47 protein-coding genes and 5 pseudogenes (1 of these 52 only partly in view) are annotated in these 55,914 nt (G+C 69.9%); 15 read left to right on the forward strand and 37 right to left on the reverse strand.

Going from position 1 to position 55,914, the window contains the following annotated elements; translation table 11 throughout:
* Nucleotides 1-116 precede the first annotated feature (116 nt).
* From ACXJKQ_RS12380 to ACXJKQ_RS12400, 5 genes and pseudogenes are all read right to left on the reverse strand, one after another.
* Nucleotides 117-539: pseudogene (locus ACXJKQ_RS12380) on the reverse strand (transposase); the annotation flags it as partial.
* 146 nt (nt 540-685) lie between these two features.
* On the reverse strand, nt 686-1,612 hold the full coding sequence (locus ACXJKQ_RS12385) for a helix-turn-helix domain-containing protein (RefSeq protein ID WP_457106040.1): 927 nt from the start codon (nt 1,610-1,612) through the stop codon (nt 686-688).
* Between the two features lie 261 nt (nt 1,613-1,873).
* Nucleotides 1,874-2,341: a DDE-type integrase/transposase/recombinase gene (locus tag ACXJKQ_RS12390; RefSeq protein WP_457106041.1), complete on the reverse strand. Its 468-nt coding sequence runs from the start codon at nt 2,339-2,341 to the stop codon at nt 1,874-1,876.
* Nucleotides 2,269-2,688, reverse strand: coding sequence for an IS3 family transposase (locus ACXJKQ_RS12395; RefSeq protein ID WP_457106118.1), 420 nt, complete (start codon nt 2,686-2,688; stop codon nt 2,269-2,271). Before ACXJKQ_RS12395 ends, ACXJKQ_RS12390 begins: the two co-directional genes overlap by 73 nt.
* Nucleotides 2,633-2,980 (reverse strand): annotated as a pseudogene (locus tag ACXJKQ_RS12400) (transposase); the annotation flags it as partial. The pseudogene ACXJKQ_RS12400 and the gene ACXJKQ_RS12395, both read right to left, overlap by 56 nt.
* A 413-nt stretch (nt 2,981-3,393) precedes the next feature.
* On the opposite strand from ACXJKQ_RS12400, the gene ACXJKQ_RS12405 reads away from it, so the two are divergent.
* Complete coding sequence (locus ACXJKQ_RS12405; RefSeq protein ID WP_457106042.1) at nt 3,394-4,596, forward strand: acyltransferase family protein; 1,203 nt, start codon at nt 3,394-3,396, stop codon at nt 4,594-4,596.
* Nucleotides 4,597-4,896: 300 nt separating this feature from the next.
* Here ACXJKQ_RS12405 and ACXJKQ_RS12410 read toward each other — a convergent pair.
* A pseudogene (locus tag ACXJKQ_RS12410) lies at nt 4,897-5,151 on the reverse strand (IS630 family transposase); the annotation flags it as partial.
* A gap of 338 nt (nt 5,152-5,489) precedes the next feature.
* On the opposite strand from ACXJKQ_RS12410, the gene ACXJKQ_RS12415 reads away from it, so the two are divergent.
* Entirely contained in the window at nt 5,490-6,545 is a 1,056-nt protein-coding gene (locus ACXJKQ_RS12415; protein WP_457106043.1) for a serine endopeptidase, read from the forward strand.
* A gap of 121 nt (nt 6,546-6,666) precedes the next feature.
* Here the strand turns inward: ACXJKQ_RS12415 and ACXJKQ_RS12420 are convergent, their stop codons facing one another.
* The 3 genes from ACXJKQ_RS12420 to ACXJKQ_RS12430 all read right to left on the reverse strand — a co-directional run bounded on the left by ACXJKQ_RS12420 (nt 6,667) and on the right by ACXJKQ_RS12430 (nt 9,578).
* Nucleotides 6,667-7,743, reverse strand: coding sequence for a tartrate dehydrogenase (locus ACXJKQ_RS12420; protein ID WP_457106044.1), 1,077 nt, complete (start codon nt 7,741-7,743; stop codon nt 6,667-6,669).
* A gap of 188 nt (nt 7,744-7,931) precedes the next feature.
* The gene (locus ACXJKQ_RS12425; protein ID WP_457106045.1) at nt 7,932-8,921 is read right to left on the reverse strand and encodes an anion permease; all 990 of its coding nucleotides are present in this window, start codon (nt 8,919-8,921) and stop codon (nt 7,932-7,934) included.
* 15 nt (nt 8,922-8,936) lie between these two features.
* Nucleotides 8,937-9,578, reverse strand: coding sequence for a DUF47 domain-containing protein (locus ACXJKQ_RS12430; protein ID WP_457106046.1), 642 nt, complete (start codon nt 9,576-9,578; stop codon nt 8,937-8,939).
* Nucleotides 9,579-10,096: 518 nt separating this feature from the next.
* Here ACXJKQ_RS12430 and ACXJKQ_RS12435 point away from each other — a divergent pair.
* Together ACXJKQ_RS12435 and ACXJKQ_RS12440 are read left to right on the forward strand one after the other, a co-directional pair.
* Nucleotides 10,097-10,618 carry a hypothetical protein gene (locus tag ACXJKQ_RS12435; protein ID WP_457106047.1) on the forward strand — a complete coding sequence of 174 codons (522 nt, stop codon included), beginning with the start codon at nt 10,097-10,099 and terminating at the stop codon, nt 10,616-10,618.
* 194 nt (nt 10,619-10,812) lie between these two features.
* Complete coding sequence (locus ACXJKQ_RS12440) at nt 10,813-11,010, forward strand: hypothetical protein (protein WP_457106048.1); 198 nt, start codon at nt 10,813-10,815, stop codon at nt 11,008-11,010.
* A gap of 151 nt (nt 11,011-11,161) precedes the next feature.
* Here ACXJKQ_RS12440 and ACXJKQ_RS12445 read toward each other — a convergent pair whose 3' ends face one another.
* Together ACXJKQ_RS12445 and murI are read right to left on the reverse strand one after the other, a co-directional pair.
* Nucleotides 11,162-11,875 carry a cache domain-containing protein gene (locus tag ACXJKQ_RS12445; protein WP_457106049.1) on the reverse strand — a complete coding sequence of 238 codons (714 nt, stop codon included), beginning with the start codon at nt 11,873-11,875 and terminating at the stop codon, nt 11,162-11,164.
* A gap of 123 nt (nt 11,876-11,998) precedes the next feature.
* Nucleotides 11,999-12,874 (reverse strand): glutamate racemase, encoded by an 876-nt coding sequence (murI, locus tag ACXJKQ_RS12450; protein ID WP_457106050.1) that lies wholly within the window; start codon nt 12,872-12,874, stop codon nt 11,999-12,001.
* 266 nt (nt 12,875-13,140) lie between these two features.
* Between murI and egtB the strand changes: the two genes are divergently transcribed.
* From egtB to ACXJKQ_RS12465, 3 genes are read left to right on the forward strand one after another with little or no spacing between them, the layout of a single operon-like run.
* A complete protein-coding gene (gene egtB / locus ACXJKQ_RS12455) occupies nt 13,141-14,409 on the forward strand; it encodes an ergothioneine biosynthesis protein EgtB (RefSeq protein WP_457106051.1) in 1,269 nt (422 codons plus the stop codon).
* Between the two features lie 18 nt (nt 14,410-14,427).
* On the forward strand, nt 14,428-15,402 hold the full coding sequence (gene egtD / locus ACXJKQ_RS12460) for an L-histidine N(alpha)-methyltransferase (protein ID WP_457106052.1): 975 nt from the start codon (nt 14,428-14,430) through the stop codon (nt 15,400-15,402).
* A gap of 25 nt (nt 15,403-15,427) precedes the next feature.
* Nucleotides 15,428-16,471 (forward strand): adenylate/guanylate cyclase domain-containing protein, encoded by a 1,044-nt coding sequence (locus ACXJKQ_RS12465; protein ID WP_457106053.1) that lies wholly within the window; start codon nt 15,428-15,430, stop codon nt 16,469-16,471.
* A 61-nt stretch (nt 16,472-16,532) separates the two neighbouring features.
* Here the strand turns inward: ACXJKQ_RS12465 and ACXJKQ_RS12470 are convergent, their stop codons facing one another.
* The 5 genes from ACXJKQ_RS12470 to ACXJKQ_RS12490 form a co-directional block, all read right to left on the reverse strand.
* Nucleotides 16,533-17,831 (reverse strand): flavin monoamine oxidase family protein, encoded by a 1,299-nt coding sequence (locus ACXJKQ_RS12470; protein WP_457106054.1) that lies wholly within the window; start codon nt 17,829-17,831, stop codon nt 16,533-16,535.
* 63 nt (nt 17,832-17,894) lie between these two features.
* Complete coding sequence (locus ACXJKQ_RS12475; protein ID WP_457106055.1) at nt 17,895-18,182, reverse strand: hypothetical protein; 288 nt, start codon at nt 18,180-18,182, stop codon at nt 17,895-17,897.
* Nucleotides 18,183-18,273: 91 nt separating this feature from the next.
* Nucleotides 18,274-20,763, reverse strand: a complete 2,490-nt coding sequence (clpA, locus tag ACXJKQ_RS12480; RefSeq protein ID WP_457106056.1) for an ATP-dependent Clp protease ATP-binding subunit ClpA — start codon at nt 20,761-20,763, stop codon at nt 18,274-18,276.
* Between the two features lie 37 nt (nt 20,764-20,800).
* Nucleotides 20,801-21,187, reverse strand: coding sequence for an ATP-dependent Clp protease adapter ClpS (gene clpS, locus ACXJKQ_RS12485; protein ID WP_457106119.1), 387 nt, complete (start codon nt 21,185-21,187; stop codon nt 20,801-20,803).
* A gap of 201 nt (nt 21,188-21,388) precedes the next feature.
* Nucleotides 21,389-21,733: a phasin family protein gene (locus ACXJKQ_RS12490; protein ID WP_457106057.1), complete on the reverse strand. Its 345-nt coding sequence runs from the start codon at nt 21,731-21,733 to the stop codon at nt 21,389-21,391.
* 298 nt (nt 21,734-22,031) lie between these two features.
* Here ACXJKQ_RS12490 and ACXJKQ_RS12495 point away from each other — a divergent pair, with 298 nt between their 5' ends.
* Nucleotides 22,032-23,507: a serine hydrolase gene (locus tag ACXJKQ_RS12495; protein ID WP_457106058.1), complete on the forward strand. Its 1,476-nt coding sequence runs from the start codon at nt 22,032-22,034 to the stop codon at nt 23,505-23,507.
* Nucleotides 23,508-23,623: 116 nt separating this feature from the next.
* Here ACXJKQ_RS12495 and ACXJKQ_RS12500 read toward each other — a convergent pair whose 3' ends face one another.
* The 3 genes from ACXJKQ_RS12500 to ACXJKQ_RS12510 are packed head-to-tail and all read right to left on the reverse strand — an operon-like array spanning nt 23,624 to nt 25,794.
* On the reverse strand, nt 23,624-24,412 hold the full coding sequence (locus ACXJKQ_RS12500) for a J domain-containing protein (protein WP_457106059.1): 789 nt from the start codon (nt 24,410-24,412) through the stop codon (nt 23,624-23,626).
* Between the two features lie 3 nt (nt 24,413-24,415).
* Nucleotides 24,416-24,667 carry a hypothetical protein gene (locus ACXJKQ_RS12505; protein ID WP_457106060.1) on the reverse strand — a complete coding sequence of 84 codons (252 nt, stop codon included), beginning with the start codon at nt 24,665-24,667 and terminating at the stop codon, nt 24,416-24,418.
* The gene (locus ACXJKQ_RS12510) at nt 24,664-25,794 is read right to left on the reverse strand and encodes a S1C family serine protease (protein WP_457106061.1); all 1,131 of its coding nucleotides are present in this window, start codon (nt 25,792-25,794) and stop codon (nt 24,664-24,666) included. Before ACXJKQ_RS12510 ends, ACXJKQ_RS12505 begins: the two co-directional genes overlap by 4 nt.
* A gap of 414 nt (nt 25,795-26,208) precedes the next feature.
* Between ACXJKQ_RS12510 and ACXJKQ_RS12515 the strand changes: the two genes are divergently transcribed.
* A complete protein-coding gene (locus ACXJKQ_RS12515) occupies nt 26,209-26,424 on the forward strand; it encodes a hypothetical protein (protein WP_457106062.1) in 216 nt (71 codons plus the stop codon).
* A gap of 71 nt (nt 26,425-26,495) precedes the next feature.
* Here ACXJKQ_RS12515 and ACXJKQ_RS12520 read toward each other — a convergent pair whose 3' ends face one another.
* Nucleotides 26,496-29,936: an SbcC/MukB-like Walker B domain-containing protein gene (locus tag ACXJKQ_RS12520; protein WP_457106120.1), complete on the reverse strand. Its 3,441-nt coding sequence runs from the start codon at nt 29,934-29,936 to the stop codon at nt 26,496-26,498.
* Nucleotides 29,937-30,114: 178 nt separating this feature from the next.
* Here ACXJKQ_RS12520 and ACXJKQ_RS12525 point away from each other — a divergent pair, with 178 nt between their 5' ends.
* Entirely contained in the window at nt 30,115-31,791 is a 1,677-nt protein-coding gene (locus ACXJKQ_RS12525) for a methyl-accepting chemotaxis protein (protein WP_457106063.1), read from the forward strand.
* A gap of 108 nt (nt 31,792-31,899) precedes the next feature.
* Here ACXJKQ_RS12525 and ACXJKQ_RS12530 read toward each other — a convergent pair whose 3' ends face one another.
* The 8 genes and pseudogenes from ACXJKQ_RS12530 to ACXJKQ_RS12565 all read right to left on the reverse strand — a co-directional run bounded on the left by ACXJKQ_RS12530 (nt 31,900) and on the right by ACXJKQ_RS12565 (nt 39,931).
* Nucleotides 31,900-32,526 (reverse strand): DUF4194 domain-containing protein, encoded by a 627-nt coding sequence (locus tag ACXJKQ_RS12530; RefSeq protein ID WP_457106064.1) that lies wholly within the window; start codon nt 32,524-32,526, stop codon nt 31,900-31,902.
* The gene (locus ACXJKQ_RS12535; RefSeq protein WP_457106065.1) at nt 32,519-33,889 is read right to left on the reverse strand and encodes a Wadjet anti-phage system protein JetA family protein; all 1,371 of its coding nucleotides are present in this window, start codon (nt 33,887-33,889) and stop codon (nt 32,519-32,521) included. Before ACXJKQ_RS12535 ends, ACXJKQ_RS12530 begins: the two co-directional genes overlap by 8 nt.
* 37 nt (nt 33,890-33,926) lie before the next feature.
* A complete protein-coding gene (locus tag ACXJKQ_RS12540; protein ID WP_043345483.1) occupies nt 33,927-34,343 on the reverse strand; it encodes an FKBP-type peptidyl-prolyl cis-trans isomerase in 417 nt (138 codons plus the stop codon).
* A gap of 107 nt (nt 34,344-34,450) precedes the next feature.
* Nucleotides 34,451-36,547: pseudogene (locus ACXJKQ_RS12545) on the reverse strand (methyl-accepting chemotaxis protein).
* Nucleotides 36,548-36,870: 323 nt separating this feature from the next.
* Nucleotides 36,871-38,094: a bifunctional phosphopantothenoylcysteine decarboxylase/phosphopantothenate--cysteine ligase CoaBC gene (gene coaBC, locus ACXJKQ_RS12550; protein WP_457106066.1), complete on the reverse strand. Its 1,224-nt coding sequence runs from the start codon at nt 38,092-38,094 to the stop codon at nt 36,871-36,873.
* Between the two features lie 43 nt (nt 38,095-38,137).
* Nucleotides 38,138-38,860, reverse strand: coding sequence for a di-trans,poly-cis-decaprenylcistransferase (locus tag ACXJKQ_RS12555; protein ID WP_457106067.1), 723 nt, complete (start codon nt 38,858-38,860; stop codon nt 38,138-38,140).
* Between the two features lie 77 nt (nt 38,861-38,937).
* Entirely contained in the window at nt 38,938-39,327 is a 390-nt protein-coding gene (locus ACXJKQ_RS12560; RefSeq protein ID WP_457106068.1) for a transcriptional regulator, read from the reverse strand.
* Nucleotides 39,314-39,931, reverse strand: a complete 618-nt coding sequence (locus ACXJKQ_RS12565) for a hypothetical protein (protein WP_457106069.1) — start codon at nt 39,929-39,931, stop codon at nt 39,314-39,316. Before ACXJKQ_RS12565 ends, ACXJKQ_RS12560 begins: the two co-directional genes overlap by 14 nt.
* Nucleotides 39,932-40,231: 300 nt before the next feature.
* Between ACXJKQ_RS12565 and uvrB the strand changes: the two genes are divergently transcribed.
* Entirely contained in the window at nt 40,232-42,979 is a 2,748-nt protein-coding gene (uvrB, locus tag ACXJKQ_RS12570) for an excinuclease ABC subunit UvrB (protein WP_457106070.1), read from the forward strand.
* 16 nt (nt 42,980-42,995) lie between these two features.
* On the opposite strand, the gene ACXJKQ_RS12575 is transcribed toward uvrB, so the two are convergent.
* The gene (locus ACXJKQ_RS12575; protein ID WP_457106071.1) at nt 42,996-43,214 is read right to left on the reverse strand and encodes a hypothetical protein; all 219 of its coding nucleotides are present in this window, start codon (nt 43,212-43,214) and stop codon (nt 42,996-42,998) included.
* A gap of 119 nt (nt 43,215-43,333) precedes the next feature.
* Here ACXJKQ_RS12575 and ACXJKQ_RS12580 point away from each other — a divergent pair, with 119 nt between their 5' ends.
* From ACXJKQ_RS12580 to ACXJKQ_RS12590, 3 genes and pseudogenes are all read left to right on the forward strand, one after another.
* Complete coding sequence (locus tag ACXJKQ_RS12580) at nt 43,334-43,885, forward strand: ankyrin repeat domain-containing protein (protein WP_457106072.1); 552 nt, start codon at nt 43,334-43,336, stop codon at nt 43,883-43,885.
* Nucleotides 43,886-43,947: 62 nt separating this feature from the next.
* Nucleotides 43,948-45,705: an outer membrane protein assembly factor BamB family protein gene (locus ACXJKQ_RS12585; RefSeq protein WP_457106073.1), complete on the forward strand. Its 1,758-nt coding sequence runs from the start codon at nt 43,948-43,950 to the stop codon at nt 45,703-45,705.
* Nucleotides 45,706-46,040: 335 nt separating this feature from the next.
* Nucleotides 46,041-46,495, forward strand: a pseudogene (locus ACXJKQ_RS12590) (acyl-CoA thioesterase).
* On the opposite strand, the gene ACXJKQ_RS12595 reads toward ACXJKQ_RS12590, so the two are convergent.
* From ACXJKQ_RS12595 to ACXJKQ_RS12605, 3 genes are all read right to left on the reverse strand, one after another.
* Nucleotides 46,437-47,762 carry an O-antigen ligase family protein gene (locus ACXJKQ_RS12595; protein ID WP_457106074.1) on the reverse strand — a complete coding sequence of 442 codons (1,326 nt, stop codon included), beginning with the start codon at nt 47,760-47,762 and terminating at the stop codon, nt 46,437-46,439. The pseudogene ACXJKQ_RS12590 and the gene ACXJKQ_RS12595 overlap by 59 nt on opposite strands.
* A 127-nt stretch (nt 47,763-47,889) precedes the next feature.
* Nucleotides 47,890-48,792, reverse strand: a complete 903-nt coding sequence (locus ACXJKQ_RS12600) for an alpha/beta hydrolase (RefSeq protein WP_457106075.1) — start codon at nt 48,790-48,792, stop codon at nt 47,890-47,892.
* A gap of 83 nt (nt 48,793-48,875) precedes the next feature.
* Nucleotides 48,876-49,805 (reverse strand): transglycosylase SLT domain-containing protein, encoded by a 930-nt coding sequence (locus ACXJKQ_RS12605; RefSeq protein WP_457106076.1) that lies wholly within the window; start codon nt 49,803-49,805, stop codon nt 48,876-48,878.
* Between the two features lie 224 nt (nt 49,806-50,029).
* Between ACXJKQ_RS12605 and ACXJKQ_RS12610 the strand changes: the two genes are divergently transcribed.
* On the forward strand, nt 50,030-50,629 hold the full coding sequence (locus tag ACXJKQ_RS12610; RefSeq protein WP_457106077.1) for a cysteine hydrolase family protein: 600 nt from the start codon (nt 50,030-50,032) through the stop codon (nt 50,627-50,629).
* Nucleotides 50,630-50,658: 29 nt separating this feature from the next.
* On the opposite strand, the gene ACXJKQ_RS12615 is transcribed toward ACXJKQ_RS12610, so the two are convergent.
* From ACXJKQ_RS12615 to ACXJKQ_RS12635, 5 genes are all read right to left on the reverse strand, one after another.
* Entirely contained in the window at nt 50,659-51,957 is a 1,299-nt protein-coding gene (locus ACXJKQ_RS12615; RefSeq protein ID WP_457106078.1) for a leucine-rich repeat-containing protein kinase family protein, read from the reverse strand.
* Nucleotides 51,958-51,960: 3 nt separating this feature from the next.
* Nucleotides 51,961-52,152, reverse strand: a complete 192-nt coding sequence (locus tag ACXJKQ_RS12620; protein ID WP_457106079.1) for a DUF1192 domain-containing protein — start codon at nt 52,150-52,152, stop codon at nt 51,961-51,963.
* Nucleotides 52,153-52,164: 12 nt separating this feature from the next.
* Nucleotides 52,165-53,385, reverse strand: a complete 1,221-nt coding sequence (locus tag ACXJKQ_RS12625; RefSeq protein ID WP_457106080.1) for a phosphopentomutase — start codon at nt 53,383-53,385, stop codon at nt 52,165-52,167.
* Between the two features lie 2 nt (nt 53,386-53,387).
* Entirely contained in the window at nt 53,388-55,025 is a 1,638-nt protein-coding gene (locus tag ACXJKQ_RS12630; RefSeq protein WP_457106081.1) for an ABC transporter ATP-binding protein, read from the reverse strand.
* A gap of 120 nt (nt 55,026-55,145) precedes the next feature.
* Nucleotides 55,146-55,914, reverse strand: the 3' portion of a protein-coding gene (locus ACXJKQ_RS12635; protein WP_457106082.1) for a MotE family protein. It continues 92 nt past the right edge of the window; the window shows 769 of its 861 coding nt (coding positions 93-861); its start codon lies beyond the right edge, outside the window — the gene reads right to left on this strand; its stop codon occupies nt 55,146-55,148.

Genomic DNA, 55,914 nt, shown 5'->3' on the forward strand with positions numbered 1-55,914 from the left:
CCTCGATCCTGCTCCAAGCATCGGCCGACGACAAGATCCAGTTCGCGTTCAGGCACACGTCACGCAGTCGGCCATTGAACGACGCGACCAGCGGGTTGTTGGTCGGCTTGCTTGCAGAGGTGGAAGACCCTCTTGTGATTGACACGCCATGCCGCCCAGCGCAGCAGACTACAGATCCGGAAATACCCGTAGCGCACCTGGCTCTTGCCCAGCCCGTCTCTTGGCCAGATCGCAGATACGCATCCGCAGCGGTGCCTGATCGGGTGTGGTCGAGCGGTAGCGGACGCCCGACCGGCCGACGCCGAGCGCGGCGCAGCTGCGCCGCTCGCTCACCCCGTACGTTTCCTGAACCTTCGACCACCAGTTGCACAAGCCTGCGGTTCTGCTCTTCAAGCTGCTTCAGCCGGCGCAACTCGCCCGTGCCGAGCCCGCCGTAGAGCTTCGTCCAGCGGTAGAATGTCAGCTCGGAGATGCCCCTCCGACGTAGCATCTCCCCCAACCGGCGCCCCGGTCTCGGCCTGCTTCAGTGCGAAGGCGATTTGCTCTTCGGTGAACCTGCTCTTCTTTACGGCTCCGCTCCTCCCGACAGGGGCTCACAAAACCGGAAAACCCGCACTCAAGCTGGGCCAAAGCGACGGGGGGACGTCAATTAGGCCAGATACGGCTCTATCCTCTTCCTGATGGCTCAATCGTTCATAGCACTGTACCAATCCCGCATCCGCCCGGGCTGCAAGGCTTGAGCCGCTGAGCTAGCGTCAGCTCGAAGTTGATCCGGCGACTGCCCGTACATTTGTTTGAACACACGGGATCCGTGGCTCAGACTGGCGAAACCGACCGTTTCCGCAAAACGGGTAATGGATGTCTTTAGCCCAGGCTGAAGGATCAGCGATCGCAGGCGAGCAGCACGGCGACGCGTGACCACCGTCTCGACGCCGCCGACGTCAGCCATCGCACGATACAACGAAGCCCGTGAAACGCCAATACTGCGGGCAACGAAGTCGACGCTAAGATTTCTTCCAAGATTGTCTTCGATAAATATTTCCGCACTTAGGCGACGGCCTAATTCGACGTCGCTTTCACCGGCTGCGTCACTGAGGGCGGAGTGAGATATTCCCTGAATTTGACCGAGCATGCCAGCGATGACTTGACTGCTCCCGGCGGTTAACGCCTGAGGAAAACTCGTTGCGTAGCGGATCAGATAAAGTACAGTTTTGCCAATCGAGCCTATTTCACTCTTCGGAAGGACGCGTCCGTGCAGGTGGCGCGCGTTCGGTGCTACAACATCGACTAAATCGCGGGCTAGGATCACAGTGACATAGTCCGCATTCTCTACCATCGACATCATCGGCTGGGTCGCATCAAAGAGAACTGCGTCCCCTGGGACAAGACGGCGCTCCTCGCCGCTCAGACCACTGACCATTCGACCGGATCGCAAGACTTGGAGATAGTAGTGCTCGAAACCGTCACGCCGGATCTGGGCGGGGTCTCTTCTGTGGTTAGCGCCGATGATCTGGCGATCGAACAGAGTCAGGCGGCCGAAATGATGAGCGGCGATGGTGGCTTCGAATGTATCACCCAGGAGAGATGTTGTCGCTCCGCTCGACTGGATCATATCGTGATAAAGGCCGAAACTCTCGGTCGAGGCCCGACTAAGGTATGTCTGATGCGGGCGGATCTTCCGCTGGATTCGAGGATTTGTCATACTCTTGTGGGCTGAGGCGTTGAACGCGTTAAGCGCCCGGGAGCGACCTGACCGGCATTTTGAACCGAGCCGATCGAGTGGCTACGGCATGGTGGCGACCAAGGGTAGCCGGAATGGCCTGCTGCCGGTTTGGTTGGCACCATCTTAAGCCAAATGGGCTCGGTTCTCGAACTAGACCGGGCGTGAGATAGGCCGAGGTCGAGTGGATACGCTGCCGCTTGTAGTAGCCCTCAATGTGAGCGAACAGATCGCGCAGCGCCGCAGCCCCGGTGGCCCGACGCCGGTGATGGACGAACGCGACCTTGAAGGTGTGGAAGGAGCCCTCCATGCTTTATCGTAGCCGCATGCCGTGCGGCTCATGGATGGCTTTGCCCTCATGCTGGCGAGCTGCCTGCGATAAGCCTCGGCCGCGTACGGGCAGGCGCGATCCGAGGGACAGATGAGCCCGGCGGCCGGTCGCGGCCGCTGGGCGGCCCTCATCGGCGCAGCGCCGCTCAACTCGGCCCGCATATGAGCGCGCATCGACCAATCGACGATCTTGCGCGTGACCAGATCGAGGACGGCGGCTAGGTAGAGCCAGTCCTCGCTGGTCGGCAGGCAGGTGATGTCGCTCCGTGGTCCTTCGGTTCGGCGAGCCAAACCGTGTTCGGCTCCGCCGCGGAGACGTCCTGCCTCAAGAGGCTCGGCGCGATCGGGAGATCATGACAGCTGTCGGTCGTGCAGGGCCGGAACCGATGACCCGCCAGGGCACGAATGCCATGCCGACACATGAGACGCTCTACCCGCCCACGGCTGACAGACCGGTCCTCGGCCCGCAGCGAGGCCTGCACGCGCGGGGCACCGTAGCGCCGAGGGTGGGCGGTATGGATGCGCCGGGCGTCGCCCAGAAGCTGGAGGCCGAGCGGGCGCTCTCGGGCCGCGACCGCCAACCGTAGAGGCCGCTGGGAGAGACTCCGAGCACGCGGCACATGAGACGCACTGGCCATGTGCCGCGCCTACTGCGCGATGAAGGCGGACTTCATATCGCTTCCCTTGCACAGCAGGCGGCAGCCTTTTTCAGGATATCGCGCTGGGCCTTCAGCCGGGCGATCTCGTTGCGCAGCCGGTCGATCTCGATCGCCTCGGAGTTTCATCCGGCCCTGGACGGGAAAAGGCGTGCCGCGGATCGACCGCCGCCTGCTTTACCCACCGGTGCAGCATCGTCTCGTGACCGTCGAGATTGCGCGCCGCCTGCGCGACACTGACACCGCGTTCGCGAACCCGTCGAGCCCCCTCGATCTGGAACTCACGCCGGAACTCGCAACGCTGCAGGGCGCACATCCGGCCTCACCATCACACCTGAACCAGGTGTCCGTGAAATCGGCAGAAGGCCATAAAGCCGGTCAGGTCGCAGGCTTTTTCGTTTCAGCTCTCTGGGCTTTGGCCGTTTACCCGTTTGACCCGAGCTTCGATCGCAGCGAGGCGCTGGCGAAATGAAGCCAGGAACGCTGCCACCATTTCAGCCCTTGGATGCTCGTTCCGACCCAGCACCTCGCCCGAGGCCATCAAGTAAGTAGTCACCGTCCGCCAGACATGCAGAATAAAACTAATTGATGAGTTTGTGACAAAAATCGGTGCGGATATGGACCAATGCGCCTTCCCAAATTTGGCAAGCCGACAGCGTATCGTCCCTGAGTTCCTGGATAACAATCATGGACAAAAATTTGACGTCCAAGGCTAGCTTGATAAGTCTTGACGCAACGAGATTTTTTGCTGCCATGATGGTTGTCGTCTATCATTTCTTATTTTACAGCTGGAATGAGCCTTCAAGCTATTGTGGGATCGGATTCTTAACATCGGGCGGCCCTAATTATCACCAATTTGTGTCTTTGACTTGGTTTGGCTGGCTTGGAGTCCAAATTTTCTTTTGCATATCTGGATTTGTAATCGTTTATTCAGCAGTCAATAAATCGGTTTCCAGTTTTATGACGTCGCGAATAGAGCGCTTATTTCCTGCGCTGCTGTTTTTTTCAACGATCAACTTCGTCGTGATGTTTTTCGAGCATTGCACGTCGACGCAAGCGCTTATTATTAGCTTTCTAAAGTCGATCACGCTATTTCCAAAAGGTCCTTGGATCGATGGCAGCATCTGGACGCTGACCGTTGAAATAGTATTCTATTTTCTCATTGCACTATGCTTGCTAATATCTAATCAAAGAATGATTTATGCTGTCGCACGCGCCTGGTTGGCGGCCGTATCATTTGGAACAATCCTGATTGCCCTTCAGCTGTTTGACTCTAATTCCAGCGCTGGCGCATTGATGTTGCAGTTTTCACACACTTACATTTCTCGACCCTTGATGTTCAGCACTGGCGCCTTCTTTCTAACGGGGATATTTGGCTACGAAATATATTCGACGGGTCAAAGTAATCAGCGCTGCTTCCTTTTATTCACCTCGATTTTTGTTGCGGCGTTCCACATACATTTAGCTTGCTTGGATCTTAAAGCGGTCAACGAATTCGGTCAGAGTAGCTTGATACCGATCATGTTCTTTATCCTTGCGGTCGCGCTCGTATCTTTGGCTTTATACTTTGAAAGACGCGCAACAATCGACAGCCGGTTGACGAAATTTGTCCGGCGCATCGGCCTCGCGACATATCCAATTTATTTGATAAATCAGATTTTTGGAGGATGGATGCTCGGCTTTGCCTATAAAACGGTTGGTAATAATGTGTACACTTGCTTCGCCATGATCATTCTGGTGATGGTATTAGGATACGCATTTGCAGTTTATTTAGAGCCGCGGATACGCGATGCGATATTCAAAAATAGGCATTGGAGTCATCTTAAATATTCAAGCCAAAAATGGCCTATACACAACAAGAAATTTCACACCATTTCAAATCCGTCGTGAATCGAGGATTTCCCTAGCGATTGCCTGAAGCCGTGGGCTAAGCCCCGAATGCCGGACTGCCTGTGAGCGTTGTCGTTCGAGCGCAGCGACGCGGACGGAGATTTCACCTGCGCGGTGAGGCGTGGGAGTCCGGGTGATCCCTCATACCATTCGGCGCTGATCATAGCCGATAGGCCGGGTCCCGCAGGCCGAGAGACATGATCTTCCACGACTACGCGATCAGCCAATTCCAAGCGTCGCAGCAGCCGTCGATGATGTCGTCATGGGAGGCGAAGATCCGGTCGCCGAGCCGGTTGTCGCGCCGGCATCCTCCAGGATCGGGACTGCATGGGACCGAGGGGCAACGCCGCGGCTGATCTCGGCCGGATGCAGGCTCATCGCCTCGCTGTCGCAACGGGGCAGCACGAGGCCGGCGCCCTGGCCCTTCTCGGGACAGATCGAGCCAATTATGCAAGCGTCGGCCGTGCGTTGGTCTCTGGGCGCTGCGGACCGTGTCCAGCGCCGCGCCCAACGTCGAGGCAGAGTGTTCGTCTGACCGTTTCGGGCCTCGTCCTGACATCAGAGTCTAACCGCCGTGACCGGCGGCAGACCTGCGCGGACGGCTGGCAGGTTATTGAACACCGTCAGCGCAGCTGGATCCGGCTCACGGCGGAACGGGCGGGCCGACAACGTGTTAAAGCCCAGCGCCTTGACCGCGCATACCGACTCGTACAGGCCAGCCGCCTCAGGGCATCAGCACAAAAGTCCTCACGCAGCGGCACGGTAGCGGACATGGCGAACCCGTCCGGTCCACCGCAGGAGATCACCGCCGTCGACGCTGCGTAAACCCGTCAGTCGCCCTAACCGCCGTTTGGTATAAGAGCCCGCTTCGGTTTTCGGCGAGGTCGATTCGCGTGCGGTCCGGTTCTAGGCTCTCCGAACGCTGGTTCACCCTGGCGCTCTGGCTCGTCGCGCTGGTCTTCGCGTGGTTCCTCATCGGGCTGGGATCCCTGGTCGTCGGCGACCTGCCGCAGGTCGAGCAGCGCTACACCCTCGACCAATTCCTCGACACCGACCAGGGACGGACCTCGGCAGAGGCCCTGAAACAGATCCGTCGCGACCAGGACGACAACCGCCGGCGGGTCGAGCAGGATCAGCTCGCCCTCGAGGCAGCCCAGGCCGCCTCCGAGGGCGCGCGCGAAACCTTCGCCAATTGGCTGAAGACCCGGGACGCCACCCAGCGGGTCGACCAGGATCCCGGCCTGATCGCGCGGACGCAGCAGCTCGACGCCCTGAAAGCCGCCGAGCGCACCATCGAGGAGCGACTCGCCACCTCGGCCCGGACCGGGCTCGACCTGTCCGAGCGCGAATCCGCGCAGGTCCAGGCGGACGGCGCCCTGCGGACCGCGGCCCAGGAACGGCTCGATGCGGCCCAGCGCGGTCAGGAGCTGCGCGTCTTCGCCTATCGGCTCGGCCTGACGCTGCCGCTGCTGGCGCTCGCCGGATGGCTCCTGCTCAAGCGGCGACACACGCGCAACTGGCCGTTCGTCTGGGGGTTTGCCTTCGCGGCAGCCTTCGCGTTCTTCGTCGAACTCGTGCCCTACCTGCCGAGCTACGGCGGATACGTGCAGTACGGCGTCGGCGTGATCGCGACGCTGGTCGCCGGTCGTGCCGCGATCGGCGCGCTCCACGCCTATCGCGCGCGGCAGGCCGCCGTGGAGTCCCGTCCGGACGCGGAACGGCGCACCGAGATCGCCACCGACCAAGCCCTGGCCCGGCTCGCCAAGAAGGCCTGCCCCGGCTGCGAACGGCCGATCGCCCTCGACGACGCCAGCACCAACTTCTGCCCCCATTGCGGGCTCGGCATCTTCGCCCATTGCCCGTCCTGTGCGCAACGCAAGAGCACCTTCGAGCGCTTCTGTCGGGCCTGCGGCACCCCCACCCCGGGCCTCGCGCGCGCGATCCCCTGAAGCCCGGGGCACCTCCGGCCCGCAGGCGCCGGCGCGCGTCCGTCCAAGGATCGGCGTCGCCTCCGGCCAAACCGTCGACGGGGCTCGCGGTCTCCCGGCGGCGCGCCCGAGGCCGGCCACCTCAGGCGTTGTCGCCTCGGATCGCCGCGATGACCGCCTCGGTGACCTGTCGCGTCGTCGCCGTGCCGCCCAGATCCGGGGTGTGCAGGCCCGGATCCGCGGTGACGCGCTCGACCGCGCGCATCAGCCGTGCGGCCGCCTGCGCCTCGCCGAGATGGTCCAGCATCTGACACGCCGTCCAGAACGTCGCGATCGGATTGGCGATGCCCTTGCCGGCAATGTCGAAGGCCGAGCCGTGGATCGGCTCGAACATCGACGGGAAGGTGCGCTCCGGATTGATGTTGGCCGTGGGGGCGATGCCGAGGGAGCCCGCGAGTGCCGCCGCGAGATCCGACAGGATGTCGGCGTGGAGGTTCGTCGCCACGATCGTGTCGAGGGTGCCGGGCTTCACGACCATGCGCATCGTCATGGCATCGACCAGCATCTTGTCCCAGGTGACGTCGGGGAAGTCCCGGGCGACCTCGGCGGCGATCTCGTCCCACATCACCATGGCGTGGCGCTGGGCGTTCGACTTGGTGACCACCGTCAGGAGCTTACGGGGCCTGCTCTGCGCCAGCCGGAATGCATAGCGGATGATCCGGTCGACGCCCGAGCGGGTCATCATCGAGACGTCCGTGGCGACCTCGTTCGGATGCCCCTGGTGGACCCGGCCGCCGACGCCGGCATATTCGCCCTCCGAGTTCTCCCGCACGATCACCCAGTCGAGTTCCGGTCCCGAGACGTGACGCAAGGGGCTGGTGATGCCCGGCAGGATGCGGGTCGGACGGACATTCGCGTACTGGTCGAAGGGCTGACAGATCGCGAGGCGCAGGCCCCAAAGGCTGATGTGGTCGGGCACGTCCGGCGCGCCCACCGCGCCGAAGAAGATCGCGTCATGGTCGCGGATCCGGTCGCGGCCGTCGGCGGGCATCATCACGCCATGCGTCTTGTAATAGTCGGACCCCCAGTCGAAGTGGTCGAACCGGAACCGGAACGTCCCGTCCTTGGCGGCGAGGGCGTCGAGGGCCTCGATGCCGGCCGCGATGACCTCGACGCCGATGCCGTCGGCCGGAATCGCCGCGATGGTATAGGTCTTCATGGAGAACTCCGTGCCTGCGGAGGAGCATCTAGCGCACACAGGCCGGGCCGGCAGGCTCGAACGCGCGAGCGGATCGGCGGCGAGCGCGGGGGAGGGCGGTCACCGCTTCCCTGCCGGGAACGTCCTGCACGCGGGCGGCGACGGGCGGGACGCCGCCGGCCGTCCGGGGATGCGGTCCGGCGCCGGTCCTAGGACGGCAGGATGAAGCCGGAGGCGGCATAGGTCAGGGCCGCGACGAGGGCCGCGGCCGGCATCGTGATCACCCATGCGACCACGATGCCCTGCGCCACGTTCCAGCGGACGGCCGACACCCGGCGGGCCGCCCCGACGCCGACGATGGCACCGGTGATCGTATGGGTTGTCGAGACCGGGATCCCGAACGCCGTCGCGGCGAACAGGGTGATGGCGCCCCCGGTCTCGGCACAGAAACCCTGCATGGGCGACAGGCGGGTGATCTTCGAGCCCATCGTGTGGACGATGCGCCATCCGCCCAGCAGGGTGCCCAGCGCCATGGCGGTCTGGCAGGACAGCACCACCCAGAGCGGCACGTGGAAGGCTCCGCTCTCGCCGTGGGCGTAGAGCAGGGCCGCGATGATCCCCATGGTCTTCTGGGCGTCGTTGCCGCCATGGCCGAGCGAGTAGAGCGAGGCCGAGACGAATTGCAGGCCCCGGAACACCCGATCCACGGCGTGCGGCGTCGAGCGGACGAAGATCCACGAGACGGCCAGCATCAGCACGAGGCCGAGGGCGAAGCCGAGAGCCGGGGAGAGGATGATGGCGGCGCTGGTGGCCAGAACACCCGGCCAGACGATCACGCCCAACCCGGCCTTGGCGATCCCGGCGCCGAGCAGGCCGCCGATCAGGGCGTGAGAGCTCGATGACGGAATACCGGCATACCAGGTGATCAGGTTCCAGGTGATGGCACCGCCGAGCGCTCCGAGGATCACCCGGTCGTCGACGGAAGCGACGTCGATGATGCCCGAGCCCACCGTCCCGGCGACGTGCAGCCCGAACACCAGGAAGGCCACGAAGTTGAAGAAGGCCGCCCAGAACACGGCGTAGCGGGGTGCCAGGACCCGCGTCGACACGATGGTGGCGATGGAATTCGCGGCGTCGTGCAACCCGTTCAGGAAATCGAAGACCAGCGCCAGGGCGATGAGGACGACGAGGAACGTCACGGAGAGGCCTGTGGCTCAGACATGTTCGACGACGATGCTGCTGATCTGATTCGCCACATCCTCGAACCGATCCATGACCTTCTCCAGGTGGCCGTAGAGTTCGGATCCCACGAGGAAGGCCATCGGGTCCCGCCCGGACGCCTTGAACAGGGCTTTGAGGCCGTCGTTGTGTAGGTCGTCGGCGCGGCCCTCCAGCTCGATGACGCGCTCGGTGAGGCCGTTCAGCACCGTGGCGTTCTCGCCGAGCGCCCGCAGCTTCGGCAGGGCCTCGGCAGTGACCTGCGCCGCCTCCTGAATGACCGCCCCCATCTCGCGCATCGCCGGATCGAAGGTGGTCACCTCGAACAGCTGAACCGCCTTGGCGGTCTTGAGCATCTGGTCGATGGCATCGTCGAGGGAGCCGACCAGGGCCTGGATGTCGCCGCGGTCGAAGGGCGTGATGAAGGTCCGCCGCACCGCCAGGAGCGCCTCCCGGGTGATCGTGTCCGCCGCATCCTCCTGGGCCGCGAGGGCGGCGTAGGCCACCGGCACGGCTTCCGTGCCGTCGAGCAGAGCCCGGAGCGAGGCCGCGCCGTCGACGAGGGTCGCGGCATGACGCTCGAAGAGATCGAAGAACCGGTCCTCCCTCGGCATCAACGCACGGAACCAAGCCAGCATGTCGTGTCCGGATCGAGAGGTTGGCGTGACCGCCGGGCGCGAGACCGCCCGGCAGGCACAACGGACGAAGGAGCCAAGCCGATCCGCCCCCCCAAGAACAATCTGCCGCCGCTCAGAGCCTGCCGCCCGGCGGCCCTGATCAGCCGGCCGGCCCGGTCGCGGCGCGGGGCCGGCCGAAATCCGCCGGCTCACGGTCGCCGTGCCGTATCGCGACCCGCTTCCACGCGGTCGACCGCGCCGCAGCGCCATCCTGGCTGGCTTCGATCTCGCCGTGTCCCTGGGCTGCAGCTCGCGGACCAGCGCTGCGCGCCGACGATCCGGAGCGATTACGCGGACCGGCACCAGGAGCGGGACGTTCCCGGTGCAGCGGCGCTCACCGCAGCTGAAGCGGGCCGAGGCGCCTCATGGCCCGTGGCGCTCGCCCCCGAAACCGCTTTCGGCCGAAGGTCCGGCGCGGGTCCGTCAGGCGCGGATCCAGCGTGTTCCGCCGGCCGTGGCGCGGCTGGAGACTCGCTCCGATGGCCACCAGCGCAGCCGACCCGATCAACGCGACGAGCGCCGCGCCCCAGAAGATGCTTTCGAACATCAGGTCCTCCCGTTCTGGAGACCCGCCGCGGGCCGATCAGGGCCGCGAACGACCGCGAATCAAGCTAGACCATTTGAGCAAGGGCAATCAATGCTTAGTCTCGGCGGTTATTCGGCTATCGACATCTGATTTCGCACCGGGGTCGCGGCGGCCCGTTTCGGCGGAGGCCTTGCGCCAGATCAAGGCGGCGGACGTGCTGCTTGCCGACGATCGCCCGCATCGAAACGGAGACCGCACGATGCACGCCTATCGCGTCACCTTCTACAAGACCGTGGCGGACGATGCCGGCCACGAGTACCGCGTCCGACAGCGGACGGTCCTGGTCCGCGCCCGCTCCGAGGTCACGGCCGAATGGAAGGCCAAGGCCTTGCTGTGCGAGCGGGCGCATGTGATCGATTGGCGCCTGCGTGCCGACAGCTGCGAGATCGAAATCGTGTCCGAGATCGCCGCTTGAGATACCGGGCCCACAATCCGCGGCCGGTGGACCGAGAGGATCCGATTCCTGCGCACTCTCGCCATCATTCCGACCTCTGCGCGCGTCACGACCGTCGCGGCACCGGACCGGGACCGCGATCGGTGGCGGCCTTTACGAAGCGTTCACCGCCCGGGTGTCCGATCCAGTTCAGAAGAGGCAGGGAAACGAGAGCGATGCCGAGCGAGACGAACACGACGTCCCAGAAGGCTCCGCCCCAGGGACCGATCCTGGAGTTGTGGCGCATCGTGGCGCTCGCGCTGATCGTCGCCGCCGGGATGTTGTTCGTCCACCTGATCGTTCCCGCCGAGGCCGACGCGTCCGCCTCGCCGACGATGGCCACACCGACTGTCGGCAGCCACACCCTCCGCTGAGACGCCTGACCGGCGCGCGGGCACGCGGACCGGCCGTTTGCATCGACCGGGCGGAGCCTGACAGCACGGCCCGTTGCACCGATCCCGATGACCTGCGCGACGACGGCGCGCGACGCGGTCGGGAGGACCTAAGACCGCGTCGCTGACCGGTCTACTGCGCGGTCGTTCCGGTGCCAGCCTGATCCAGGGCGGTCGCCGCCGCCTTCAGGTCGCGCCGCGCCTTGGCGATCGCCGTGGCCTTCTCGTCACCTTGCGCATTCAACGCTTCCAGGAAGGCCGTCCAATCCGCGCGGGCACTGCTCGGGATCTGACCGTCGAGCCGCTGGCGGAGCAGGGCGACGCGCCCCTCGGGCGTCACGCCTGCCGGCGCCGCGACGTCGGCATCGTACACGCCGACCGCGCAGATCTGGTCGCCGGCCCTGGTATAGTAGGTGGTCTTGGGCTCTTCGACAGTGCTTCCGGGCTTGGGAAACCGGTAGCGGATCACCGAGATCTGCCCGGACTTGGCCGTAGTCAGCATCGTGCGGATGAAGTGGTTGCCGGTCGAATCGTGCAGATCCCGCACGTCGTGGCCGTTCAGGATCGGGTTGGGATGCGCGCTCATCACGCCGTCCGGACCGATACAGAACACGTAGGTGTCGGCGGTGCGGAAGCCGCGGGTGCCGCCAGAGAAGTCCTGAAGCGCCCGGGTCCTGTCGGCCTTCAAGGCCCGGTCGACGCGCCCGAGCATCCAGGACGCAAATCTATTGGGGCTCGGGTCGTCGCAGGCGACCGGCGCCTCGCCATCGCCACAGGCCCGGGCCGGTGCGACCGGTCCTATCCAGAGCCCCAGGAGGACCGCAAGCACCCAAGCATGTCTGGCCATCCGGGCCTCCCGAATTCAGTGTATCCTTTCGAATCGGCGTGATGAGAGACTCGTCTCGCCACCTTGGCAAGGACGCAAGACAGGTCTCACGCGTTCGTCAGCGTCATTCGGCGTGCCGGCGGGCTACTGCATCGGCAGCGGGATCGGCTCGACGGCGACCTCGCCGATCCCGCGGCCCGCGAGGGCTGTCCGCAGGGCATCGGTGAGGCAGGAGCCGGCCGTGAAGGCGCCGAGCGCGGCGCCGTGCCGGTCCGCCGCACGGGGCGCGGGGCCGATCAGTTGCACGACGCGCCGGGCGATGGCCGGGGCCGGATCGATCCAGGTTACCGGCCAGGGAGCCGCGGCCTCGAGGCGGGGCAGCAACAACGGGTAGTGGGTGCAGGCGAGGCAGACCACGTCGGTGCGCCGTCCGTCCGCCTCGGTCACGAAGCAGGGGGCGATCTCGGCGACCAGGACATCGTCGTCAACGGGTGTGCCGGCGAGTTCGGCTTCCGCGAAACCGGCGAGGTTCTGCGAGCCGACCAACGTCACCGCGCAGGCGCCGGCATAAGTCGCGATCAGGTCGCGCGTGTAGGAGCGCGCCACGGTGCCCGGCGTCGCCAGGAGCGTCACGAGGCGGGAGCGCGTCGCTTCGGCCGCCGGCTTGATCGGCGGCACGACCCCCACGAAGGGCGTTGTGAAGCGCTGGCGCAGGGCCGGAAGCACCAGCGTCGAGGCGGTGTTGCAGGCGATCACCACGAGGTCGGGCCGGTGGATCGCGATCAGACGCTCCATCACGACGAGGACGCGGGCAATGAGGGTCGCCTCGCCGAGCCGGCCATAGGGAAAGGCGGCATCGTCGCCGACATAGACGTAGCGGGCATCCGGGCGGGCGCGTCGCACGGCGTCGAGGACGGTCAGGCCGCCGAGTCCGGAGTCGAACACCAGGATGGTCGGCTCGGCGGCGGCGCGCAGCGCCGCGGCGGACAGGCTGGCCCCGGCCATCAGATCGATCCGCATCAGAACCCAAGACTCCTCATAGAGCGTCCCAAAATCTCGGGGTGGAGGGTTAAGGCGGTCTCACTGCGGCACAAGAAAGACCCGCGATCCCCAACCCGTTCCGTTAATCGCCGCGTCGGCGCGGCGAACCGAACCCTGCGTCGTCGCGCCGACCGGCCTCCGCAGCAGCGGAGGTTGTCGGAGCCCGGCCAGATCATATCTTCTGCGACCAAGGCGGGAATCGAGGAGACGGTTCTCGCGGATGCCCGAGACAGGGGAAGATCGCCATGGCAGCGACGGCCGCACTGCGACCGCACGAAACGCGCGAGTCCGGAGCACCGGCGTTTCCGCCACCGCCCGTGACCGCTCGGCCGATCGACCGCGCCGCCTGGATCGCCGCCTTCCGGCAGGTCCGGAGCGAGACCGAACGCCGCGCCGCGCCGCTCTCGCCGGAGGACCAGCAGGTCCAGTCCATGGCCGATGCCAGTCCGACCAAGTGGCACCGGGCTCACGTCACGTGGTTCTTCGAGCAGTTCCTGCTGCGCGAGCACCTGCCGGGCTACGCCATCTACGACGCGCGGCTGCACTACCTGTTCAACTCGTACTATGTGGCGGCCGGCCCCCGGCAGCCGCGCATCCAGCGGGGCATGATCACCCGCCCGACCATGGCGGAAGTCGCGGCCTACCGCGCCCATGTCGACCGCGCCGTCGAGGCCCTGCTGGGTCAGGCCTCCGAGCGTGCCCTCGAGGCGCTGCTGCCGATCCTGGAGATCGGGCTCTACCACGAGCAGCAGCACCAGGAACTCCTCCTCACCGACATCCTGCACGCTTTCGCGCAGAACCCGCTGAACCCCGCCTACGATCCGTCCTGGCGCTTCCCGCGCGCGGCGGCGCAGTCCGGTCAGGTCCAGCTCGATCGGCAGATCGCCTGGATCGGGCATGCGGGGGAGGGGTTCTCGTTCGACAACGAGTCGCCGCGCCACGAGACGCTGATCCCGGCCGGCCGCATCGACCGGGCTCTGGTGACCAATCGCCAGTGGCTCGCCTTCATGGAGGACGGCGGCTACGCCAAGCCGGAGCTGTGGCTCTCGGACGGCTGGTACGCCGGCCCGGGGGAGGGCTGGGAGGCTCCCGGCTACTGGCGACGCGAGGGGAAGGCCTGGGCGACCATGACGCTCGCGGGCGAGCGCCCCGTGGATCTCGACGCGCCCGTAACCCACATCAGCTACTACGAGGCCGATGCCTATGCCCGCTGGGCCGGCCGCTTCCTGCCCACCGAGTTCGAGTGGGAGGTCGCAGCCCGGGACGGCGGCCTGCCGGATGCCTTCGGCCTCGTCTGGCAATGGACGCGCAGCGCCTACGTGGCCTATCCGGGCTACCGACCGCTCGCGGGGGCGCTCGGCGAGTACAACGGCAAGTTCATGGCCAACCAGTTCGTGCTGCGCGGCTCATCGGTGGCGACGTCAGAGGGCCATGCCCGCCTGCCGTATCGCAACTTCTTCTACCCGCACCAGCGCTGGCAGTTCACGGGCCTGCGCCTCGCCGATGCCGCCTGACGCGCCCCGGAGCCGACCTTGACCATCAAGCCCACCTTCGCCGAGGCGACGCCGGTTGCCCTCGAAACGACGCCCCTGACCTTCCTCGACGACGTCCGGGCCGGTCTGACGAAACCCCAGAAGGCGCTCTCGCCGAAATACTTCTACGACGCGGCCGGATCCGCACTCTTCGAGGCGATCACGCAACTGCCGGAATATTATCCGACCCGCACGGAGATCGGCATCCTCGAGTCCAGCGGCCCGGAGATCGCGGCTCTGCTGCCGCCCCATGCGGCCCTCGTGGAGTTCGGCAGCGGCTCGACGGTCAAGCTCCGCCGCCTGCTCGGCCATCTCGACACGCTGGCCGCCTACGTGCCGGTGGACGTCTCGGGCGAGTTCCTGCGCGGACAGGCGGCGGGCCTGCGCGGTGACTTCCCGGACCTGCGGGTCGAGCCGGTGGTGGCCGATTTCACCCGCGACTTCGACCTGCCCGGAAGCCTCGACGGCCTGCCCCGCGCCGGCTTCTTCCCGGGGTCGACCATCGGCAATTTCGATCCCCACGAGGCCCAGGAGCTTCTGCACCGGTTCGGGCGGATCCTGGGGCCGGGCGCGCACATGATCGTCGGCGTCGACCTCGTGAAGGACGCGGCGATCCTGGAGACCGCCTACGACGACGCGCAGGGCGTCACGGCCGCCTTCAACCTCAACCTCCTCACCCGGATCAACCGCGAGCTGGCCGGCCGCTTCGAGCCCGAGGCCTTCAGCCATCGGGCGGTGTTCAACACCGACGCCTCGCGGATCGAGATGCACCTCGTCGCCCGGGACGCGCAGGCCGTGCGGATCGGCTCCGACACCTTCGCCTTCGCGGCGGGCGAGACCATCCATACCGAGAGCAGCTACAAGTACACGGTCGCGACCTTCCGGGCGCTCACCGAGCGGGCGGGCTGGACGTGGCTGAAGGTCTGGACGGACCCGGAGCAGCTTTTCTCCGTCCACGCCCTCCGGTTGGATTAGGGGACCGCCTGGCGGGAGACGCCGCATGCGTGCCGGCCCGCTCTGGTTCTTCCTGGTGGCGCCCGGCCTGGGGGCGCTGTCGGGGGTGCTCTACGGGGCGATCTTCGCAGTTGGGCCGCTGACCGGCACGGCGATCCGCGGTGCGATCATCGGCACGCCGATCCTGCTCTACGAGCGCCGGCTCCTGATGCCCGACCTGCGCGACCGCATCCGCGCCCTCGCGACGCCGCTGTTCCTGATCGCCACGGTCGCCCTCTACATCGCGTTCATCGTGGCCGGGAACGCGGTCGCCAGCACGGTGCTGAACCAGCTGTTCCGCTTCATGTACAGCGAGCGGAACGCGATGCTGATGTCGCAATCCGGCCTGCTCTACGCCCTCGCGATCTCGGCCCTGATGGTGTTCGTGTTCCGGGTCCGCGACCTGATCGGTCCCAGCGTGTTCGCCAACCTGCTGATCGGGCGCTACCACCGGCCGATCAGCGAGGAACGGATCTTCCTGTTCCTCGACGTGACCGGGTCCACGCGTTTCGCCGACCGCTACGGAGACCGGGCCGCCCAGGCCTATCTCGGCCAGGTCTTCAACGCCCTGGCGCTCCCGGTGGCGCGCGCCCGCGGCTCGATCGACGATTACATCGGCGATCTGGCGCTGGTGACCTGGACCATGGATCGGGGCCTGCGCGACGCGGCCTGCCTGCGCTGCGTGTTCGAGTTCGCCGCGCGTCTCGCCGACGACGCGGACAGCTGGCGCGCCCGCTTCGGGCAGGTGCCGGAATTCCGCGCGGCGCTCCATTGCGGCCCAGTGGTGACCGCCGAGATCGGCCTCGAACGCCACAAGATCGCGTATTTCGGCGACGTCGTGAACACCACGGCGCGGCTGGAGGCCCTGTCGAAGACCCTGGGGGTCCATGTCCTCGTGTCGGCCGATCTCCTCGCCCGGATCGGCCCGCTGCCCGACGACCTGACCGCGGAGGCACTCGGCGCCCATAGCCTGCGCGGACGCGCGGAGCCCCTGGCGGTCGCGGCGATCCGGCACCGTGCGGCCGCGGGACCGCCGACGCCGCCCGGGTGAGGGAGCGAGGCGCGCCGAAGGCGGTTCCTGACGGCGTCGCGGTGCCGCAAGCCGCTTCGCGTCAGAGGCCGAGGGCCGTCAACACTGCCCGCGCGGCACGCGCGCCGTCGAGCGTCGCCCCGCCGACCGTCATGGCCCCGCCGCCGGCCAGAGCTTCCCCGGCGAAGAAGACACGCCCACCCACCGGTTCGCGCAGGCGGTCGCGGGATTCCGCATGGCCGGGGGCCACGATGGAGTACGATCCCTGCGCCTGCGGATCCGTCCACCAGCCCGCCAGCCGTCCGGCCACGACGGCCTCCCGGGCGTCCGCCCCCAAGATCGCGGCGAGGCGCTCGGTGGCCAGCGCCACGGCGGCGGCTTCACCCGCCCGGCACAGATCCCGCGCCAGATCGCCGCCGAGATTGGCCACCGCCAGCGGACGGCCGAAGGGCTTCATCTCGAAGTAGATCGTCGGGCCGCCGGTGGCCACCGAGACGGCGTCGCCCAGCGCGGCCGTGTCGAGCCGCGCGGGATCGAGGCGCAGGCCGATCTTGGTGTAGGCGCCCATCCGCAGACCGTCGAGCGCCGTCCGGGTCGGGTCCGGAAGTGCCGGCGTGAACGTGAGCGTTCCGGCTCTCAGCACGCCCACCGGAACCGTGACGATCACGGCCGCCGCCGCGAGGGGACCGCGCCGCGTCTCGACCCGGACCTCGCGGCCCGACCAGTCGATCGCCTGCACCGGACAGCCGAGGCTCACCGGCAGATCCCCGAAATGCCGCGCCACCAGATCGCCGTAGCCGTCGACCCACAGATCGGAGCCGGACCAGAGGCGATCGTAATCGACGGCCGACACCCGCTCGGGATCCTCGCCGAGGGACAGACGGCTCAGGCCCGCCGCAGCCTGGACCGCGTCCGGGCCGCCGACCCGGGCCGCGTCCGCCAGGGAGGTATCGCCGCCCTTCGGGACGAGGAGCGCGTCGAGCCCGGAGAAGCCGGCGCGGCGCGCCGCCGTCTCGGCCGCGCTGGCGGCCCTGCCATCGATGACGAGTTGGCGCGCCCACCCGTCCTCGCGGGCGATAGGGGCCGCGGACGCCCGGGCGATGGGCGCCCAGGGATTGCGCTCGGCCCAATGGATATACTCGGCCCCGGCATCGAAGGGGCAATCGGGGCCGAGGGTCCTGTCGGTGAAGGCACGTCCGCCGATCCGGTCCCGCGCCTCGACGAGGGTGAAGCTCTGCCCGGCCGCCCGCAGGGTCGAGGCGGCCGCGAGCCCGGCCGCGCCGGCACCAACGATCACCACGGATCCGCCCCGGGCGCGCGCCCGGATCGCCGGGGCCGCCAGAACCATCGAAGCGAGGATGGTGCGTCGGGTCGGTGTCATGGCGCGCCCGCTCGGATCCGTCCCGGAGGGCGTCGCCCCCCGCGCGCAGAGCGGGGCGACGCGCTATCCGCGCGCGCCCTGGCTGGCCGAGCGCTTCTCCATCATGGCCTTGACCTGCATCAGTTGGTCCCAGACCTGACCCGGCGAGGTGCCGAAGAAGTCGAAGCCCGCGCTGATGCCCAGATAGATGCCCACGCAGATCAGCGGCACGAGCACCCAGGCAAGCACCTCCTCGCCGCGTCGACGCCGCTGGCGCCGGCGCCGGCGCTCCTCGCGCCGGGTGAGCTTCTTGGGGGGCGCCGCCGGCTGCGCGACGGGGGACAGAGGTCCCTCGTGCAGATTGTCAGTCATCGGGCGCCTCCTCGCCGCGGCGCATTCGCGTCGCGGCGGTCATAGACCGGCGAACCCTCCTCCGGAAGGCCACCGGCCGGCGTGCACACCATTAGGCGCGCACGAGTGGCACCTTCGGCACGGTCCGGATGCCGCCACCCGAGCTGCCGCCACCGCCCTTGTTGTCCTTCGGCGTCTTCTTCCGCGCCGCGGTGCGGGGCTTCGCGCGCTTGTGGCGCTTGGCGGCGTTGGTCACGTCCTTCTCGGGCTTCGGCGTGACCGGGCCGGCCGGGAAGTCGAAGCCCAGGCTGTCCTTCGCACCGGCCTTGGCCTCGGCATCCTCCGGCTTGCGCACGACCACCCGGACCGCACCGCCATCCTTCAGCTTACCGAACAGCACCTCGTCGGCGAGCGGCGTCTTGATGGTCGACTGGATCAGCCGGGCCATCGGGCGCGCGCCCATCGCGTCGTCGTAGCCGTGCTCGACCAGCCACTCGCGCGCCTCGTCCGAGAGCTCGATCGTGACGTTGCGGTCGGCGAGCTGCGCCTCGAGCTGGAGGACGAACTTGTCCACCACCTTCGCCACCACGTCCTTCGGGAGATGGCCGAAGGAGATGATCGCGTCGAGGCGGTTGCGGAATTCCGGCGCGAACAGCTTGTTGATCGCCTCGACGTCGTCGCCCGTGCGCTTCGTCTGGGTGAAGCCGTAGGCCGACTTCGCCAGGTCCGAGGCGCCCGCGTTGGTGGTCATGATGATGATGACGTTGCGGAAATCGACCTGCTTGCCGTTGTGGTCGGTGAGCTTCCCGTGGTCCATCACCTGCAGCAGGATGTTGAACAGGTCCGGATGCGCCTTCTCGATCTCGTCGAGCAGGAGCACGCAGTGCGGGTGCTGGTCGATCCCGTCGGTGAGCAAGCCGCCCTGGTCGAAGCCCACGTAGCCGGGGGGCGCGCCGATCAGGCGGCTCACCGTGTGGCGCTCCATGTATTCCGACATGTCGAAGCGCAGCATCTCGACGCCGAGGGACGAGGCGAGCTGCTTGGCGGCCTCGGTCTTGCCGACGCCGGTCGGGCCGGCGAACAGGTACGAGCCGATCGGCTTGTCCGGGTCGCGCAGGCCGGCCCGCGCCAGCTTGATCGCCGAGGTCAGGGCCTCGATGGCGTTCGGCTGACCGTAGACCACGCGCTTCAGGTTCTCGGTCAGGTGCTGGAGCACCACCGCGTCGTCCTTGGAGACGGTCTTCGGCGGGATCCGGGCCATCGTGGCGATGGTCGCCTCGATCTCCTTGATGCCGATGGTGCGCTTGCGGCGCGCCTCCGGCACCAGCATCTGCGAGGCGCCGGTCTCGTCGATCACGTCGATCGCCTTGTCGGGCAGCTTGCGGTCGTTGATGTAGCGGGCCGACAGCTCCACCGCGGCCTTCACGGCCTCGGTCGTGTACTTGAGCTTGTGGAACTCCTCGAAGTACGGCCGCAGGCCCTTGACGATCTCGATCGTGTCCGGGATCGACGGCTCGTTGACGTCGATCTTCTGGAACCGGCGCACGAGGGCGCGGTCCTTCTCGAAGTACTGGCGGTACTCCTTGTAGGTGGTCGAGCCGATGCAGCGCAGGGTGCCGGAGGCCAGAGCGGGCTTCAGCAGGTTCGACGCGTCCATGGCCCCGCCCGAGGTCGCACCGGCGCCGATCACCGTATGGATCTCGTCGATGAACATGATGGCGTTCGGATGCGCCTCGATCTCCTTCATCACCTGCTTGAGGCGCTCCTCGAAGTCGCCCCGGTAGCGGGTGCCGGCGAGCAGCGTGCCCATGTCGAGGGAGAACACGGTCGCGTCGGCCAGGACCTCCGGCACCTCGTGCTGGATGATCTTGCGCGCCAGACCCTCGGCGATCGCGGTCTTACCGACACCGGGATCGCCCACGAGCAGCGGGTTGTTCTTCTGCCGGCGGCAGAGGACCTGGATCGTCCGCTGGACCTCGCTCTCGCGGCCGATCAGCGGGTCGATCTTGCCGTCGCGCGCCTTCTTGTTGAGGTTGACGCAGTAGGCGTCGAGCGCATCGCCCTTCTTCTTCGCGCCGCCGCGGGGATCGCCCTCGTCGCTCGGGCGCTCGGCCGCGCCCTCGTCCTCGGCGCCGCGCACGGGCTTCGCCTCGGAGGCGCCCGGCCGCTTGGCGATGCCGTGGCTGATGTAGTTGACCGCGTCGTAGCGGGTCATGTCCTGCTCCTGCAGGAAGTAGGCGGCGTGGCTCTCGCGCTCGGCGAAGATCGCCACCAGCACGTTGGCCCCCGTGACCTCCTCGCGGCCGGAGGACTGGACGTGGATCACAGCGCGCTGGATCACGCGCTGGAATCCCGCCGTCGGCTTGGCGTCCTGCCGTCCGTCGCCGGTGAGGTTGGAGAGTTCCGTATCGACGTAATCGACCAAGCTGCGCTTGAGCGTGTCGATCTCGACGTTGCAGGCGCGCATGACCGCGGCCGCATCCTGATCGTCCACGAGGGCGAGCAGGAGGTGCTCCAGCGTCGCGTATTCGTGCCGGCGCTCTCCCGCGAGCGCCAGGGCGCGGTGGAGAGCTTGTTCTAGGCTGCGTGAGAAGCTTGGCAAAGCGGGCCTCTGTGTGGGTGCCTACCGCGAGCGGCGCCTATTTCTTTTCCATAACGCACTGGAGAGGATGTTGGTGTTTGCGCGCGAAGTCCATGACCTGCGTCACCTTGGTCTCCGCCACCTCGTAGGTGAAGACGCCGCACTCGCCGACCCCGTTCTGATGCACGTGCATCATGATGTGGTAGGCGTCCTCGTGGCTCTTGTTGAAGAACCGCTCGACCACCAGGACCACGAACTCCATCGGCGTATAATCGTCGTTCAGAAGGAGTACCCGGTACAGGCTCGGCCGCTTGGTCCGCGGCTTCGTGCGGGTGATGATCGCGGTGTTGGACCGGTCGTCACCCCCGGGGGCGCGCGAACCGGATGCCGTGACCGCGAAGCGCGCCGGCCAATGCCCCTTCGTCGAACTCGCGGTGCCCTGCATGGGGACCTGTGTCATGTGCGTCGAACCGATCCCTTGATTGGAGCGGGCGTCGCCGGCCCTGACGGCCGATTCTGTCCTGGCCTGTCGGGAGCAGCGCTCAGCTCCACGGTGGCTAATCTACAGACGGTGAGCCGACTTCGCCAGACGCCTGTGCGCACTTGTCCGCCCCGCAGGCGCGTCGCCCGTGCGGGTACCGGGACACTAATGCGCGTGTCCGGAACCGGCCGCCTCCCCCGAGGGCCTCTTCGACGGCAGAAGGTCGCCGGCCAGGGCCAGCACCGTGTTGCCGGCCAGGGCCGAGCGAGCCGCGATCCGCTCGCCGGCCCGGTGGAGATACGCGGTCTGGATGGCCAGGACTTCGGCCGGGCTGCGGGCCGCCGCGAGCGCCGCCCAGGTTGCTCGTAGATCGTCCGCGGCCTTCTTGGCCGCGTCGAGCCACTCGATCCCGAGGGTCTGGGTCGCCCGGGTCGCGTTTCCGAAGCGCCGCAGCGGCGTCCCGAAACCGGGGAAGCCCGGGTACGAGGGGAAGGCCGTGGGTCTCTGCATCGCCGTACTCCGGACCGCCGCCCGACCAGCCGGCCACGGGCGACCGGCGTCCTCGGATCCGGCCGGAGAGTGTGCGCCACCGCCGCCAGCGTCAAGCTTTCGCCGGCAAGGGCCGTCGACGACGGCCGATAAGCGACCGCCGGACCGACACGTTCCGGCATTCGATGCGACGGCATTAACGGGCCTGTAACTGCACCTGCCTAACTCTCCACTGATGCAGCGGGGCCACGCGATCGGCGTGACGCCCACGCAGAGGACACGACCGGCGAGATCCGGTCTCGCGAGGCAATCAGGCGTGATGCGTAGCGTAGTAGGCCGCTCCCGGACGATTCCAGCGCTCCCGGCCGCGATGCTGGCCGCCGCGGTCCTGACGGCCCTGGCCTCGCCGGCCGAGGCCCGTCGCGGACGGCACCACGGCCACGGCCATGCCCGGGCAAGCGGCGGCTACAATCCGCCCTACGCCGCGATGGTCGTGGACGTGAAGAGCGGGAAGACCCTGCACGCGGTCAACGAGGACGCCCTCCGCCATCCAGCCTCCATCACGAAGGTGATGACGCTCTACATGCTGTTCGAGCAGATGGAGCGGGGCAAGTTCGCCCTCGATTCCGAGCTGACCATCTCGGCCCACGCCGCCGCCCAGGCGCCGTCGAAGCTCGGCCTGCGCCCCGGCCAGACCATCGCGGTCGAGGACGCCATCAAGGCGATCGTGACCAAGTCGGCGAACGACGTGGCCTGCGCCATCGGCGAGAACATCGCCGGCTCCGAGGAGCGCTTCGCCCAGATGATGACCGCGAAGGCCCATGCCCTCGGCATGAGCCGGACACACTACGCCAACGCCTCGGGCCTGCCGGACCCGGACCAGCTCACCACCGCCCGCGACCTGACCGTGCTCGCCCGGGCGATCCAGGACCGCTTCCCGCACTACTATCGCTACTTCCAGACCCGGTCCTTCGCGTTTCGCGGTCGGGTGATCGGCAACCACAATCACCTGCTGGGCAACGTCCAGGGCGTCGACGGCATCAAGACCGGCTACACCCGGGATTCCGGCTTCAACCTGATGACCGCGGCGAAGTCCGAGGGCCGGCAGATCGTGGCGATCGTGCTGGGCGGTAAGTCCGGCGCGAGCCGCGACCGGATCATGGCAGACCTCGTCCGCGCCAGCCTGCCGCAGGCCTATGCCGGCGCCCGGATCTCGGCGCCCGTCACCGAGGTGGCCGAGCGCGCCCGTCCGGCGGTGGTCGCCGACGCGGTCTCGCGGACCCGCACGCAGGTCGCCTCCGCGGACGACGAGGACGTCGAGACCACCGGCACCACCGGCGAGCCCCTCGACCTCGCCCCCGCCAAGACCACGACGCCGGGCGGCACCTGGAAGCCCGGCCCCCAGGGAATCCCGAAGGCCGCCCAGGCCTATGCCGGCGCCAGCGGCGCCCAGCCGCCGTTCCCGGGCGCGTCCAAGTCGACGGCCCGGGTGGCGTCGCTGGAGCGCGACGAGCCGCCGAAGGCGGTGTCCGGCGCCCGCGTCGTGCCCACCGCCTGGGTGATCCAGCTCGGCGCCATGGACGACGAGACCAAGGCCCGCTCGATGCTCTCGGAGGCCCGCGCCAAGGTCGGCGGCAGCCTGTCGAAGGCCGCCCCCTACACGGTCAAGGTCGAGCACGGCGGCACGACGCTGTTCCGCGCCCGCTTCTCGGGCTTCGCCGAGCAGGATTCGGCCCAGGAAGCCTGCTCGGCCCTCAAGCGCAGCGGCTTCAACTGCTTCGCGACCCGGAGCTGAGCCGCCCGCGGCCCTGCTCAAGACCGTCCGGCGCGCCCGCGCGCCGGCTCAGGACGGCTGCGGCGGCGTTCGCCCGCGGCCGACGATCGGTATCTCTCTGACAACGCGCGTGGAGTTCAGCGATGTCGGTTCAGAAGCCTGTCCCGGGCCGCGTTGACGCGCGCCGCCCGCTCGGCGCTGCCCCCCTGGTCGGGGTGAGCCCGCTTCATCAGAGACCGGTGGGCCGACCGGATCTCCTCAGCGGTCGCCCCGCGCTGAAGCCCCAGGACCTGGTACGCCTCCTCCTGCGTCATCGCCCCTGGGTTCGGCGGACGGCGCGGCCGCGGGTCGCGATCGCCCTCAGCGTCTACACGCCATCCGGGCGCCCGGCGGTCGAGATACGGCTCTAGCAGGGCGGCGCCCGCAGCGTCGCGCAGGCGGCAGACCCGCAGCAGCTCGACCACGGCCCCGGTGGGCATGGTGTCGAGCCACGCCCCCGCGCCCGGCCCGGCGATGATCCGGCCGGTGCGCAGGCTGCCGTCGGGGCGCAGGAGGGCGTCGATCAGGATCGTGCGGAAGCGGCGATCCTGGGAATCTTGGGGATCGTGGGAATCTTGGGGATCACGGGGATGCCCGCCGGATCCCGGCCGGATGAGGCGGCGCAGGCGCGCCGTCATCGAGGCCTGTCCCTCGATCATCCAGACGCCGCTGAGCCCGAGCAGTGCCGCGAGAACGAGGTTCCCGTGGAGCATCAGGAACCCGGCCGCGATCAGGGCGAACGCACCGAAGGTCGGCAGCCGTTTCCGCCCGAGCGCGGCGCCGAAGCCCGCACCGAGGCCGCGCCTGAGCTTCCGGCCGAGGCCGCCGCTGTTCTTCGACAGCCACCACAGGGTCAGGCAGGCGAGCAGGCCGGCAAACAGCGCCATCGCTCAGCGCCGCACGCCGTAGGTCGCGGAGGCGCTTCCGCCAATCCGGATGCGCGTCCCGTCGCCCAGGTCGAAGACGCCCGGCCGGCGCGGCGTCGGCGGGCGGGCGCCGGCATCGCAGCCGGGTTGCGGCGGCAGGCGCACGCCCTCGGGCAGATTCTCCGGACAGAGGCGCGCGCGGGCAGGCTGCTCGGCGGCCTGCGCCGGGCCGGCAGCGAGCGGGACGAGGAGGGCGAGGAGGGCGACGCGCGTCATCGGCGGTTCTCCGCGACATCCGCGGTCGTGACCCGGACCTGCCGGATCCGGCCGTCGCGCGCGATCTTCAGGGTCATGCCGGTGCCGAGGCCCGCCTCTTCGAGGGCCGCCGTCAGATCGGCCAAGCGGTGGACCGGACGACCGTTGGCCTCGACGATCACGTCGCCGATGTCGCCGGTCTGCGGATCGACGCCGCGCAGGCCGGCCTGGGCGGCCGGGGAACCGGGCACCACCCGCACGATCACCACGCCGTCGATGCCGAGGCGCGCCGTGGCCGCCTCCTGGGCGGCGATGATGCCGATGCCGGGGTTGCGGACCCGGCCGGCCTTGATCAGCTCCGGCACGATCCGGTTGACCACGTCGACGGGGATCGCGAAGCCGATGCCGGCGCTGGCGCCGGACGGCGAGACGATCGCGGTGTTCACGCCGATCAGCCGGCCCGCGGAGTCGAGCAGGGGGCCGCCGGAATTGCCGGGGTTGATCGCCGCATCCGTCTGGATGACGCCGGACAGTTCGCGCCCCTCGCTGGTCGGCATGCGCCGCCGCACGGCGCTGATCACGCCGGTTGTGAGCGTGTGGTCCAGGCCGAACGGGTTGCCGATGGCGAAGGCCGACTGCCCGACCTTGAGGTCGGCCGAGGTGCCGATGGCCAGCGGCGGCGGCATGTGCGTCACCCGACCGAGCTGCAGGACCGCGAGGTCGTAGGACGGCGCCAGTCCCACGAGGCTCGCCGAGACCACCGTGCCGTCGCTCATCCGGACGGAGACGGATCCGCCGCTCTGCGCGGCGTTCTGGACCACGTGGGTGTTGGTGACGATGTGGCCGGCGCCGTCCCAGACGAACCCGGTGCCGGTCTGCGTGCCGCCCTGCTCGCTCCCCTGATCGTCGAGATCGAGCAGATCGCGGTTCTGCGCGGCGCCCTGCGCGAAAACGTGAACGACGGACGGGCTCGCCCGCTCGAACAGCGCGATGGTCGCGGCCTCGGACTGGGCGAGGTCGCCCCGGGCCGTCACCGCCCGCGGGGTGTCCGCCGAGTAGAGCAGCGGCTGCAGGTAGGGCTGGGCCACGTAGAGCGCCAGCAGGACCAGGACCGCGGCGAGCACGATGCGCACGGTACGATCCGGCACGGGTGACTCCGAAAGAAGGCCGAAGGCATGCCCTCGTCGGGCGGAGCCTTAAGTGCGCGTTCAGGATCGGGGCGTCAACACGGAGAGGCGCCGCCGCCGATCGGTCCCTGACGTGTTCTGCCGCACGTCGGCGGCCGGCGCAGACTGGCTAACGGAATGGTCATCATTCGAGAGCCACAATTCTCGCAAGTCTACGGTGGCGTAGACGTACTCAATACGGACCTGGAAAACCGGACAGCGCCTTCCCACGTGCCTCGGCACCGGGCGCTGGCTTCGAAGACCGCCCGAATTGATCGCAAAGTCGCCGCAGAGATGCTTGCATTGACGCTCAGACCATCGATCCCCGCCGCTCCTGGATTGAGCCCGGCGGCGGCGATCTGAACGGTCCAAAACGGTTCGGAAGGACGAGTACCCATGGAAACCGAAGCTCTGGAACGGCCCGCGGATCTGACGATCTGGCGCACGGCCTCGGCGAGCACCCCGCTCGCGCAGCCCGAGCGCTACGACACCCTGCGCGAGGCGATCGCCGCAGCGGCCGGCGCCCTGTCCGACCCGGCCAAGCAGCCCTGGATCATCACCGAAGAGGGCGAGATCCTCTCGCCGAACTGGATCCGCACCTACCTGAACTGACCCTCAGCCGACCCGAAGAACGGGGATACCGGGGATGGCGGCGGGAAGTCCCGCCCCGGTACCCCGCGGGGTCACTCCGCGGCATCCGACTGGCGGAAGCCCTCGATCCCGACCTGATCGGGATTGATCGCGTGCAGCGCCCGCCGGGCGGCCTCGAGGGGGTGCTCGGCCTCGATCCGGACCGAGGTGAGATCCGGGCTCTTGTAGACCGTGACGATGGTGTCCATCACCTCGGTGAGCGTCGTGCGCTTGTCCTCCGGCGCGGCGATCAGCAGCTGGAGCCCCCAGGCCCGGTAGAGATCGACCAGCGCCTGGCTGTTGCGGACATCGAGCTTCGAGAACGCCTCGTCGAGGAGGCACAGGCCGAGCCCCGGATTCTCGTCGCCCGGCCGGTCGCCCGGGTAGTAGGCGCTGGCCAGCGACGCGGCGATCGCCACGTAGAACGGCGCCTGGGCCTCGCCCCCCGAGCCGCGCAGCGCCCGCGCCGACATGGTGGTGCGGTTGCCCGCCCGGTCGCGCATGCCGATCTCGTACACGAAGTAGTTGCGGTAATCGGCCAGCCGCGCCGCGTCCTCCTGGCCGGCGATGAGCGCGGTGATCTCCTCCAAGGCCGCCGCCATCGGCCCTTCGGCCTCCCCGGCGAGCAGGGCCTGCGCGGCCTCGGGGGAGCGGGCCGTCTCGGTGGCGAGCGCGTGGACGGCGGCGTAGCGGCGGTCCACCGCCGCCTCGAACGCGTAGGTCTGGCCGGTGAAGCTGCGCGCCGAGAGCCGCTCGTTGAGGGCCGCGAGCCGGGCATGGACCCGCTCGAACCGGTCGGCGAGGCGCGTCAGGAGGTCCTCGGTCATGAGCCGGCGCATCTCGACCTCGGCCCGCTCGGCCTGCGCCCGGTAGCGGCGGAGTTCGTGCCCTTCGACGGCCTCGTATTCCCGCCGCACCCAGGCGAAGCCGTCGATCGCCGGGGCGTCGCCGCCGGCCGCGAGGGGGTTCTCCACCCGCCACGCGGCGCAGGCTTCGGCCAGTTCCCGCTCGGCGATCCGCCCGTGCGAGCGGGCGGCCTCCGCGGCGTCCCGGGCGAGGCCGCGCTCGGCGGTGACCCGGGATCCGGCCGCCTTGACGTCGAGGCCCGCGAGATCCCGCCGCGCCTGCGCGACCACGCCGAGGTCGAACGCTTCGGAGCGGGCGAGGCGCACCCGCGCGGCGTCGCCCGCACTCAGCTGGCGCAGGGCCGCGCGGCGGGCCGCCAGGGCGGCGCGGACGGCCTCGCGCATCGGCCCCATCCGGGCGCGCAACGCCGCCTCGTCGGCGAGCAGCCGGTCGAGCTTGGGTTCCAGTTCCTCCGCGAGTTCCCGCAGGTAACCGACCCGCTCGGTGGTCAGCGCGGCGATCTCGGCGGCGAGCCCGGCGGTGTCGCGCTTCTCGATGCCCTCGCGCTCGGTCTGGAGGGTGCGCCGCCGTCCGTCCAACCCGTCGAGTTCGGCCCGCAGGGCCTCCACGTCGTCGAGGCCGCGGGCGATGCGCGCCCGGACCGCAGCGGCCGTCCGGGCGGCCTCGCGCAGAACCGCCGCCTCGCCGCGCAGGCGGCGCGCCTCGGCCACCGCGATCTCGTGGGCGCGGCGGCTGTCGGCGGTCGGCCCGCGATGGCCGCGGGTCATCAGGAGATCGACGCTGCGGGTGACCGAATAGGCCATGCCGGCCGTGGTGCGGCCGCTCGGGGCCACCGCCCGAGCGAGGCGGGCGAGTTCGGCATCGTCCCGGGCGAGGTCGTAGCCCCCGAGCCGCACGCCGAGGAACGCCTCCGCATGCGGGTCGCTCGCCTCGATGACGGTGAGCGGCCCGTCGTCGTAGCGGCGCGCCCGCTGCTTGGCGGTGTCGGTGGTCTTGACCAGGATGCAGCGGTGGAACCGGTCGCGGCCCGACTGGAGCACGCCGAGCGCCTCGGTCAGCCGGTCCGGGGCGACCACCAGGGCCTCGCGGGCGCGCCCGAGCAGGCCTTCCAGGGCCGGCCCCCAGGTCGGGTCGACGATCTCGGCCAATTCGCAGATCGGCACCGCCGCGATGCCGCGACGCTCCAGCTCGCCGCGGAAGGCCACCGTGTCCGAGGAGAGGCGCGCGGCCGGGCCGGAGCCGGTGCGCGGGGCCGTGCGCTCGGCCTCGCTCTCCTGGGCGCGGGCCTTCAGCGCCGCATCCTCGGCGGCGCGCTCCAGGACCTCGTCGAAATCGGGCAGGCGCGCCAGCCCTTCCATCAGCTCGGCGAGGGGTCCTTCGGGGCGCAGGATCTCCTCGGGGGAGGATTCCCGGCGCAGGCCCGCCCGGGCGCAGGCCTCGGTGAGGCGGGCCGCCGGCGGGCAGGTCTGGCGCAGGATCGGCGCCACCGGCTGCAGCTTGGCCATCTGGCCGACCAGGCCGACGAGATCGCCGATCCGGCCTATCAGCTCCTTCCGGTCCCGCTCCAGCATGGAGAGGCCCAGTGTCGAGGCGGCGAGACGCCCCTCGGCCGCACTCGCGGCGGCGAGCGCCTTCTTCTCGGCGATCTCGCCGTCGATCTCGCGCGCGTGGCCGCGGCTCGCCGCGACGCGCTCGCGGGCGATGCGCAGGGTGTCGGCGCCCTCGCGCAGGCGTGTCCGGACGGCGATCAGATCGAGGCTGCGGCGGCGCAGCTCGGCGCTGGCCGCCCGCAGATCGTGGGTCGCGGCGGCGAGGACCGCCTCGCCCCAGGCCTCGTAGCGGTCCCTCAGGCGCCGCAGGCGGCCGAGGCGGCTCTCCAGCTCGGCGATGGTCTCGAGGAGGCGTCGCCAGTTCGCGATCGAGTGGCGCACGCGCTCGACGTCGAGGGGCTCCGGGTCGAGCACGAAGGCGCGCACGAAGGCGCTGGTGTCGAAGATCGGCTTGAACGCCACCGCGTTGGCGAAGCTGCGCAGGAAGTGGCGCGGCTCCGGCGCCGGCGCCCCCTCCCGCAGGGAGGCGAGGACATCGGCCGTGAAGCGCTCGCCCGAGGTCCGGTACTCGGTGAAGCTCGACGCGCGGGCGCGCAGGTCGGCGGCGATCTCGGTCCACGGCGCCGTGTAGGTGCCGCCGGGCGCGGTGCGGGCGTAGTCGGCGACCTCGAACCGGTGGCCGACCGCGATGAAGCGCGACAGCACCGTCTCCTTCGGATCCGCGGCCCGGGCCGCCAGCGCCAGCCCGACCGAGACCACGCGGCCGGAATCGGGATTCTCGAAGACCAGGACCAGCACGGTCTCGCAGGATTCCCGGGTCGGGCGGCCGCCCTCCGCCGGGTCGCTGATCCAGCCCAGGCAGTAGTCGCGCACGGTGCGCGCGCTGCGCCCGGAGGCCGAGGCGTTGAGGGCGAGGCGGCTGGCGTTGTTGCCGGCCAGCACGGTGCCGACCGCGTCGAAGATCGTCGACTTGCCGGCCCCGGTCGGCCCGACGAGCGCCGCGGCGCCGCGCAGGCGGATCTGCTCGCGGCGGATCAGGTACCAGTTCGAGAGGGCAATGTCGGTGAGGACGTACACGATGTCGGTGAGCCGGGCCGGTGACGGAGTGAAGGATCGGTCCAGTTGGCCGGACTCGGCCGCGTATGCAAGCCGACGCACACGCAGGTCTGAAGCCAGATTCCACTGCAGGTTATGACACTGTTAGCAGAAGATGCTCATGTCCTTCCGGTCTCGTCCGTACGACCGGAATTGACCGATGCGTCTCAGTCTCAAAGCGAAATTAAGCGGCCTTTTCGCCCTCCTGCTCCTGGCGGCGATCGTTCAGGGCGGCGTCACTCTCTACAAGATGCAGGAGGTCGACCAGCGGCTCGCGGAGCTGATCGACAACGCCGTGCCGTCGATCAACGAGGCCCAGTCGATCAACGCCCTCGTGATGCGGTCGCGGCTGTGGCAGTTCCGCTACGTGACGGCGGATAGCGAGGCAGAGCGCGCGACCAGCCTGAAGAACGCGGACGAGTTGATCCGGAATCGCCAGGCTAAGGTCGAGTCCTACCGCACCCTCGTGGCCTCGAAGGAGGAGCAGACGCTCTACGACGACCTGCTCGCCAAGCTGACGGTGCAGCAGGCCGACTGGGACCGCCTCCGCGCCTTTCCGGCCGATCAGCACGACCAGGCGCTCGCTTATTTCCGCGGCCCCATGAATGCCGACTATCTCGCGGCCTCGACCGCGACCCGCGCTCTCGCCGACCTGAACATCAAGACCGGCGAAGCGGCCGGGCGCACGGCCCGCGACAGCCAGGCCGACGCGGTCCGGGCCACCATCGTCAGCCTGATCGTCAGCCTCGCGATCGCGCTGGGCGCCATGCTGTACGCCTTCACGGGCGTGTCACGGCCGCTCGCCGGCATGACTCTGTCCATGCGGCGCCTCGCCGACGGCGACACGCAGACCGAGATCCCCTACGCGGCGCGGCGAGACGAGATCGGCGCCATGTCGGCGACCGTCGCAGTCTTCCGGGAGAACCTGCTGCACGCCCGCGCCCTGGAGGCCGAGACCGCGCAGGCCCGGGCCGGCGCCGAGGCGCAGCGCCGGCAGGCGACACGCGAGCTCGCCGACCGATTCGAATCCGCCATCGGCGGGATCGTCGGCTCGGTGACGTCGGCGGCGACGCAGCTCCAAGCCACGGCCCAGAGCCTCACCGCGACGGCGACGCAGACGGCGGGCCAGTCCACCAGCGCGGCGGCCGCCGCCGAGGAGGCCTCCACCAACGTGACCACGGTCGCGGCGGCCGCCGAGGAGCTGGGCTCCTCGGTCAACGAGATCGGCCGCCAGGTCGGCTCCTCGGCGGATCTGGCGCAGGCCGCCGTCCGCGAGGCGGCCGCCACGGCCGACCTCGTCCAGGCGCTGAGCACCGGCGCGCGCCGGGTCGGCGAGGTGGTGGACCTGATCTCGGCGATCGCCAGCCAGACCAACCTGCTGGCGCTGAACGCCACGATCGAGGCCGCCCGGGCGGGGGCCGCCGGTCGCGGCTTCGCGGTCGTCGCCACCGAGGTGAAGGCGCTGGCCGACCAGACCGCCAAGGCCACCGCCGAGATCTCGGCCCAGATCGCCCAGATCCAGGGCTCGACCGGCCAGGCCGTCCAGGCCATCGACGGCATCGCCGGCCGCATCCGCGAGATCAGCGGCATGGCCAACTCCATCGCGGCGGCCGTCGAGGAGCAGGGCGCGGCCACCCAGGAGATCGTCCGCAACGTCGCCGAGGCGGCGACCGGGACCGAGTCCGTCACCGCCAATGTCAGCGGCGTCGCGGGCGCCGCCGAAGAGACCGGTGCGGCCGCCGCGCAGGTCCTGGCCTCTGCCTCCGAGATGGCTCGCCAGGCAGCCCATCTCGGCGGCGAGGTCGAGCACTTCCTGGCAACGGTCCGAGCGGCCTGAACCGGAACCGGCGGGCGGCTTCCGGGCGACGCGCCCGGTTGCCCTCGCCGTCGCGGGTGCGGCGCGGCGACCCAAGGTCACGCCTCTCGGGGGCGGGCGCTGACGGCCTCAGGCCTCCCCGGCCTCGGACCACGCCCGGAGGCGCTCCATCCATGCGTCGGAGGCCAGCACCGTCAGCCCCGGCAGGAGCGAGAGCGGGGTGACCCGCTCGACCCGGTCGCGCTCGCCGAGGCGCAGGCCGCCGCGCTTGGCGTAGAGGCGCAGAATGTCGGCGAGCCGGCCCTCCTCGGGGGGCTCGTTGCGCGCCACCGTGCGGATCTTCTCGACGATCTCGTCGGTGGTGCAGTCCACGATCCCGTCCGTGCCGGCCCGGTGATCGCGCAGGCCCTCCTCGTAGAGCAGCCGGAGCGCCAGCAGCACCAGCGTCTCGTCCTTGCGCAGGCGCTCCGAGACGATGTCGTGGCGGGGTGCGTCGGCGGCCGGGCTCAGCGAGACCATCTGGTCGCGGTGCGCGACGGTCAGCGCGTAGCCCAAGCAGGCGAAATAATCGGTGAAGAACGGCGCGTAGTGCCGGGCCAGCTCGTAGGAGCGGCCGATGCCCTGGGTCTCGGCGTAGATCACCTGCCCCTTCAGCAGCACCTGGAGGGCGCGGCTCAGCTCCTCCGCATCGGGAGCCCGGGCGCCGGGCGGCGGCGGTTCGTCGCCGTCGATGATCGCGCGGAACCCCTCAAGCATGGGGGCGGCGCTTCAAGAGGAAATCCGGGCAGTCCAGCCAGCCGTTGGCGACCCGCTCGGGCAACCGGGTGACGGCATAGCGGGCGCCGAGCTTGGCGTCGAACAGCACGTCGATTTCGCGCAGGCGCTGGAACACGATGAAGTCGTCGACGCCCGCGATCACGATCTGCGACCCGCGCAGGGTCACGGCCTTGCCGAGGCGGGCCTCCACGAAGGCGCTCATGCTCTCGGGCGTCACGGTGGTGCGCCGCCGGAACTCCGCCTTGGCGGCCGCGAAGGCGTCGACCACCGGATCGTCCTCGATGTCGGGCAGGGGCTCCATGTCGATGGCGGACTTGCGCGCCCGCGGTGCCTGGAGATGCGCGTGCCCGATGGGCGGGCGCAGCAGCGAGACGTCGCCCGGCACCTCGGGGGCGATCTCCGACCCGCCGACGGCGCGCAGCATCGCGGCCACCCGCTCGACCCCGCTCGGATCCGGGCGGTCCATCACGTGCAGGGTGGAGGCGATCCGGCGCTCCAGGCGCGCCACCACGGCGTCGACGGCATCGAGGTGGTTGTCGAGCCCCTCGAACACCGACAGGATCTGGGCGAGATCCGCCCGCACCGCCCGCTGCGCCGTGTCGAGGTCGGCGCTCCGCCCCTCCCGGATCAGACCCTCGGCCAGCGCCCGGACCGTGAGGGCGTCGCGCAGCGCCCGGCCGGCCTCGCGCACCACGCTGGCGCGGAAGCGGAACGGGTTGAAGCGGGTGTGCAGCGTCCGGTAGTCGCTGATCAGGTGCCGTTCGACGAAATCCTCGAAGAACAGCCGGAAAGTCTTCGCGCGGTCGGGCTCGCGCAGGATGCGCTCCTCGACCTTGCGCATGCCGGCGGCGAGGCCGCGCACGTGGGACAGGAAGGCGGCGGCACCCCGGGCCGCGTTCGACAGCGCCTCGCTCCGGTTCGACGGATCCGACAGGGCGCTCTCAAGGCCGCCCAGCACCTCCAGCACGGCGCCGCCGTAGGAGCGGGTCTCGCCCCGTTCCAGCCGGGACAGCTCCTCCAGGAGGAGCCGGGCCTCAGGGTCGAACTCCGCGACCGGGACGTAGCGCTCGCGGCGCTCGATCAGCCACCCGGTGTCGAGGAGGCGCCGGTAGAGGGCCGTGCGGCGCTCGGTCGGATCGGCCGAGATCGGCTCGTCGCCGCTGACCTCGGGGTCGCTCCAGCCGGCAGCGAAGTCACCGATCTCGGCGAGCAATTCGGCCTTGCGCACCGGCTCGGCCCCGAGGACGCGCCGGTGCAGGTGCAGGAGCAGGGCGGCGTTGAAACCGCGGCTCGGCGAGGCCAGCGGCTTGAACAGCTCGTCGGACAGCTGCGCGAACAGCATGGTCTGGGGACTCGCGCGCTCGCGCAGCCGGGTCCTTTTACTTCGCGCCGAGCAGTTCGACGTCGAAGATCAGGGTGGCGTTCGGCGGGATCACGCCGCCGGCGCCGCGGGCGCCGTAGCCGAGCTGCGGCGGGATGATCAGGGTGCGCTTGCCGCCGGTCTTCATGGTGGCGACGCCCTCGTCCCAGCCCTTGATCACCTGGCCGGCGCCGAGGGGGAAGCTGAAGGGCTGGTTGCGGTCGCGGGACGAGTCGAACTTCTTGCCCTTCTTGCCGCCCTCGTCGAGCCAGCCGGTGTACTGGACGGTGACCTGCTGCCCGGCCTTCGGCTCAGGCCCGGTGCCGACGACCTCGTCCTGATACTTGAGGCCCGACGGGGTGGTCACGGTCTCGGCAGTTGCGGCTGTGGTCATGGCGATCAACGCGGCTCCGAAGAGGGGGGACAGGCGAGGCATGGTTTCTCCCTGGAACCGGCGCCGTGCGCGCCGGCCGTCGGGAGGCCTTCTATCGCCTCGAACCGATCCAGGCCAGGGAGACCGTCGGCAGGGTACTCCGGGGCCGTTCAGGCGGCCCGGACACCGGCGAGGAAGCGACCGACCTCGACGGTGAGATGCTCAGACTGGGCCGTGAGTGCGGAGGCTTCATCCAGAACCCTGGCCGCCGTCGCCTCCGTCGCATGCGAGGCCTCGGCCACGCCGGCCATGTGGCCGGTCACCGCGGCTGCGCCCTGGGCCGCCGCGGCCACGCTTCTGACGATCTCCTGGGTGGCCGCGCCCTGCTCCTCCTCAGCCGCGGCGATCGAGGCCGCCACGCCGTTGATCTCGCGGATGCGGGCCGTGATCGCCCCGATCGCCGAGACGGCGTCCCCCGTGGAGACCTGGACCTGGGCAATCTGGCCCGCGATCTCGGCCGTGGCCTTGGCGGTCTGATCGGCGAGCGCCTTCACCTCGGTGGCAACGACCGCGAAGCCCCGGCCGGCGGCACCGGCCCGGGCCGCCTCGATCGTGGCGTTCAGGGCCAACAGGTTGGTCTGTTCCGCGATGGCAGAAACCAGGCCCACCACGTCGGCGATCCGGACCACGGACTCGCTCAAGGCATGGACCTGGGCGCCGGTCCGGTCGGCCTCGACGGCGGCGGTCTTCGCGAGGCGCGCCGAGCCGTCCACCTGGCGACCGATCTCCCGCACGGTGGCGCCGAGTTCCGCGGCGGCCGCCGCCACGGTGTTCACGTTGCGCGCCGCCTCCTCGGCCGCCGCGGCGACGGTGGCGGATTCGCCGGCCGTTCCCGCCGCGGCAGCCGTCATGGTCCGGGCCGTGGCCTACAGTTCGGCGGCGGCCGACGACACGCGCCCGACGATGCCGCTCACCGCCTGCTCGAAACGCTCGGCCATCGCGCGTATGCCGGTCCGGCGCCGCACCTCGGCCGCCTGCCGGGTCTCATCCGCCTCGGCTTCCAGCGCGCGGGTGCGGATCAACGTGTCCTTGAAGACCTGGACGGCCCGCGCCATCGCACCGATCTCGTTGCGCCGGTCCCGCCCGTGCACCGCGACGCCGACATCCCCCGCCGCGAGAGCCTCCATCGTGGCCGTCATCGCGCGGAGCGGCCAAAGGACACCGCGGACCAGGACGAACAAGCCGAGCACGACGAGGAGCAGGGTGGCCAACAGGGCCGCCCCGTCGCGAAGAAGGCCCCCCCGCGCCGCGCCGGAGAGAATCTCGGATCGTCCGATCATCTCGTCGAGGCAGACGAAGGCGAGGTCGACAAGGGTGATCTGCTCGGGCGTGTCGAGCTTTCGAGCCTGCGCGAGTGTCAATCCCGGCGGCTCGCCACGGCTCAGGGCATTCGCCACCGCGCGCCGCCGGGCCAGGGGGGCACCCTCGAAGTTGTTGATCTCCGCCCGGCGGAACGCAGCCCGAACCGCCTCGGTGGCTCCGGCAACGGACTCGGTGGCCGACTTCCAGGCGGCGTCGAGACGTCCCCGCTCCTCGGCAGCCGCCATGGCGTCGTCCAGCGACCAGGATGTCCCGGCCGCCAGGGAGGTCTGCACCCGCAGGGCGACGGCGCCGTTTGACATGCGCGCCGACCAGGCCGCCCGCTTGAGGGCGAGGTCTTGCCGGAGGATGGCGTCGGATAGAGGGATCGCGGCGTCCACGGCGTCGCTCGTGGCGATCAGGGCCTCGAGCATCTCCTGAAAGCCGGCCTGCGCCTCGGCGGCCACCCCGGTCTCGCGCTGGGTCCGGGACACGCGCAGGGCCGTGTCCACCCGCGGGCGGAGGCGGTCGACGCGGTCGCGGGCGGCGTGCAGGCGGCCGAGCGTCGCCGTGACCGCCGCGAGGTCCAGCCCGTCCAGGAGGGACCGCGCCTCGGCGAACCCGGCGATGGCCCGCTGTCTGTCCGCGTAGAGCGACGCCAAGGTCTCCGGATCGACAGGCTCCGCAGCGGCGAGGAATTGCAGGGTCGCGCCGCGCTCGAAGCGAGTCACGTTCAGGGTCTGGAGCAACGCACGGCTCGCACGAACCAGGGCGATGACCCGCTCCGCCTGAACCGCCTGCCCCTGCCCATCCCGCACGGCGCTCGTCGCGAAGCCGAGCAGGATCAGGCCCATGGCGACGAGGACGACACACAGCGTCGTCCGGATCGACAACTCGCGCACGCGCATCATGCCCCAACTCCGACAGCCCGAGAAACCGAGCACGCGGCAAGATCATAGCAAGATCTTTCAGGACAACATCCGCACAACCGGGCGATTCAAGACGCGCCTTTCACCTTATTTCGCAATTTTGTCTCATTTCAGAAAATACAGATACAGACTTAAATTTTTGAAAACAGCAAATAATAGGATATCTCAAGCAAGATACGGCAAAGAATTCAGAATTGTTCGGTAACTTTTTTGTGCGAACTCATCTCGTCAGCGTGAGAGCTGACCTCTGCAGATGTCATCATCCCGGACGCCGGAGCCGAGCGAGCGGCGGCAGGGTCTCGTCACCCCGCCAGGAGACCCGCGAGGTGTGCGATCAGCCGGCGCGCGACCTCGTCCTTGCCGAGGCGCGGCCAGGTTTCCACGGAGCCGTCCCGCCCGATCAAGTGCACCGTGTTGTCGACGCCGCCCATGACGCCGCCCTCGGCCGAGACATCGTTGGCCACGATCAGATCGCAGCCCTTCCGGGCGATCTTCGCCCGGGCGTGTTCGAGGACCGTGTCGGTCTCGGCGGCGAACCCGACAACCAGGGGCGGGCGGCCCGCGGGCAGATGCGCGATCGTCGCGAGGATATCAGGGTTCTCGACCAGCGGCATCGGGGCGGGACCGGCGCCGTCCTTCTTGATCTTCTTGGTCCCGGCCTCCTGCTCCGGGCGCCAATCGGCCACCGCGGCGGCGAAGACCGCGATGTCGACCGGAAGCGCCGTCTGGACGGCCTCCAGCATCTCCCGGGCTGTCTCGACCCGGACCACGGCGACGCCCGGCGGGTCGGGGATCGCCACAGGACCGGAGACGAGGGTCACGGCGGCGCCGGCCGCCGCGGCCGCGGCCGCGATCGCGTGGCCCTGGCGGCCCGAGGAGCGATTGGCGATGTAGCGGACCGGATCGATCGGCTCGTGGGTCGGGCCGGAGGTCACGAGCACATGCCGGCCGGCCAGGGGCCTGTCCCCGGCCGCGAGCCCGAGCATCCGCTCCAGCGCGTCGGCAATCTCGTTGGGTTCGGCCATGCGGCCCGGCCCGGATTCGGACTCCGCCATCTTGCCGGCGTTCGGGCCGACGATCCGGACGCCGTCGCCCTCCAGCACCGCGCGGTTCCGGCGGGTGGCGGGGTGCGCCCACATCTGGACGTTCATGGCCGGCGCGATCAGGATCGGCAGGGTCGTGGCCAGCAGGATGGTGGTCGCGAGGTCGGCCGCGTGGCCGCCGGCCATCCGGGCCATCAGGTTGGCAGTGGCGGGCGCCACCACCACGGCATCAGCCTGACGGGCGAGCTTGATGTGGCCGATCTCGGCCTCGGAAGCGCGGTCGAACAGGTCGGTGTGTGCCCGCTCCCCCGCGAGCGCGGCCGCCGCGAGGGGCGTGACGAATTCCTGTGCCCCGGCGGTGAGCACCGGGCAGACGCTGGCGCCCCGCTCGCGCAGGCGCCGGATCAGGTCGAGGGCCTTGTAGGCCGCAATGCCGCCGCCGATGACGAGGAGCACACGGCGGTCGGCGAGGGTCTCGATCATGCCGGCGACCCTCTGCGCGCGGGTGGGCGCGCGTCAAGCGGCGTCAGGCCGCCGCCGAGACGGCCGGCGCCTTCAGGCCGCCGAACCGGCGCTCGCGGCGCCCGAACTCGGCGACCGCCTCGGCGAGGTCCTGGGGTCCGAAATCGGGCCACATCCGCTCGGTGAAATGCAGCTCGGCATAGGCCGCCTCCCAGAGCATGAAATCGGAGAGGCGACGCTCGCCGCCGGTTCGGATCAGCAGATCGACATCGACCGGCGAGCCGTGCATCGGGCCGGCCACCAACTTGCCGAAATTCTCCCGCGTCAGGTCTTCGCCCTGGAGCCGCTGCGCCGCCGCCAGGATCGCGTCGCGCGCCGAGTAGTCGACGCAGATCCGCAGATGCAGCCGGGTCCCCGCCGCCGTGGCGGCCTCCGCCGCGGTGATCGCATCGGGGATGCCGACCGGCAGGCGGTCGCGCCGGCCGACGACGCTGAGGCGGGTGCCGGTGCGGGCGAGGCGCTGGGTCTCGTTGCGCAGGTATGAGCGCAGGAGCCGCATCAGGCCGCCCACCTCCTCGGCAGGGCGCTGCCAGTTGTCGGCCGAGAAGGCGTAGAGCGTCAGCGTGCCGATGCCGAGATCCGGGCAGGCCTCGGCGGTCCGGCGGATCGCCTCCACGCCGCGATGGTGGCCGGCGAGCCGCGGCCGGCCGCGCTGCGTCGCCCAGCGCCCGTTGCCGTCCATGATGATCGCGGCGTGCAGGGCGCCCGGCACCGCTTCGCTTTGCATCGTAAAGTCTCCCGGCATGGGCGTGTCGTTGAGGTCTATCGAAACGGGGTTAACATTCCCGGCAGGACCCGGCGGTCTCACGCCGTTTTCGTGGCCGGATCGAGGCCGCGGACACCGGTTTCGGGACCGCGCCCGGCGACCTCCGCGGCGTCGCGCACCACCTGTTCAAGCACGCCGAGATAGCCGATGAAGCGCCGTCGCCCGACGGGAGTCAGGCGGCACACCGTCTGCGACCGGTTCTGCGCGAAGCGCTTCTCGAGGCTGACAAGATCGGCCTCGCTCAGCACGGCGAGGTGGCGGCTCAGGTTGCCATCGGTGAGCCCGCACAGGCGCTTCAGGTCCGGGAAGGGCAATCCCTTGGGATGTGCCACCAGGGAGGTGAGCACGCTCAGGCGCGCGCGCTCATGGATGATCCTGTCGAGCCCCTCGTAGGAGAAACGGCCGTCGGAACGGTCAGCGGTCGTCATCGAAGGCCCGCGCCCCGTGATGGATGATCCCGGCCAGCCACGCCTGACCGACCAGGAAGGGCAGGCCCATCGTCCAGGGAGACAGAGCCCGCGTCTCGGCCGCGATCGCCAGCACGGCGAGACCCGCGAGCAAATACCAAGCGCCGACGCCCTGGACCGCCCGCGGCAGGATCCGCGCAGAGGCGAAGAGCCCGAGGCCGACCAGCACCTGCCACAGGCCGGGCAGCATCCAGACCTCGCCAGGGGCGAAGCGGGCGATGACCAGGGCGAGGCAGGCCCCAGCGCCCGCAGCGGGCAGGAACACCTCGATGGCGTTCCACACCATGGCGTCGGCCAGTCCCGAATGCAGGCGCCGGCTGCGCCGGACCGCCTCCACGCCGATCATCGCGAACGCCGCGAGGGCGGCAGCGATCCAGAGGCCGAAGAACAGGCCCGGCCGCGCCGTCGGATCGCCGAGCCACAGGGCCTGCGCCGCGGCGCAGGCGAGCGCGAGGCCGCCAGTACCGGCCACGGTGGCCGCGCCCAGGCCGCGAAACGCCGTATCGCGGGCGATCTGCGAGCGGATCGCGACGATGTCGGCCAGTGCCTTGTCCAGGTCCTGCATGTGCCTCGATTCCACGGTCGCACCATGCTTTGCAGCGCAAAGTATCGGCCGGACACCGTCGTCGCAAGCCGTTTCCCCCATATCAGAGAGGCGGATCTTCACCGCATCGGCGCCGAGGATCCAGTTCGATTCTGGGCGAATTCTACCTGAAGGTTGTATTCACCCCTTTGGTCGACGCTGAGGCAGGATCGTGGCATTCGTCCTCAGCATCGCCCGTGGATCCGATCAACGCGTACGAAAGTGGTAGAACTGCCCGCCGACAGGGTTCCTGCGAGCGGTGTCGGAGCCCATATTGTTCCCATGCCCGCACCGAAGAAACCGCGCGCCGCTTCCGTCACGGCCTCGTCCGCCAAGGCGTCGAAACCGGAGTTGAAGCCCCTCGACACGTATCTGGCCGAGTTGCTGAACCCGGCGCTGAACCGCAGCCGCCCGGTGCCGGCCGCGCCGCAGGCCGAACCATCCGCGCGGCCGGGAAAGCCCAAGGGCAGGAAAGCGAAGGCCGCCCCGCAGGCGGCGACCCGTCATGCGGAGATCGCCCGCGACGGTTTCGCGGAGGCGCCCCAGGCGGGCTACGCGCTGGGCGACGCGGCGGATGTCGACCCGCGCCTTGCCCAGGCCCTCGGCCTGACCCCGCCGGACGAGGGGCCGGCACCGGAGGGTGCGGACCTGCCGGATCCCGGCGGCGACGGGGGCGCCTCGGCCACGGTGACGGCCTTGGAACGCCTGCTCACCGAGGGCAACCCGCTATTCAAGGACGGCAAGACCTGGACGCCGCACCGGCCCGAGCGCCCGCAGAAATCCGAGGGCGGCGTCCGGTTCACGCTGAAATCCGAATTCAAGCCGGCCGGTGACCAGCCGAAAGCCATCGCGGAACTCGTCGGCGGCGTGCAGGCGCTGGAGCGCGATCAGGTGCTCCTCGGCGTCACCGGATCGGGCAAGACCTTCACGATGGCCAAGATCATCGAAGAGACGCAGCGCCCGGCGCTGATCCTCGCGCCCAACAAGACGCTGGCCGCGCAGCTCTACGGAGAGTTCAAGGCGTTCTTCCCGGACAACGCGGTGGAGTATTTCGTCTCCTACTACGACTATTACCAGCCCGAGGCCTACGTCCCGCGCTCGGACACGTTCATCGAGAAGGAATCGTCGATCAACGAGCAGATCGACCGGATGCGCCACTCGGCCACCCGCGCCCTGCTGGAGCGCGACGACGTCATCATCGTCGCCTCGGTCTCGTGCATCTACGGCATCGGCTCGGTCGAGACCTACACGGCGATGTCGTTCACGGTCTCGCTGGGTGAGCGCATCGAGCAGCGCCAGCTCATCGCCGACCTCGTGGCGCTTCAGTACAAGCGCATCCAGTCGGATTTCGCCCGCGGCACGTTCCGGGTGCGGGGCGATTCCATCGAGCTGTGGCCCGCCCACCTGGAGGATCGCGGCTGGCGGATCGGGCTGTTCGGCGACGAGGTCGAGAGCATCGTCGAGTTCGACCCGCTCACCGGCAAGACCATCTCCGAGCTGAAGTTCGTGAAGGTCTACGCCAACTCGCACTACGTCACGCCGCGCCCGACGCTGCAGCAGGCGATCAAGGGCATCAAGACCGAGCTGAACGGCCGGATCGAGGAGTTGACCAAGATGGGCCGTCTCATCGAGGCGCAGCGCATCGACCAGCGCTGCACCTTCGACATCGAGATGATCGAGGCCACCGGCGCCTGCAACGGCATCGAGAACTATTCCCGCTACCTCACCGGCCGGAAGCCCGGTGAGCCGCCGCCGACCCTGTTCGAGTACCTGCCCGACAACGCCCTGGTCTTCACCGACGAGAGCCACGTCACCGTGCCGCAGATCGGCGGCATGTACCGGGGCGACTTCCGCCGGAAAGCAACGCTCGCCGAGTATGGTTTCCGGCTGCCTTCCTGCCTCGACAACCGCCCGCTGCGCTTCGAGGAGTGGGACGCGATGCGGCCGATGACGGTCCATGTCTCGGCCACGCCCGGCAAGTGGGAGATGGAGCAGACCGGCGGCGTCTTCGCCGAGCAGGTCATCCGCCCGACCGGGCTGGTCGATCCGGTGATCGAGATCCGCCCGGCCCGCAGCCAGGTGGACGATCTCCTGGGCGAGGTCCGGGAAGTGGCCCAGGCCGGCTACCGGACGCTCGTGACCACGCTCACCAAGCGCATGGCCGAGGACCTCACCGAGTACCTGCACGAGAACGGCGTCCGGGTGCGCTACATGCACTCCGACATCGACACGCTGGAGCGGATCGAGATCATCCGCGACCTGCGGCTCGGCGCCTTCGACGTGCTGATCGGCATCAACCTGCTGCGCGAGGGCCTCGACATCCCGGAATGCGCCCTGGTGGCGATCCTCGACGCCGACAAGGAGGGCTTCCTCCGTTCGGAGACCTCGCTGATCCAGACCATCGGCCGCGCCGCCCGCAATGCCGACGCCCGCTGCATCCTGTATGCGGACACCATCACCGGCTCGATGGAGCGGGCGATGGCCGAGACCGAGCGGCGCCGCGCCAAGCAGCTCGCCTACAACGCCGAGCACGGGATCACGCCGCAGAGCGTGAAGCGCGGCATCGCCGACATCCTCAGCAGCGTGTTCGAGCGCGACCACGTCCAGGTCGATACCGGGCTTGCCAAGGACGCGATCACGGTGGGCCACAATCTCAAGGCCGTGATGGCGGATCTCGAGAAGCGGATGCGGACGGCCGCCGCCGATCTCGACTTCGAAGAGGCGGCGCGGCTGCGCGATGAGCTGAAGCGGCTCCAGGCGACCGAGCTGCTGGTTTCGGACGACCCGATGGCCCGGCAAAGCGACGTTGAGCGGGAAGCCGGCAAGTTCGGCCGCAAGGCGCCACGTGGGGCGGTGGGCAGCCGGATCGCCAAGCCGGACCTCGACAATATGGGTCCCGGCACCGACCGGGAGCTGCCGGTGGGCGGCCTCGCGCCGGTCTGGCAGGAGCGGCCGAAGCCGCGCTCGACGCAGGGGCTCGGCGGACAGAAGCCCAAGTACAAGGGCGGCGGCGGGCGGCGGCGGGGCTGACCCGGCCGCCGATGCCTTACGCGGCCTCGTAGCCCCGGTCGAGGCCGCCCCCCGGTCCAGCCTCGCGGGCATCGACTAGGGCCTGCGCGATCCGGACGACGAGGACATTACAGGCCTCGTCGTAGGCCTGGGACTCCGCGCGGACGGCCGCCTCGACGATGGCACCGGCCTGCTCGCGCACGATCTCGCGGGCGGTGCGCAGCGCGTCGGCGTAGGGCTCAAACGGTCGGGGCATCGTAACGCTCCGGAAGCGTCGGGCATTCGAGCCCGGATTGGCGGCTGGAACGAGCCACACGCCGAAACCGTTCCCGCCGCCGCTGGACGAGGATGCCGCATCGGCCCAGATCAGTCGCGATGAGAGACGAGCACGCGATGGCCCCGGACCCGAAAACGCCCCCGATCCTCGACGACGACACCCTGGCCTTCGCGGCCCGGGTCTTTCAGTATGCCCGCATGGGCCACGCGCAGGAGCTTGCCGACCTATTCGGCCAGGGGCTGCCGGCGAACCTGCGCAACGACAAGGGCGACAGCCTGCTGATGCTGGCCGCCTATAACGGTCAGGCGGAAGCGGCCCGTGTGATCCTCGAAGCCGGCGGCGACCCGGAACTCGCCAACGACCGCGGCCAGACGCCGCTCGCCGGCGCGGCGTTCAAGAACGATCTGGCGGTGGCGCGGCTGCTCCTCCAGCACGGGGCCGCGGTGGACGGTGTCGGCGACGGCAGCCGCACCGCACTGATGACGGCGGCGATGTTCGACCGGACCGAGATGGTCGACCTACTTCTCCAGCACGGCGCCGACCCGGATCGCCGTGACGCGTCAGGCCAGGGCGCGGCCGACATGGCCCGTGCCATGGGAGCGCAGGCGACGCCCGCTCAGCTCGACGGCGCGGCGCGGCGAAAGGCCTGAGGCTCTCGCCAAAGGGACGGGTCCGTTCAGGCGCAAGTGTCGCCGCACAGGGGAGCACAGCTTTGTCGCGAGGGTTTCGAGCCGTCCTGCTGGCCTGCCTGGGAGGATCTGTCTCTTTTATTCCAGCATCCGCCGCCGAGACTCCCTGGCCGGCCTTCGGGCACGACCCCAGCAACCGCAACTTCTCCGAGCTGACCCAGATCGACCGCGACACGGTCGGCCGCTTGCGGCCCGCCTGGATCTTCCAGACGGGGGTGACTGGCTATTTCCAGGCCCAGCCCGTCATGGTGGACGGGACCCTCTACGTCTCCACGACGCAGAACAACGTTGCGGCGCTGGACGCGCGCACCGGCAAGCCCCTGTGGACCTACACGCACAAGCCGCGGACAGACAAAATCTTCGGGCCGCCCTCGAATCGCGGGCTCGCCGTATCGGGTGGCCTCGTCTTCGAGGCGACCATGGACGGGCGGCTGATCGCCCTGGATGCCAAGAGCGGCCAGGTGGTCTGGGACAAGGAGGCCGTGCGGCCGGAGGAGGGCGAGAGCGAGACCGCCTCGGGCCTGGCGGCCACGCTGGGCGGCAAGCCGGTGCAGGGATCGAGCCGGCTGGGCTTCAAGATGCCGCCGCTGGTCGCCGACGGTCTGGTGATCGTGGGCGTCACCGGCGCGGGCTACGGCCTCCACATCGAGGACGCGGCGGGCGGCCTCGACGGCGGCGCGGTGGTCGGCATCGAGGGCGGCTACGGCCGGCGCGGCTGGCTCGCGGCCTACGACGCCAAGACGGGTGAGGAGCGTTGGCGCTGGTACGTAACCCCCTCGGAGGGGTGGGAGGGCGGCTTCGTCGAGACGACCGCCGACGGCACGCCCCTCCACCGGGACATCGCCGCCGAGAAGGCGGCCGCGCCGGCCAACCGCGACGCTTGGCGCGTGGGCGGCGGCTCGCTCTGGATGACGCCGGCCTACGATCCCGATCTCGGCCTGATCTTCTTCGGAACCGGCAATCCGGCGCCGCAGAATTTCGGCCTGTCGCGGCCGGGGGACAATCTCTACACGATGTGCCTCGTCGCCCTGGACGTGAAGACCGGAAAGCTGCGCTGGTACGACCAGCAGGTGCCCCACGACGAATGGGGCTACGACGTCGCCGCGCCGCCCTTCCTGCTCGACGGACCGAACGGCACCAAGGCGGTGGCCTCCGCGAGCAAGACCGGCTGGATCTACGTCCACGACCGCGCGACGGGGACGCTCATCGAGCGGTCGGCGCCGCTTCTCGAACAGAAGAACCTGTTCGCGCCGCCGACCCCACAGAGCACCGTGGTGGCGCCAGGCCCCCTGGGAGCGGTCTCGTGGCCGCCCACCGCGTATGACGGGCGCCGCGCTTACGTGCAGGTCCGCCACGGGGCGACGACCTACACGGTCAAGACCGTGCCGGCCGCCGCGGGGCGGCCGGAGATCCGCTACACGGAAACGGGCGAGGCGAAGGGCGAGCCGTCCTTCAGCACGCTGACCGCCGTCGATCTCGCCGATGGCGGCCGGATCGCGTGGACCGTGCGGTCGGCGAGCCGCCTCTCGGGGGGTACGCTCGCGACCGCCGGCGGACTTGTCTTCTCCGGCGAGGAGGACGGCCATCTCGACGCCCACGACGCCCGGGACGGCCGGGTGCTCTGGCGCTTCCAGTGCGGTGCCGGGATCAGCGGGCCGGCCATGACCTATGCGCTCGACGGCAAGCAGTATGTGGCGGTCGCGGCCGGGGGCGCATCGTACACCAAGGCCGCCGGCTTCGGCACCGGCGACGCCTTGCTGGTCTTCGCACTGCCCGATTGACGGCGGCCGAGCGTCCCCGGATCTGTCCCGCTGGTTCGGGCTCGGGTGTTCACAGATCTCGGTCGGACATGGGCGCTGGCGGCAGAGCGCGACGCACTCCCTCCCCCGTGCGGGAGAGGGTTGGGGTGAGGGACGAGAGGGTACAGGATTCAGCACGCCGCCAACGCGCGGTCAGAGCGAGCCTGATCCGGAAGCCGCACAGCCCTCACCCTGTCCCTCTGCCGCACGGGCCTCGGGCCTGCCCGAGGCCCGCACTGAGGAGCCCAAGTCGGGCAGGCCCGACTTGGGTGGAGAGGGGACCCGCGCCCGGCCCTGAAGCCGCATTGCCAAGGCAGATGGATACATCCGCCGGCTGGTTCGGCGAGGGACGGTTACTGCGGATACCGGCGAGGAAGGCGGCCCGGCCGACGGATTACGAGCCGCCGGTGATCCGCACGATCGCCATACCCACCGATACAAACCCGGCGGGCGCGGGGGGCGGTGCGCCACCATCCCGGTCGACGCGATCACGTTCCGCCACCCGGCCTTCGTCGGCGACGAGGTCAGCCTCTACGTGTGGCTCCTGACGGTCGGACGCTCGTCCCTGCGCATCCAGGTCGAGGTCCGGCGGCGCGAGCGGGCGAGCGAGGCCACCATGAAGGTCACCGAGGGGACCTTCACCTTCGTGGCGATCGGCGACGACCGGCGCCCGCACCAGGTGCCATCAGACGGGGTCGGGCTCCGATCCGCCCTCACGGTCTGGCGATGGCGTAGCGGGTGCGCAGGCGCAGGCCGAACACCGCCATCATGAACATGCAGCAGGTGGCGTTGTTGCCGTTGTACAACACCGTCTCGAAGGACGCCGAGACGAGGCCGAGGAACCACAGCCGCAGGAAGAGCAGGGTCTCCGCGTCGAGGCGCGTACCGCCGGCGACGCGCTGCAGGTCGCGCACCGGAGCGAGCACGAAGGCCACCACGGTCAGCGCGAGGAACGGCAGGCCGCCGATCAGCGCGGTGTCGAGATAGGCATTATGCGCGTGGTCGACGGTGTTGACCCAGGTCAGCTCCTCCGAGCCGCCATACATGGTGCGCTCGGTCATCCAGAACGCGCCGATCCCCCAGCCGCGCCAGGGCCGGATCAGGATATTGTCGATGGCGAACTGCCAGATCTCGCTGCGCCCCGTGAAGGTGGCGTCGGTGAGGAGCGCCCCGACCGCGTCCTGAATGGCCGGTGCGAGCACCGAGCCGATCGAGATCAGCGAGAAGCCGATCACCGGGCCGAGGAGCAGCAGGCGCCGCATCAGGCCGCCGGTCAGCACTTGGCACAGGCCGGTGACGACGAGGATCACCGGCAGGAGCAGGATCGCGGTCTTCGAACCGCTCGCGACCAGGAACCCGGCCGCGAGGAGCACGATCGCCCAGCCGAGGAGGCGGCTCGCCGCCGACGCCACGTAGAGGCCGACGATCACCAGGATCACCATGGCCGCGCCGGCCTCGTTCTTCTGTGGGAAGATTCCGCGCCAGAGGCCGGGGTGGCTCGGATCGGAGTTCACGTCGAAGGCCGAGTGGATCGCGAGGTTCGGCACGAAGGCGACCGCGAGGTAGGACGCGAGCACGATCACCAGGGCGGATCCGGCCATGGTCAGGGCCAGCTGCCGCGGCGAGCGGGCCACGATCAGCACGCCCGCCGAGAGCATCGCCGCGATGGCGAAGAGCGCCAGCCGGCGCAGCGCGAGGCTCGGCTCGATGGAGAGCAGTGCCGTCGCGCTGAGCCAGAGGGCGCACAGCACGAGCGGGCGCGTCGCCAGAGGGCGCAGGTGGCGGACGCCGATCCGGTAGATCGCCGCGGCCATGGCGGCACCGGCGGCGAGAAACAGAACCTGCGTCAGCAGGCTGCCGTCTTCTGAGGCCGCAAGCATCGACCGATCCGACAGATCCTTCAGCCAGACGTGGTTCCAGAGGAGGACGAAGACGGACCCGTTCAGGAGGACGCGCAGCGCGTCCGGCAGGTCGCGGCTCGCGACACCGTGCCGCCGGCCGTCGGCCGGGATACCGATCGCCGCATCCGCAGAAGCCATGTCGTCCCACCGCGAGGGCCGCGCTCTGCGGCCGAGGCCATTCTAGCGTCCCGCGGGTCCGGGGCGATGGGAAATCAGGCGTTGCACCCAACGATCGCGCGATAACCTTGATGCGGGCCGGGCTCGTTCAGCGCCGCATCGTGTACTGGGAGCGCCCCGCGGATTGCCGCATCAGGAAGGATGCCATCTCGGCGAGTTCCGGCGCCTTCGAGCGGAAGGTGACGGAGAGCGCCAGGAGCGTGTCCTTGTGGTCGAGCCCGGGATAGATCCGCTCCTGGACGGGGACGTGCTCGGCGCGGAGCTTGGCGGCGAGGCTGACCGTGTGCCGCGGCTTCACCACCGTGTCGGCGTCGCCCGTGGCCAGGAAGGCGGGCGGGGAGAGCGGACCCGCGAAGGCGACCGGCTGCGTGGACTCCGGATCGGGAGCCTTTCCGAACACCTTGACGGTGGTGTCCTGATCGAACGGCAGGAAGTCGTAGGGACCGGACAGGCCCGCGACCGCCTTGATGACCTTGGGATCGACGCCGGCGGCGGTCACGTAGCGCGGGTCGAGGCCGAGCATCACGGCGTTGTAGGCCCCCGCCGAGTGGCCCGCGAGCACGATGCGGCGCGGGTCACCCCCGTAGGCCGCGATGTTGTCGCGCACCCAGGCGATGGCCGCCGCGCCATCCTCGAGGAAGCCCGGGAACGGCGCCTCCGGGTAGAGCCGATAGTCGGGCAGCACCGTGACGAAGCCCTGCGCGGCGAGCGCGTGCCCGACGAAGGCGTAGTCATCCTTGGACCCGCTCTGCCAGGAGCCGCCGTAGAAAAACACCAGGACCGGCGCGTTCTCCGCCGCAGCGGTCGGAACGTAGATGTCGAGGCGCCGCCGCGACCCCTCGCCGAACGGCTGGTCCTTCGCGGCGAGACGCCCCCCCGGGTCGCGCGGGCCGATCGCGTCGAACAGGGCGAGCGGCGAGGCAGCGGTGAAGCCGAATGCGGCGAGCCCCAGGCAGAGGAGGCTGGCGAACGCGGTGAGGAGTCGTGTCATATCCCATCCGGTTGTCCCGACCGTGCCATTCCGCACCGCCCTCGGGGCGGATTGATGACGGTCCCGCGGCGGAGCCCGGAAAATCAGGTCCGCAGCACGATGCAGGCGCCACCGACCTTGCGGATGCGGATGCAGAGGTCGTCGGCCGCCTGCCGGCTCTGCGCCGGGATGCGGATCCGGTAGAAGGCGCGGGTCCCACGGTTGCGCAGGCGCGTGCCGATGATCATCGGCCGCACCTCGCCGATCACGCCCGCATAGGCGCTCCGCGCGCGATTGAAGCTCTGGAGCGCCAGGGCCTTGGAAAAATTGCCGGCAAGCTGGATGCCCCAGGGGGCGGCCGGCCCCTCGTTGAGGCCGAGCGCGAAGCGGTCGCCGCGGGACGGAATGCGCAAGGCTGCGGTCACCTGCAGGCAGGTCTGCGGCGCGGCCGGCTTCGCGTCCGTCGCGTCCTTGGGCTTGGATTCGGGCTTGGCGGGCGGACCGCCCTCCGGATACTCGATCGCCTTGGCCGGGCCGGTTCGCCAGTCCTCCGCCGGCAGGCCCGTGATGGCGGCGACGTAGGTGCGGGTCTCGGCGGGCAGGCCACCGTCGCCGGCGAGCCACTTGCTCACCCGCGCAGCGCCGCCGTTATACGCCGCCGCGGCCAGCCCGAGATTACCGAATTGCGCCTTAAGGTCGGACAGCAGATGAGCCGCGTGCGGGATCGCCTGCTCGGGATCGAACGGGTCGAGGAGACCGCGTTCCCGGGCCGTCCCGGGCATGAACTGCGCGACGCCCTGCGCCCCGGCCGGACTGACGACGCCCACGCGAAAACTGCTTTCGCGCCAGATCAGGCGCGTCAGGAACGGTATCGGCAGGCCGCGCGCCTTGGCGGATTCGTCGATGAGCCGGCAGAGTGCCTGCTCGACGGTCTCGGTCGCCCCTTCGGACGGGGCGGCCGAAGCCGGAGGCGCGCAGGCGAGGGCGAGGAGCAGCGCGCCGAGGCGCAGGGGCTGGACTGTCACGCCGCGCATGTAGCGACCTGCGGGTGCGGATCAATCCGTGCGGTCAACCTTCCTGGCCGAGCTTCCCGCCCGCCACGGGCCTCGGGCGCCTGTGCCGGTCGGGGAGAAGTCGCGCACGGCGTTCGCTCCGGACCGGATGGCGCACCTTCGCGCTCTGGCGCTCCGGGGCCGGCCCGTCGTAGCGTTGGGGTACAGAGGGACGCCATGGCGGCGGTGCCCGAGGAGAGTTCCGGATGTCCGATCCCGCAACCCTGCGCGGCCTCTCCGGCCTGAGCCCCGCGCCGGCCCGGCTCAAGGGTTCGGCGCTCGTGATGATCGACCTGCAGCAGACCTATCGCGAGGGCGTGATGCGCCTCGATGGCGTCGAGCCGGCGCTGCGCGAGGCGGCCGAGCTGCTGGCGCGGGCGCGCAAAGCGGGCATCCCGGTGTTTCATGTCCGCCACAATGCCGGAGAAGGGACGCCCTACGACGTGACGGCGCCGATCGGCCAGATCAGTCCGGAGGTGGCGCCGCAAGGCGACGAGCCGGTGATCACCAAGGCCTATCCGAGTTCCTTCGTAGGCACGGATCTGGAGGCACGGCTCAAGGGAGCGGGTGTGACGGATATCGTCCTGGCGGGCTTCATGACGCATATGTGCGTCAACTCGACCGCGCGGGGCGCCTTCAACATCGGGTTCCGCCCCACGGTCGTGGCGGCTGCCACGGCGACGCGGGATCTTCCCGGACCGGACGGCGGGGTGGTACCGGCGGCCCAGCTTCAGGCCGCCAGTCTCGCCGCGCTCGGCGACCTCTTCGCCGTGGTGGCGCGCAACCAAGCCGACATCCCGGACTGAGGATCCCGGACCGCTCGCCCCCGTGGGGCTCAAGCCTCGAGCCGGGCGATCTCGGCGATCACCGCCTCCAGCCCTGGCCGCCGATCGGGATCGGGCTGCGTGCACGCCTGCTCCAAGGCGCGCAACTCGGGCGGCGGTGCCGCGCAGCGATCGAGCAGCTCGCCGAGCAGGATGCCGAAGGCCCGGACCTCGATCCGCACGAGCGCCGCGCCGAGCGCCCCGTCCGGCAGGGTCGAGGCGGCCCCGAAATCGCTGAGCACGGCGGCGCCGGTCCCGGCATCCCACAGGGTGTTGTGGGCGTAGACGTCGCCATGGAGCAGGCCGCGACCATGCAGGTGCGCCACCGCCTCGCCGACGGCGCGCGCGATCCGGAGGACGACGTCACCGTCGAGGCGCAGGTCCGGATCGTAGACGTCGCGGCTGCAGCTCGCGAGGCTCGGCGGGCCGGCGAGCGCGCGCCAGTGCGACGGCAGAAGCCGGAGCAGCAGGCCCTGGCTGCCGTCCGGATGGCCATCGAGCCGGCCCAGCGCGCCTGTGAGCGCCGTATGCGTCCCGGCGGCGAGGCAGGCCGCCATCTCCCGTTCGGGCAGGCCGTCGCTGGTCATCGCGCCCTTGAACAGCTTCAGGGCGACGTCCTGCGCGCCGGCGGGATTGCGCCAGGCCGCGTGGAAGATCCGGCCCGATGCGCCCTCACCGAGCAGGTGGCCGATGTCCAGATCCGGCCACGGGACGCGCGGCGCATCCGCGGGCTCGGTGATCGGCTCGGCGGGATTGCCCGCATAGGCGACCCAGGCGAGGCGCGGGAGCGTCCCGAGCCAAGGCGGCAGAGCGTCGAGCCGATTGCAGGAGAGCCGGATCAACTCGAGATTCGCCGCGCCCGCAAGGCTGTCCGGCAGCGCCTGGATCCGGTTCCCCGCCAGCATCAGCTTCTGCAGGAGCGGCCGCTCGCCCAGGGCGGCCGGCAGCGCCTCGATCCGGTTGTCGGTCAGCGTCAGCCAGCGCAGCCCGCGCGGCAGCGACTCCGCCGGAACCTCCCGGATGCCGCAGCCGCGGAAGCCCAGCTGGCTCAGCGCGGGGCATGCGCCGAGCGCAGGCGGCAGGCGCGGGAACGGGTTTCCGGAGCAGAACAGCACCCGCAGGCGGTGCAGACGGCCGAAATCGTCCGGCAGGTCGGTGAGGCTGCCCCGGCCGAGATCCAGCACCTCCAGCGTGTCGGCAAGATCGAAGACCTCGCGTGGAAATTCCGTCAGCCCGTCGGGCAGCCGCACCTCCCGCGCGCCGCCGAGATCACCACGCCGCAGGGCGGCGAGGGCTTCGCTCCGGTCCAAGCCTCAGCCCCGCTTGAAGAAGGCGTCGGCCGCGCCCTGTGCCGCCTGCTTGGCAGCCCGCGCCGCCTCCAGCCGGGCGATCTCGGCGCGCAGGAGCGCGACGCGGGCGTCGAGATCCGCGAGGGAGAGCGTGTCGAGGGGCTGCCCGATCTCGTGGGCGACGGCCTTGCGCGGCCGGTCGTCGTCGTCCCGCACGTCATGTCCTCCCTATAGGAACGCGGTTCCGGGTCCGTCCCAGGCCAAGCCGAGATGGGCCGCCACCGTGGCGCCGATATCCGCCATGGTATCCCGTCGACCGATCGACCGGGCATCCACCCCGGGGCCGAACGCCAGGACCGGCACCTGCTCGCGGGTGTGGTCGGTCCCGGCCCAGGTCGGATCGTTGCCGTGATCGGCCGTGACGACGGCGAGGTCGCCCGGCGCCAGAGCCGTCAGGATCTCGGGGATCCGGGCGTCGAAGGCTTCGAGCTCCGCGGCATAGCCGGGCACGTCGCGACGGTGGCCGTACTCCGTGTCGAAATCCACGAGGTTGACGAAGATCAGGCCACCCTCCGGCAGGGTCGCCAGCGCGTCGAGCCCGGCCGTCAGGCAGGCCGCGTTGGCGCCCGGCTTGATCTCGCGGCCGGTCGCCCGATGGGCGAAGATGTCGCCGATCTTGCCGACACTGACCACCGTGCGGCCGGCCGCCTCCGCCCGGTCCAGCAGGGTCCGCCCAGGCGGCGCGACCGCGAAGTCCCGGCGGTTGCCGGTCCGGCGGAAGCCGGCTTCCGCAACGCCGACGAAGGGCCGAGCGATCACCCGGCAGACCCGGTAGGGATCGCACAGGCGACGGGCCACGCGGCATAGGTCGTAGAGCCGCTCCAGCCCGAACGCCTCCTCGTGGGCGGCGATCTGGAACACGCTGTCGGCCGACGTGTAGCAGATCGGTTTTCCCGTCCGGACGTGCTCGGCTCCGAGTGCCTCGATGATCGCGACGCCCGGTGCGTGACAATCCCCCAGGATGCCCGGGAGGCCGCCCTCGGCGATCAGCGCCCGGGTGAGGTCCGGCGGGAAGGCCGGCCGGGTGTCGGGGAAGTGCCCCCAGGGCTCGGTCAGCGGCAGGCCCGCGATCTCCCAGTGCCCGGAGGGCGTGTCCTTGCCGGCGGCGATCTCTACCGCATGACCGTAGACCCCGGTGGGCGCCCCGGAGGGCGCGAGGTTCGGCGGGATCCGTCCCGAGGCCCCGGCGGCCGCGAGCCCGAGTCCGAGGGCGGCGAGGTGCGGCAGGCGCAGGGCCCCCGACCGCAAGCCGGCGCGGTCGCCGCGGCCGTCCGCGCACCCGTCCGCGATATGCCCGAGCGTGTCGGAGCCGGAATCGCCGTACCGGTCCGCGTCCGGGGCGCCGCCGATGCCGACGGAATCGAGGACGATCAGGAGCGCGCGCGCCACGGTCAGGCGGGCTCCAGCTCGGCCGGCGCGTCGCTCTCGAGGGCGAAGGCGGCCTTGAACAGGGCGCGGGTATAGGCGGTCTGCGGGTTCGCGAAGATCGTCTCGGCGGCCCCCTCTTCGACCACGTGGCCGTTCTGCATCACGATCACGTAGTTGGCGAGCGCCCGCACCACCTTCAGGTCGTGGCTGATGAACAGGTAGGCGAGGCCGCGCTCGCGCTGGAGGTCACGGAGCAGGGTCACGATCTGCGCCTGGACGGAGCGGTCGAGGGCCGAGGTGGGCTCGTCGAGGACGACGAAGCGGGGATTGAGCACCATGGCGCGGGCGATGGCGATGCGCTGCCGCTGGCCGCCCGAGAATTCGTGCGGGTAGCGGTCCATCGCGGCCGGGTCGAGGCCGACATCGGTCAGCGCCTTGGCGACCACGGCGCGGCGCTCGGACCGGGCGCGCACCGCGCCCTGGACCACCAGCCCCTCGGCGACGATATCGGCCACCGACATGCGCGGCGAGAGAGAGCCGTACGGGTCCTGGAAGACGACCTGCATGTCCTTCCGCAAGGGGCGCATCTGCGCCACGCCGTAGCCGTCGATCGCCTTGCCGAGGAAGACGATCGGACCCTCCGAGCCGGTGAGCCGCAGCAAGGCGAGGCCGAGCGTGGTCTTGCCCGAGCCCGACTCACCGACGATGCCGACCGTCTCGCCGGCCCGGACGCGCAGGGAGACGCCGTCGACGGCCCTGACATGGCCGGTGACACGCCGGAGCAGGCCCGACTTGAGCGGGAACCAGACCTTCAGGGGGCCGGCCTCCAGGAGCGGCGCGGCGTCGGCCGGGACGGGGTTGGCCCGGCCCTTCGGCTCGGAGGCGATCAGGCGGCGCGTGTATTCGTGCTGCGGATTCGCGAAGACCGCCCGGGTCTCGCCCGTCTCCACGATCTTGCCCTTCAGCATCACGCAGACCCGGTCGGCGATCCGCTCGACGATGCCGAGATCGTGGGTGATGAACAGCATCGCCATGCCGAGGCGCTTTTGCAGATCGGCCAGCAGCGCCAGGATCTGCGCCTGGACCGTGACGTCCAACGCCGTGGTCGGCTCGTCGGCCACCAGCAGGTCCGGCTCGCAGGCGAGCGCCATGGCGATCATCACCCGCTGGCGCTGGCCGCCGGAAAGTTCGTGCGGGTAGGCGCCCATGCGGCGCTCCGCGTCGCGCAGGCCCACGAGGTCCAGGAGTTCCAGGATCCGCCGGCGGGCCGCCTTGCCGGTGAGGCCGCGGTGCAGCCCGAGCACCTCGCCGATCTGCCGCTCGATCGTGTGGAGCGGGTTCAGCGAGGTCATCGGCTCCTGGAACACCATGGTGATGTCGGCGCCGCGGACGTCCCGCATCGCCCGCTCGGGCAGCTGCGCGAGGTCGCGCCCCTTGAACAGGATCCGGCCATCCTGACGGGCCGCCCCGTCGAGGAGGCGCAGGATCGCCAGCGCCGTCACCGACTTGCCGGATCCCGATTCGCCCACAAGGGCGACGGTCTCGCCCCGGCGAATGGAAAAGCCGATGCCGTCGACCGCGACGGTCTCGCCCTCGCGCGCGCGGAACGCCACGGAGAGGTCCTCGACGGCGAGGAGGGGCTGTAGGTCGGCCTCTGACATGAGCCCCTTATAGCGCGCCCGGCCCCGGACCCTAGCCCGCGTCCGGACTGCGCCGCGCGGTCCCGGGCCGCCAGGGCGCCCGGGACAGGCCGGGCGGCGCGCAGCCGGCGCGGCGCGCGCCTAGCGCGACCCGGGATCGATCGCCGGAAGCTCGTTCGCGGGAAGCCCCGTGCCCGCCTGGGCCTGCACCCCGCCGGCGCCGCGGGCGCGGTTGGCGAGCGCTACCGTCAGCCGCTCGGCGGTCTCGGGCTGCATCACCGCCAGGACCTCGGACATCTTGCGGGGGTTCATGGCCAGCACGAGCGGCACCAGAACGTCGAGGCCGAGCCGGTCGAACACCCGGCCGGCGTCCTTGGGCTTCATCGCCTCGTACATCGTGACGATGTTCTTCAGCCCCTGCTTCTCGGCATCCTCCTTCACCTTCGCGACTGCGTCCACCTTGTCCTCGGCCTTCTTGAGATCGCCGAGACCGGTCTCGAGCTTGCGCTCGGCCTCGCCGAGCATCCTCTCGCGCAGCTCCAGCTCGTCGCTCTTCTGGCGCAGGGCGTCCCGCCGGGCGCCGAGCTTCTCCAGCAGCGCCCGCTCGGTGGGGGAGGCCGGACGCGCGGCATCCGGCGCGGCCGTGGCCTGCGACAGGGTCGGATCCGGCGCCTTCTCGGCTGCGGCCGCCGGCTCCTCCTTGGCGCCCACCGACCCGGTCGTCACCGGATCGAGGGGCTCGAAGCCGGTGCGCGCCCGGGCCACGGCCCGCCCGAACTCCGGCAGCGCGCCGCTCTCCGGCAGGCCGGCCTGCAACAGGCTGAGGAGCTTGAGCACGAGGAGGCCCCCCGCCGCGAGCGCCACGGCATCGACCAGGCGCAGGCGCATCGGCCGCACCGGCTTCAGGCGC

Source organism: Methylobacterium sp. P5_C11 (assembly GCF_054049775.1).

What these genes read in the sequence shown, in the direction of transcription:
- ACXJKQ_RS12385 (WP_457106040.1), bottom strand. Translation starts at nt 1,612, where the DNA reads ATGATCCAGTCGAGCGGAGCGACAACATCTCTCCTGGGTGATACATTC.
- ACXJKQ_RS12395 (WP_457106118.1), bottom strand. Translation starts at nt 2,688, where the DNA reads ATGGCCAGTGCGTCTCATGTGCCGCGTGCTCGGAGTCTCTCCCAGCGG.
- ACXJKQ_RS12405 (WP_457106042.1), top strand. Translation starts at nt 3,394, where the DNA reads ATGGACAAAAATTTGACGTCCAAGGCTAGCTTGATAAGTCTTGACGCA.
- ACXJKQ_RS12420 (WP_457106044.1), bottom strand. Translation starts at nt 7,743, where the DNA reads ATGAAGACCTATACCATCGCGGCGATTCCGGCCGACGGCATCGGCGTC.
- ACXJKQ_RS12430 (WP_457106046.1), bottom strand. Translation starts at nt 9,578, where the DNA reads ATGCTGGCTTGGTTCCGTGCGTTGATGCCGAGGGAGGACCGGTTCTTC.
- ACXJKQ_RS12435 (WP_457106047.1), top strand. Translation starts at nt 10,097, where the DNA reads ATGGCCACCAGCGCAGCCGACCCGATCAACGCGACGAGCGCCGCGCCC.
- ACXJKQ_RS12440 (WP_457106048.1), top strand. Translation starts at nt 10,813, where the DNA reads ATGCCGAGCGAGACGAACACGACGTCCCAGAAGGCTCCGCCCCAGGGA.
- ACXJKQ_RS12445 (WP_457106049.1), bottom strand. Translation starts at nt 11,875, where the DNA reads ATGGCCAGACATGCTTGGGTGCTTGCGGTCCTCCTGGGGCTCTGGATA.
- murI (WP_457106050.1), bottom strand. Translation starts at nt 12,874, where the DNA reads ATGCGGATCGATCTGATGGCCGGGGCCAGCCTGTCCGCCGCGGCGCTG.
- egtB (WP_457106051.1), top strand. Translation starts at nt 13,141, where the DNA reads ATGGCAGCGACGGCCGCACTGCGACCGCACGAAACGCGCGAGTCCGGA.
- ACXJKQ_RS12465 (WP_457106053.1), top strand. Translation starts at nt 15,428, where the DNA reads ATGCGTGCCGGCCCGCTCTGGTTCTTCCTGGTGGCGCCCGGCCTGGGG.
- ACXJKQ_RS12470 (WP_457106054.1), bottom strand. Translation starts at nt 17,831, where the DNA reads ATGACACCGACCCGACGCACCATCCTCGCTTCGATGGTTCTGGCGGCC.
- ACXJKQ_RS12475 (WP_457106055.1), bottom strand. Translation starts at nt 18,182, where the DNA reads ATGACTGACAATCTGCACGAGGGACCTCTGTCCCCCGTCGCGCAGCCG.
- clpS (WP_457106119.1), bottom strand. Translation starts at nt 21,187, where the DNA reads ATGCAGGGCACCGCGAGTTCGACGAAGGGGCATTGGCCGGCGCGCTTC.
- ACXJKQ_RS12490 (WP_457106057.1), bottom strand. Translation starts at nt 21,733, where the DNA reads ATGCAGAGACCCACGGCCTTCCCCTCGTACCCGGGCTTCCCCGGTTTC.
- ACXJKQ_RS12495 (WP_457106058.1), top strand. Translation starts at nt 22,032, where the DNA reads ATGCGTAGCGTAGTAGGCCGCTCCCGGACGATTCCAGCGCTCCCGGCC.
- ACXJKQ_RS12500 (WP_457106059.1), bottom strand. Translation starts at nt 24,412, where the DNA reads ATGGCGCTGTTTGCCGGCCTGCTCGCCTGCCTGACCCTGTGGTGGCTG.
- ACXJKQ_RS12505 (WP_457106060.1), bottom strand. Translation starts at nt 24,667, where the DNA reads ATGACGCGCGTCGCCCTCCTCGCCCTCCTCGTCCCGCTCGCTGCCGGC.
- ACXJKQ_RS12515 (WP_457106062.1), top strand. Translation starts at nt 26,209, where the DNA reads ATGGAAACCGAAGCTCTGGAACGGCCCGCGGATCTGACGATCTGGCGC.
- ACXJKQ_RS12525 (WP_457106063.1), top strand. Translation starts at nt 30,115, where the DNA reads ATGCGTCTCAGTCTCAAAGCGAAATTAAGCGGCCTTTTCGCCCTCCTG.
- ACXJKQ_RS12530 (WP_457106064.1), bottom strand. Translation starts at nt 32,526, where the DNA reads ATGCTTGAGGGGTTCCGCGCGATCATCGACGGCGACGAACCGCCGCCG.
- ACXJKQ_RS12535 (WP_457106065.1), bottom strand. Translation starts at nt 33,889, where the DNA reads ATGCTGTTCGCGCAGCTGTCCGACGAGCTGTTCAAGCCGCTGGCCTCG.
- ACXJKQ_RS12540 (WP_043345483.1), bottom strand. Translation starts at nt 34,343, where the DNA reads ATGCCTCGCCTGTCCCCCCTCTTCGGAGCCGCGTTGATCGCCATGACC.
- coaBC (WP_457106066.1), bottom strand. Translation starts at nt 38,094, where the DNA reads ATGATCGAGACCCTCGCCGACCGCCGTGTGCTCCTCGTCATCGGCGGC.
- ACXJKQ_RS12555 (WP_457106067.1), bottom strand. Translation starts at nt 38,860, where the DNA reads ATGCAAAGCGAAGCGGTGCCGGGCGCCCTGCACGCCGCGATCATCATG.
- ACXJKQ_RS12560 (WP_457106068.1), bottom strand. Translation starts at nt 39,327, where the DNA reads ATGACGACCGCTGACCGTTCCGACGGCCGTTTCTCCTACGAGGGGCTC.
- ACXJKQ_RS12565 (WP_457106069.1), bottom strand. Translation starts at nt 39,931, where the DNA reads ATGCAGGACCTGGACAAGGCACTGGCCGACATCGTCGCGATCCGCTCG.
- uvrB (WP_457106070.1), top strand. Translation starts at nt 40,232, where the DNA reads ATGCCCGCACCGAAGAAACCGCGCGCCGCTTCCGTCACGGCCTCGTCC.
- ACXJKQ_RS12575 (WP_457106071.1), bottom strand. Translation starts at nt 43,214, where the DNA reads ATGCCCCGACCGTTTGAGCCCTACGCCGACGCGCTGCGCACCGCCCGC.
- ACXJKQ_RS12580 (WP_457106072.1), top strand. Translation starts at nt 43,334, where the DNA reads ATGAGAGACGAGCACGCGATGGCCCCGGACCCGAAAACGCCCCCGATC.
- ACXJKQ_RS12595 (WP_457106074.1), bottom strand. Translation starts at nt 47,762, where the DNA reads ATGGCTTCTGCGGATGCGGCGATCGGTATCCCGGCCGACGGCCGGCGG.
- ACXJKQ_RS12600 (WP_457106075.1), bottom strand. Translation starts at nt 48,792, where the DNA reads ATGACACGACTCCTCACCGCGTTCGCCAGCCTCCTCTGCCTGGGGCTC.
- ACXJKQ_RS12605 (WP_457106076.1), bottom strand. Translation starts at nt 49,805, where the DNA reads ATGCGCGGCGTGACAGTCCAGCCCCTGCGCCTCGGCGCGCTGCTCCTC.
- ACXJKQ_RS12610 (WP_457106077.1), top strand. Translation starts at nt 50,030, where the DNA reads ATGTCCGATCCCGCAACCCTGCGCGGCCTCTCCGGCCTGAGCCCCGCG.
- ACXJKQ_RS12630 (WP_457106081.1), bottom strand. Translation starts at nt 55,025, where the DNA reads ATGTCAGAGGCCGACCTACAGCCCCTCCTCGCCGTCGAGGACCTCTCC.